The organism is Streptosporangium sp. NPDC003464, assembly GCF_053588315.1.
The window spans coordinates 1-43,279 of record NZ_JBSFPS010000048.1 but is presented as its reverse complement, the minus strand read 5'-3'; the positions used below and the strand labels follow the sequence as shown (position 1 = coordinate 43,279).

Here is a 43,279-nt window from a genome sequence, read left to right as displayed (position 1 = left end):
GCCATCAGCCGACCCTCAGCACGGCGATCGTCACCGACGTCGTCGGGTCAGGCCGAGCATGCCGGGGCCCGCGTGCGCCCCGATGACCGCGCCCATCTCGACCACGGTGACCTTGGCGATCCCGGGGATGCGCTGGGGCAGGCGTCCGGCCAGGGCCTCGGCACGGGATCGGGCGCCGAGGTGCTGGACGGCGACGTTCACCGGCCCGGTCCCGGCGGCCTGGACGGCGAGGTCTTCGAGTCGGGCGATGGCCCGGGCGGCGGTCCGGACCTTCTCCAGGGGGACGATCGCCCCCTCGGCGATGTGCAGCAGCGGTTTGATCATCAGAGCGGATCCGAGCAGGGTCGCCGCGGCGCCGATCCGGCCTCCCCTGCGCAGGTATTCCAGGGTGTCCACGTAGAAGAAGCTACGGGTGGAGGCCATGCACCGATGGACGGCGTCCGCCACCTCGGTCCGGGTCGCGCCCCGGGCCGCGGCTTCGGCGGCGGCGAGGACGGGGAAACCCAGCCCCATGGCGATCGACCTGCTGTCGATGACCTCGACGGGGATCAGCGCGTCTTCGGCCCCGGCACGGGCCGCCTCGACCGTGCCCGACATCTCCCCGGACAGGTGGACGGAGACGACGCCGACCGCGCCCCGCGCCGCGGCCTCGTCGTAGACGTCGGCGAAGCGCTGGGGAGCGGGCCGGGAGGTCGTCACCGGGGCCCACTCCCTGAGCGCGTCGTTCATCCTCGCGCCGTCGATCTCCGCCACGTCGTCGAGCGGCCGGCCGCCCACCACGACCTGGAGTGGCACCACGCTGATCCCCAGCCGGGAGGTCTCCTCCCGCGGAAGATAGGCGGTGGAGTCCGTGACGACGGCTACCGGTGGCGACATATGCAGAGATTACCCAGCTGAGAATGCCTGCTCGGGACCGGCGTCACCGCCGGGCCGCTCTCCGTACCGCGCGCCGGACGGCGGCGCGGCCTTACTGGACGGGGGTGCCGCCGCGCCAGACCCGGCGGGGCTTGAGACCGAAGGCCCAGGCGAAGGCGCCTTCGTGGTCGGCGTCCCACTGGACGATGTCGGCCAGGCGGCCGGGTGCGAGGACACCTCGGTCGGGGACGCCGAGGACGGTGGCCCCGCCGAGCGTGGCGGCACGGAGCGCGTCACCGACGCTCATGCCGAAGGCGGCCACGGCGAGGCTGATGACCAGGGACATCGAGGTGATCCCGCAGTGGCCGGGGTTGTGGTCGCTGCCGAGGGCCACCGTGACGCCCTGGGCGAGCATGCGGCGGACCGGGGGCAGGCTGCCGCGCTGCAGGGCGGTCCCCGGGCAGACCACGGCGGGGACGCCGTAGCGGGCCAGGATCGCGATGTCCTCGTCGGAGGTGTGGTGGAGCAGGTCGGCGGAGGCGCAGCCGAGCTCGGCGGCGAGCTGGACGGCGCCGCGGCGGCTGTAGGCGCCGGCGTGCACGCGCGGCAGCAGGCCGACGTTGCGCCCCGAGGCGAGGACCCAGCGGGCCTCGTCGGTGGTGAAGTGACCTTCGTCGCAGTAGACGTCGACGCTGTCGGCCCCGGCCGCGGCGGCGTCGGCGCACCAGGCGCCCACGGCCTCGACGTAGTCGCGCTGGCGGCCGAAGTATTCCGGCGGGACGACGTGCGCGGCCATGAACGTGACGTGCACACGCGGCATCATCGGTTCTTTTTCGAGCTCGCGCAGGAGCCGCACGTCGGCCAGCTCGCCGTCGCGGGTGAGGTGGTAGCCGGTCTTGGCCTCCACGGTGGTGGTGCCGCTGAGCAGCCAGTCGCGCAGGCGCTCGCGGACGCCGTTGCACAGGGTCCACGGGTCGGTGCCCCGGGTCACCGTGACGGTGGAGCCGATGCCGCCGCCGGCCGCGGTGATCGCGGAGGGGGTGGAGCCGCCGGAACGCATCGCCATCTCGGCGTAGCGGTTGCCCGCGTAGACCGGGTGGGTGTGGGCGTCGATCAGGCCGGGCGTGACCAGCGCGCCGCCCAGGTTCTCGACGTGGTCGACGTCGACGATGTCGTCCACCACGCCGGGGACGCTCTGCGGCAGGTCGGCGGCACGGCCGACCCAGGCGATCCGGTCGTTGTGGACCAGGATCGCGGCGTTGCTGCACACGTCGTTGCCGGTCCAGAGCCGGCCGATGTTGGTCAGAAGGCGGACCGTCATCGCATCACCGCCTTGTCGCAGGGGAAGACGTCGGGAGGGAGACCGCTTCCGGGAACGAGGGACGGACCCAGCCGATGCCGGGCTCCATGCCCACCGGATCCATTGTGAGTCCGGACGACATTGGGGGGTCTCCTGCTCTCATCCGCATATTCGTGGTGCGGCGACAGTATCGCCGGGATCATGATCAGGCGATTTCAGTTCAGTTACGTTATTTCACAAGTGAGCTCGCTGTACAGGCTAATTGGGAAGAACGCCGCTTCGCCGTAGCCGCCTCCGGCGGACCGGTTTCTCGGTCACACTCGGCCTTGAACGTGTTTTCACTGCTCAGACCACTTCTTTCCCGCCTGTCACAGCAGTCGCCGGGATAACTTGCACCCTAACATCTCGGCAGATTTGCCTTATGGTAGCAATCCAAACCGCGGCCGACCACTGTCATCTTTGGGGCTTTTGTACCACTTTCGCGTGCCATCAGTGCACATCACAAGACCCTCCCAGGGCAAGCCCGCTCATTGAAACACGGCATCCGATCCGCCTAGCCTGGAAGATCCGTCCAGTCCGGAATCAGGAGGAGCGGCGGGCGGGCCGCCGGGCCCCGTCCCGCTCCACGGGCGATCACGTTCTCTCCCGGTCCCCGAGCGGTCACGCCACCGGAGAAGTCGGTCACGCCACCGGAGAAGTCACTGGAGAAGTCACGGTCACATCGCCGGAGGGATTCTCGGAACGGGTGGCGGGACCGGCTACGACCCCCCGGTTCGGGGCTCCCGCCACTCTGCGCGGGACCTGCCCGCGCCCCCGGAAATAGGCTCTAAGCAGGACGTTCAGTGTAATCTTTCGTGCGAGCTGTCCATAAGGCCGCACATATGGGAGTTACCTTGTCCGTCCACGCGGACGCCAGCCGGCGTCGCATCGAAGAGCTGCTCCAGGAGAACGAGGCGCCCGTCCTCAAGCGCTGGCTGGAGATAGCCGGCTCCTCCTCCAACGGTCAGGTGGACCGCGGTGACCTCGCCGGCCAGCTCCGTGAGCTCTACCAGGCGCTGCGCCAGTCGTTCGGTGACTCCACCGACTCCAGCACCTCCAGCGACCTGCGCGGGCTGCTGGCCGAGCTGTCCCGGACCCGGGCCCGCCAGGGGTTCACCCCGACCGATACCGCCATCGTGGTGTTCGGGCTCAAGGAGGCGCTGTACGAGCTCGTCGAGAGCGACGGATCTCCCGAGGCCCTGCGAGGTTTCATCTGGTTCTCTCAGGTCATCGACGAGCTTGGGCTCTTCACGATGGAGACCTACGCGGAGGCGAGGGAGAAGATCATCATTGATCAGGCCGAGCAGCTCCTGGAGCTGTCCACCCCGGTGGTCAAGCTCTGGGAGGGCATCGTGGCGGTGCCGCTGGTCGGCACGCTCGACTCGGCCAGGACCCAGGTGGTGATGGAGAAGCTGCTGCAGACGCTGGTGGACACCGGTTCCGAGCACGCGGTCATCGACATCACCGGTGTGCCCGCGGTGGACACCCAGGTCGCCCAGCACCTGCTCAAGACCGTGGTGGCGGCACGGCTGATGGGCGCCGAGTGCGTGATCTCCGGCATCCGCCCGCAGATCGCCCACACCATCGTCACCCTCGGCATCGAGTTCGGCGACATCGTGACCAAGGCCTCGCTGGCCGACGCGCTGGCGCACGCGCTCCGGGAGAGCGGCGTCGAGTTCGTCAAGCACAGGGGGACCCGCATCGCCGTACGGACCGTGGAGGAGTGATGGACCGCGTACCCGTCCTCAAGCTCGGGGACATCCTCATCGTCTCGATCCAGATCGACCTGCAGGACCAGAGCGTGCTCGCGTTGCAGGAGGATCTGGCGGACCGGGTGGTCGCGACCGGTGCGCGAGGGGTGATCATCGACATCACGGCCGTGGAGATCGTCGACTCCTTCATCGGGCGCATGCTCGCCACCATCGCCGCCATCTCCCGCATGCTCGACGCCGAGACGGTCGTCGTCGGCATGCGGCCCGCGGTGGCGATCACCCTTGTGGAGCTGGGCCTCTCGCTCGGCGGCGTGCGCACCGCGCTCAACCTCGAAAAGGGAGTCGCGCTGCTGAACCACATCGACGGCGCGCAGATCGTCGCGGCCGACCGGTGACGACCTCCGACGAGCTGCCCATCAAGAGCAACAGCGACGTCGTCCTGGTGCGCCAGCACGTCAGGACCGCCGCTGTGAACGTCGGGCTCTCCCTGGTCGACCAGACGAAGGTGGTGACCGCGGCCAGTGAGCTGGCCCGCAACGCGCTCGTCTACGCCGGAGGAGGGCAGGTGCGGATCGAGATCGTGCACAACGGCATACGCCGGGGGCTGCGGCTGGCCTTCAGCGACGACGGTCCCGGCATTCCCGACATCGAACAGGCGCTCACCGACGGATGGACCACCGGCGGCGGCCTCGGCCTCGGCCTCAGCGGCTCGCGCCGCCTGGTGGACGAATTCGACCTGCGGTCGGCTCCCGGTGAAGGAACGCTGGTCACGGTGACGAAATGGGCACGGTGATCCGTTCCCAGAACGACACCTGGACACGGGCCGAGGACGCCAGCGCGATCGGCTCCCTCCGCCGTGCCGCCGTCACCCTCGCCGAGGCCCGGGGGTTCGACGAAGAAGACGCCGGGCGGGTGGCCGTCGCGGTGAGCGAGGCCGCCTCGAACCTGGTCAAACACGCCGTCGAGGGGACCATGCTGATCCGGCCGCATCCCGAGCTGGACTCGGCGATCGAGGTCATCGCGATCGACCGGGGGCCCGGCATGCGCGACGTCTCCCGCGCCCTGCGCGACGGCTACTCCACCGCGGGCACGCTCGGCATCGGCATGGGCGGCATCGCGCGGATGGCGAGCGGATACGAGGTTCACTCCATGCCCGGCCGGGGCACGGTGCTCGGCATGTACTTCACCGCGCGCGGCGCCCCGCGCCCCGAGTCGCGGCTGAGCGGCGTGACCCGGCCGATCGGCGAGGAGACCGTCTGCGGCGACGCGTTCGCCAGCGCCGATACCGGCACGACGACGAGCGTGATGCTCTGCGACGGGCTCGGCCACGGCAGCGCGGCGGCCTACGCCTCGCAGGAGGCGGTACGGCTGTTCCTCCGGCACGCGGACCTCGCCCCGGCCACCGTCCTGGAGCGGATCCACCAGGGGCTCGGCTCGACCAGGGGCGGCGCGGTCGCCGTGGCCCGGATCGACCGGGCGACGGGCGTGGTGAGCTTCGCCGGCCTCGGCAACGTCGCGGCGTGGATCACCCACCAGGAGGGCCGGCAGGGAATGATCTCGGTGCCGGGCATCGCCGGGCACAAGGCCCGCACCCTGCGCCAGTACGAATACGCCGTGCCGCCGCACAGCATGATCGTGCTCCACTCCGACGGACTCTCCGACCGCTGGGACATCACCTCCTATCCCGGACTCGTCACCCGCACCCCCTCCGTCGTCGCCGCCACGCTGCTGCGCGACGCGGGCACCCGCAGGGACGACGCCTGCGTGGTCGCCGTGAGGCCGTGGACATGACGGCCGACACGACCGGGCAGGAGCTGATCCGGATCCCCGTCCTGAACGACCAGGACGTCTTCGCCATGCGCAAGCTGGGCCGTGAGGTGGCGGAGGCGGTCGGGCTGGAGAGCCAGGACCAGATCCGGGTGGCCACCGCGCTGAGCGAGATCGGGCGGGAGGTCCTGAGCGAGGGCACCGGCGCGTCCGCCGCCTTCCTGATCGGACTCGACAGCCTGATCATCAGGATCGACCTGTCGGCACCGGCCGACCTGCGGCCGGCCGACGGCGTGACGCTGGCGGGGCGTCTCGTCGACGCGATCGAGCTCGATCCCGCCATGGGACGGATAAACATGCTCAAACGGCTCCCGAGCGGCCGCCCCAGGCCATCCGTGGAGGAGATCCGCGCCAAGCTCGCCCGGCTGACCCCGGCCACCGCCCTCGAGGAGCTGCGCCAGCAGAACCGCGAGCTCGCCGCCACCCTGGAGGAGGTCCTGCAGCTCAACACCGAGCTGCAGGAGACCAACCAGGGCGTGCTCGCCCTGTACAACCAGCTCTCTGAGGAGCTGGAGGAGACCAACCGCGGCGTCGTGGCACTGTACGCGGAGCTGGATGAGAAGTCCGCGCAGCTACGGGAGGCCAGCGACGCCAGGAACAGGTTCTGGGCCACGGTCAGCCACGAGCTGCGCACCCCGCTCAACTCGATCATCGGCCTGGTCCGCCTCCTGGTCGGCCCCGGCGGCGACCCGCTGGCGCAGGAGCAGCTCCACCAGATCCAGCTCATCGGCTCCTCGGCGGAGACCCTCCTGTCCCTGGTGAGCGAGCTGCTCGACATGGCCAAGGCCGAGGCGGGGCGGCTCGACCCGCAGCCGTCCGCGGTGGACCTGGTCGCGCTGGCCGAACGGCTGCGCATGACACTGCGCCCCACCAGCGGCACCGACCTGGTCACACTCTCGGTCGAGGTCGCGGACGGGGCGGAGGAGCTGCTCGCCGACGAGGTGATGCTCACCCGGATCCTGCGCAACCTGCTGTCCAACGGGCTGAAGTTCACCGAGGAGGGCGAGGTCGGGCTCAGCGTGCGCGTCGACGCCGGCACCGAGGAGATGGTCTTCGAGGTGACCGACACCGGGATCGGCGTCCCCGCGGAGCATCTGGAGCACGTCTTCGAGGAATTCTTCCAGGTGCCGGGGCCGATCCAGCTACGGACCAGGGGGACCGGGCTCGGCCTGCCGTACGCCCGCCGCCTCGCCCAGGCGATGGGGGGCACGCTCCGGCTGGCCAGCGCGGTGGGTGAGGGCACCACGGTGACCCTGCGGCTGCCGCACCGGCACGGCGCGGCACCGGTGATCGACCGGGTGCTCGTCGCCGACGACGACGAGGAGTTCCGCGCCACCGTCCGGCGGATGCTCACCGGGTTCGCCGCCCACGTCGACGAGGCCTCCGACGGGCTGGTGGCGCTGGAGGCGATGACGGAGCACCCGCCGGATCTCGCGCTGATCGACCTGCTGATGCCCCGGCTCGACGGCGCGGCCCTGATGCAGCGGATGGCCGACGACGAGCGGCTGCGCGGGGTGCCGGTGCTCGTGGTCACCGTGGCCTCCTCCAGCCAGTACCCGCGGGGAGCCGCTACCGTGATCTCCAAACACGGGCTGAGCAGGGAGAGCCTGCTGGAGGCCGTACGGAACACCCTGGGGCATCGCGATGAATGAGGGATCCGCGACGGTGCTGGTCGTGGACGACACGCCGACCAAGCTCTACATCCTGTCCAGCTGGCTGCGGCGCTCGGGGCACCAGGTCGTGCAGGCCACCGGCGGTCTGGAGGCGCTCGCCAAGGTCAGGGAGCTCCGGCCGGACCTGGTCGTCCTCGACGTGCGGCTGCCCGACATCAGCGGCTACGAGGTCTGCGAGCAGATCAAGGCCGACGCGGCGACCTCCTCGATACCCGTCATCCAGATCTCCGGGGCGGCGATCAGCCCCGCCGACCGGGCCCAGGGCCTCGAACGCGGAGCCGACGCCTACCTGGCGGAGCCGGTCGAACCCGACGAGTTCGCGGCGACGGTCGAGGCCACGCTGCGCTACTACCGCGCGCGGCAGCGGGCGGAGCGGATGGCCGAGCGGCTGGCGTCCCTCACCGAGGTCACCCTCGCGATGAACTCCGCCGACACCTTCGAGCGGCTCCTCGCCACGGCGGTCGAAGGCGCCGCCCGGATCCTCGGCAGGCACGCGGGAGCGCTCGCGCTCCCGCCGGACGGCCGGATCCGCAGGTTCGCCGCCAAACCTCCGCAGAGCGTCGCCGTCTCCAAGGCCGCGGCGCCGGAGACGCTGCTGGCGCTGAGCGCGATGTCCCTGGGCAACGCGGCCGGCACGGAGGTCTTCACGATCTCGACCGGCGACTGGCTGAAGCTGATGCCCGACGCCGACATCAGCGGTGACGTCTCGGCCGTGCTGTGCCGTACCAAGGTCGGCAGACCGCCCGTCTATCTCGGGGTGGAGGCGGCCCAACCGCTCGGCGGGGACGAGCTCAACATCCTTCGCCAGCTCGGCCAGGCCCTGGCCCTGACGGTGGACGCGCTGCGCGCCTACACCGAGGAGCACGCGATCGCCCTCACCCTGCAGCGCAGCCTCCTGCCCGCGCGGATCCCGGAGACGCCCGGATTGGCGATCGGCTGGCGATACCAGCCGGCCGTCGACAACATCGAGGTCGGCGGCGACTTCTACGAGGTGCTGCGGCTGGGCGAGCGGGTGCTCGTCGCCATCGGCGACGTCCAGGGGCACTCCCTGCTCGCCGCGACGGTCATGGCGGAGCTCCGCCACGCGCTGCGCGCCTCGCTCATCGGCACGGTGGACCTGGGCACGTCCATGGCCCTGCTCAACGACGTGCTCCGGCGCTACCACCCGGGCATGACCGCCACCGTGTGCCTGATCCTCATCGACCCGGAGACCGGGGAGATGGAGATCGCCAACGCGGGCCACATCCCGCCCCTGCTCGTCGGCGGCGGCGAGCCCCGCTACCACCTCCTGGGCAACCTGCTGCTCGGCGTGGCCGAGGAGACCTACCGGGTCGACCGGCTGACCCTGCCGCCGGGGGGATGCGCGCTGATGTTCACCGACGGGCTCATCGAGGACCGCGACAAGCTGCTCGACGAGAGCCTGGAGATCGTGCGGCAGCTGGCGGAGACCGTGGAAGAAGATCTGGAGCTCTTCTGCGACCGGCTCATCAAGCAGTTCGGCGCCCGCGAGGACGACGTGGCGCTGGTGGCGTTCCGCCGCGTGGCGGCCGGGAGCGCCTCTCCCTGAGCCCCGTCCGGTGCCACCGCGGCACCGGCCCGCGGCCCCGCCGGCTCCGGACATGCCCGGCCCCGGCCCGCGGCCCCGCCGACCCCGGACATGCCCCCGCCCCGGACATGCGACGCCCCGCCGTACCACCCCCGGAGGGGGGTAGGGCGGGGCGTGACGCCGACGGCCGTCAGACGGTCTCGACCGGCTTGGCGGTCCTCTCCAGCTCGGCGAAGAGGCTGGGCAGGACCCTGGCGTGCAGGATCGTGCCCTCCTCGGTGTGCTCGATCCCGAGCACCTCGCCCTCCTGGTGCGCCCGGGAGATCAGGTCACCGCGCTGGTACGGCACGAGCAGCCTGACCTCCTGGTCGAAGCGGGGCAGCTCGCGCTCGATGACGGCCAGCAGCTCGTCGATCCCGGCGCCGGTGCGGGCCGAGACCACGACGGTGTGCTTCTCGCGCGCGGTCAGCTGGGCCAGCACCACCGGGTCGGCGACGTCGGCCTTGTTGATGACCACGATCTCCGGGATGTCGCGGGCGCCCTCGATGTCGGCGAACACCTCCCGCACGGCGGCGAGCTGCGACTCCGGGTCGGGGTGCGAGCCGTCGACCACGTGCAGGATCAGGTCGGCGTCGCCGACCTCCTCCAGCGTGGAGCGGAAGGCCTCGACGAGCTGGTGCGGCAGGTGCCGGACGAATCCGACGGTGTCGGCCAGCGTGAACAGCCGGCCCTCGGGCGTGTGCGCCTTGCGGACCGTCGGGTCCAGCGTGGCGAACAGGGCGTCCTCGACCAGCACGCCGGCCCCGGTCAGCCGGTTCAGCAGCGAGGACTTGCCCGCGTTGGTGTAGCCGGCGATGGCCACGGCCGGGACCTCGCGCTCCAGCCGCCGCGCCCGCTTGGTCACGCGCGAGGTGGTCATCTCGGCGATCTGGCGGCGCAGCTTGGCCATCCGCTCGCGGATCCGGCGGCGGTCCAGCTCGATCTTGGTCTCACCGGGGCCACGGCCGCCCATGCCGACGCCGCCCGCGGCGCGTCCGCCCACCTGCCGGGACAGGTTGCCACCCCAGCCGCGCAGGCGCGGCAGCAGGTAGTTGAGCTGGGCGAGCTCCACCTGCGCCTTGCCCTCACGGCTCTTGGCGTGCTGGGCGAAGATGTCGAGGATCAGCATGGTCCGGTCGATGACCTTGACCTTGACGACCTCTTCGAGCTGGCGGAGCTGGCCGGGGCTCAGCTCGCCGTCGCACACGACGGTGTCGGCGCCGGTGGCGGAGACGATGTCGGCGAGCTCCTGGGCCTTGCCCGAACCGATGTAGGTGGCCGTGTCGGGCTTCTGGCGGCGCTGGATCACACCTTCCAGCACCTCCGAACCCGCGGTCTCGGCGAGGAGCTTCAGCTCCAGGAGTGAGTTTTCGGCGTCGGTCGCCGTGCCCGAGGTCCAGACGCCCACCAGAACGACCCGCTCAAGTCGCAGCTGGCGGTATTCGACCTCGGTGACGTCCTCGAGCTCCGTGGAGAGCCCCGCGACCCGGCGTAGCGCCTGGCGCTCGGCCAGGTCCATCTCACCGAGATCGGGCAGGTCGTCGAACTGGTCAATGTCCAGCGGCTCACGAGTGTCTATGTCGTTGCTCCATTCAGGTGCGTGGTTCATATGCGTCCTCTCCGAAGAGTTGAACGCCTGAACCCCTCGGGTCTCTTCCCTTCGATGGTGCCACGTGAACGCCCGCGTCTCATCTGGTTATCGACCGTTTTCGGCAGAGAACCCGGGGCGGGGGCCGGCGTCCTCAGGAGGGCAGGACCTTGGCGTCCCCGGAACCCGTCCTCACCACGACGGTCCTGGGAGCGGAGGGGTCGTCGGTGACCTGGACGACCTTCTCACCGGCGCCGGCCTCGGCGGTGACGTCGTAGGAGCCCTGCGGCAGCCGTACCGTGGCGCCGCCCGAGCCGGTGCGGACCTCGACGTGGTCCGGCGCGGAGGTGAACTTCACCTCGACCTCGCCACTGCCGGTCTCGGCGGTGAAGCGCTTGGAGCCCAGGGTGCCGGCCTCGACGGTGCCGGAGCCGGTGTCGGCCTCCACCTCGCCCTCCAGCCCGCGCAGCGTGAGGTTGCCCGAACCGGTGTCCAGCTTGACGCTGAGCCCCTTGGGGATCTCGATCCTGTAGTCGACCGAGCAGTTCCCCTTGGGGCACTTGTGGCGCAGCGAGAGCGTCCCGCCGGCCACGGGGTGCTCGGTCGTGGGCCTGTCGCCGCTGTCCCCGCTCCAGTGGAGCGTCTCGGTCACCCGCGCGCCGGAGCGGTCGGACCCGGTGACCACGATGTCCCCGGATCCGGTGTGGGCGTCCAGGACTTTCAGGTCGCCGGTGACGTCGTAGGAGACGACCTCCTGCTCCTGCCTGCCGAAGTCGAAGTTCATCTGGCAACCGGACAGCAGGAGCACCGAGCCCAGAAGCGCCCCCGCGACGATCGTGTTCTGCTTCATGAGCCCAATCCTCAACTCCGGGGAGGCGTTCCGCCTCCCTCTCGCGATCCGTTCTCGACTCCCTCCGCGGAGGGAGTCCCCCTCCGTGGAGGGAGCCGACTCAACTGTGACCGGGCGCGGGGCCCCGGCGTATCAGGGACTCCCCCGACTCTGCCCTTAGCCGACCCTGTCTTTGACCGGGAAGGGGCCATCCAGTAGCGTCGATTCCACAATTCAGAAGTTTTTTTCCATGATGTGGAAAGGAAGCTCATGGACGGCGTTGAGATCACCGGCCCCTCGCAGGACCGCTACGACGAGATCCTCACGCCGGAGGCACTGGCCTTCCTGGCCGCCCTCCAGCGCGAGTTCGGCGCTCGGCGCCTTGAGCTGCTGGAGGCCCGGCAGGCTCGCCAGGCCGAGCTGTCGGCCGGCGGCACCCTCGACTTCCTGCCCGAGACCAGGCACGTGCGCGAGTCCGAATGGCGGGTCGCCCCGCCCGCGCCCGGCCTGACCGACCGCCGCGTGGAGATCACCGGCCCGGTGGACCGGAAGATGACGATCAACGCGCTCAACTCCGGCGCCAAGGTCTGGCTGGCCGACTTCGAAGACGCCAATGCCCCCACCTGGGAGAACACCGTCAACGGCCAGCTCAACCTGCGCGACGCGCTGGACCGGGCCATCGACTTCTCGGCCGGTGGCAAGAGCTACGCGCTCAAGCCCGACGAGGAGCTCGCCACCATCGTGGTCCGCCCGCGCGGCTGGCACCTGGAGGAGAAGCACCTCACCCTCGACGGCGCCCCGTTCTCCGCCTCGCTGGTCGACTTCGGCCTCTACTTCTTCCACTGCGCGCAGCGGCAGATCGCCAAGGGCAAGGGCCCCTACTTCTACCTGCCCAAGATGGAGTCGCACCTGGAGGCGCGCCTCTGGAACGACGTCTTCGTCAGGGCCCAGGACCTGTTGGGCATCCCGCAGGGCACGGTCCGCGCGACCGTCCTGATCGAGACCTACCCGGCCGCGTTCGAGATGGAGGAGATCCTCTACGAGCTCCGCGACCACTCCGCCGGGCTGAACGCCGGCCGCTGGGACTACCTGTTCAGCGTGATCAAGAAGTTCCGCACCCGGGGCCGGGAGTTCCTGCTGCCCGAGCGGAACGCGGTGACCATGACCGCCCCGTTCATGCGCGCCTACACCGAGCTCCTGGTCCGCACCTGCCACAAGCGCGGCGCCCACGCCATCGGCGGCATGGCCGCGTTCATCCCCTCCCGCCGCGACCCCGAGGTCAACAAGGTCGCCCTGCAGAAGGTCACCGCCGACAAGACCCGCGAGTCCGGCGACGGCTTCGACGGCTCCTGGGTGGCCCACCCCGACCTGGTCCCGATCTGCCGCGACGTCTTCGACGGCGTCCTCGGCGACCGGCCGAACCAGCTCGACCGCCTGCGCGAGGACGTCTCCGTCTCCGCCGCCGACCTGCTGTCGGTCTCCAAGACCCCGGGCGACATCACCGAGGCGGGCCTGCGCAACAACGTGGACGTGGCGCTGCGCTACCTCGCCGCCTGGATGGGCGGTCTGGGCGCGGTGGCGATCCACAACCTGATGGAGGACGCCGCCACCGCGGAGATCTCCCGGTCCCAGATCTGGCAGTGGATCCACAACGACATCGAGCTCGCCGACACCGGGACCGTCGTCACCAAGGAGCTCGTCGAGCGGATCATCGACGAGGAGCTCGCCAGGATCAAGGCCGAGCCCGGCTACGACGAGGCCCGCTACGCCCAGGCCACCGCCCTGTTCAAGGAGGTCGCCCTCGACGACGACTTCGCGGAGTTCCTCACTCTGCCCGCCTACGCGCGCATGCCGTGACAGCGCGCCCGCCCCTGGACCGGTGGTCCGGGGCGGGCACGGTCATCGGGGCGCCGGCACCCCGATCCTGAGCGAGAATGCGACATAGGGGGATGTTGTCCTCGATCAACCGGGTGGCCGCGAGAGCAGGGGCACTGCCCAGCTCCCGCGCACGCGGGAGGAGGAACGATGGGGACGGAGACACTCGACGGACTGGCCGGGCGCCTGCTGGAGGTGCTCGGCCACGGAGCGGTGATCACCGATCCGGTGCGGCTGCGCACCTATGAGTGCGACGGGCTGACCCACCACCGGGCCACGCCCGGCGTCGTCGTGCTGCCGGAGACCGCCGAGCAGATCGCGGCCGTGGTGCGGCTCTGCAACGACCACGGCGTGCCGTTCGTGGCCAGGGGCGCGGGGACGGGGCTGTCGGGCGGGGCGCTGCCGCGGACCGACGGGGTGCTGATCGTCACCTCGAAGATGCGGCGGATCCTCTCGATCGACCTGGCGGACCGGCGGGCCGTGGTGGAGCCGGGCGTCACCAACCTGGCGATCACCGAGGCGGTCCGCGACCAGGGCTACTACTACGCGCCCGACCCCTCCAGCCAGCAGGTCTGCTCCATCGGCGGCAACGTCGCGGAGAACTCCGGCGGCGCGCACTGCCTGAAGTACGGCTTCACGGTCAACCACGTGCTCGCCCTGGAGGTCGTCACCCCCGACGGCGACATCGTCGAGCTGTCGGACGCCGACCCCGGCTACGACCTGCTGGGCGCCTTCGTCGGCTCGGAGGGCACGCTCGGCATCGCCACCAAGGTCACCGTACGGCTGACGCGGGCCCCGGAGACCGTGACGACCCTGCTCGCGGCGTTCGACGGCATCGAGCGGGGCGGCCAGGCGGTGTCGGCCATCATCGGCGGCGGCATCCTGCCCGCCGCGATCGAGATGATGGACGCCCTGGCGATCGAGGCGGCCGAGGCGGCCGTGGCCTGCGCCTACCCCGACGGCGCCGGGGCGGTGCTCATCGTGGAGCTGGACGGCCCCGCCGCGGAGGTCGCGCACCAGTTCGGCGAGGTGACCCGGATCTGCCGGGAGAGCGGCGCGTTCGAGCTGCGGGTCGCCGCCGACCCGGCGGAGCGGGCCGCGATCTGGAAGGGCCGCAAGTCGGCCTTCGCCGCGGTGGGCCGGATCAGCCCCGCCTACATCGTGCAGGACGGGGTCGTGCCCAGGACCGCGCTGCCGGAGGTGCTGGCGAGCATCGACCGGCTGTCGCGCGAGTACGGCATCCGGGTGGCCAACGTCTTCCACGCCGGTGACGGCAACCTGCATCCGCTGGTGCTGTTCGACGACGCGGAGCCCGGCGCGGGCGAGCGGGCCACGCTGGTCTCGGGAAGGATCCTCGACCTCTGCGTCGAGCACGGCGGATCCATCACCGGCGAACACGGTGTCGGTGTGGACAAGTCGCGATATATGACAAAAATGTTCTCCGACGACGATCTCGACACCATGCAGCTGGTGCGCTGCGCCTTCGACCCCCGCGGCCTGTCGAACCCGGGCAAGGTCTTCCCCACCCCACGCCTGTGCGGCGAGGTCCCGGGAGTCCGCAAGGGCGTGCACCCGCTGGTCGAGTCAGGACAGGCGGAACAGTTCTGATGGACGCCTTGCACGGGACGGGCGCGGCCCCCCTGACGGACGCGCTGCGCCAGACAGGCGTGACGGTCCGGCGGGCCGGGCCGGGCGACGCCGTGGCCGGGGTCCTGCCCCGCTGGGTGGCGCTGCCCGAGACCACCGAGGAGGTCGCCGCGCTGACGCGCCTGTCGGCCGAGCACGATCTCGCCGTGGTCCCGGTCGGCGGCGGCACCAAACTGCACTGGGGTCCCCCGCCGGAGCGCTGCGACCTGCTGCTCGACACCTGCGGCCTGAACCAGGTGCTCGAACACGCCTCCGGCGACCTCGTCGTCCGCGTCCAGGCGGGCGTGACCACGGACTCGCTGGCCGAGACCCTCGCCGCCAGGGGGCAGGAGCTCTCCCTCGACGTTCCGCTCGCCGGCGCCACGGTCGGCGGCGTGCTCGCCACCGCCACCGCCGGCCCCCGCAGGTTCCGCTACGGCACGGCCCGCGATCTGCTGATCGGCGTCACGGTCGTGCTGGCGGACGGCACGGTCGCCAGATCCGGCGGCAGGGTCGTCAAGAACGTCGCCGGCTACGACCTGGGCAAGCTGTTCACCGGCTCCTACGGCACGCTCGGCGTCATCACCGAGGCCGCCTTCCGCCTCCACCCGATCCCCGGCGACCGCCGCTGGATCACCGTCCGGATGCCCGCTCCCGACCTCCGGGACGGCGACGGCCGGCCCGGCCCCCTCCCCGGCGTGGACGCGCTCGCCCTCGAACTCGCGGCCTCCCAGGCCGAGCCGAGCGCGATCGAGCTGGACTGGCCCGACCTCCGGGACGCGCCCACCGTGGCCGCCCTGGTCGAGGGGAGCGCGGCCGGGGACCGGGCGCAGGCCGTACGGGCCCTGATGGGTGAGTACGGCGCCGCACGGGTCGCCGACCGCCCGCCCGGCTGGTGGGGGACGCTGCCCGGCGACGAGCCGCTGCTGGAACTGCGGGTCCGGCCCGCCCGCGTGGGCGACGCGCTGCGGACGGTCGCGGCGCACGGGCCGCCCGCGCGGGTGCGCGGATCGGTGGCGTCGGGGATCCTCCAGATCGCCCTGCCTCCGGACGTCGAGGGCTCGGCGTTCGCGGGGTTCGTGTCGTCCGTACGCGACGGCCTCGGCCCCCTCGGCGGCGGGCTGACCGTGCTCGCCGCACCGCACGGGCTCGCGCGCCGGGTGGACCGCTGGGGCCCGGTGAGCGCGCTGCCGCTCATGCGGCGGGTCAAGGAACGGTTCGACCCCGGCCGGAGGATGTCTCCCGGCCGGTCGGTGGGAGGGATCTGACATGGACCCCGAGCTGATCAACGACTGCGTGCACTGCGGGTTCTGCCTGCCCACATGCCCGACATACGTCCTGTGGGGCGAGGAGATGGACTCCCCGCGCGGCCGGATCCACCTGATGAAGCAGCATGTCGAGGGCACGCCGCTGACGCCGGAGATGGCCGGGCACTTCGACGCCTGCCTGGGGTGCATGGCGTGCGTGACGGCCTGCCCCTCGGGGGTCAGATACGACCGGCTGATCGAGCAGACCCGGGCCGAGGTGGAGCGGACGCACGTCCGGCGGCCGGACGACCGGGCGCTGCGCGCCCTGGTCTTCCAGCTCTTCCCCTATCCCCGGCGGCTGCGGGCGATGCGGCTGCCGCTGCGGCTCAGCGCGGGGCTGCGCCGCAGGATCGCCCCGAGGCTGGAGCGGATCAACCCGTCCCTGGCGGCGATGGCCGACCTCGCTCCCCCGGTCCCGGCGAGGGTGCGGCTGCCCCGCAGGGTCGAGGCGAGGGGCAGGCGCAGGGCCACGGTCGGGATGCTCACCGGATGCGTGCAGGGCGAGTTCTTCCCCCAGGTCAACGCGGCCACGGCCCGGGTGCTCGCGCTGGAGGGATGCGAGGTGGTCATCCCTCGCTCACAGGGCTGCTGCGGGGCGCTGTCGCTGCACTCCGGACAGCAGGGGCAGGCGGAGCGGTTCGCCAGGCGGACGATCGCCACCTTCGAGCGGGCGGGCGTGGACACGGTCGTGGTCAACGCGGCGGGCTGCGGGTCGACCATGAAGGAGTACGCCGAGATCCTGGAAGGCGGGTGGGCGGACCGGGCCCGGGCGATCCGGACCGTCGACCTGACGGAATACCTCGCCGAGCTGGGCCCCGCGGCGCGGCGGCACCCCCTGCCGCTCACGGTGGCCTACCACGACGCCTGTCACCTGGCCCACGCGCAGGGGATACGATCCCAACCCCGTCAACTGCTCACCGCCATCCCCGATCTGGAGTTGAGAGAGATCGCCGAGTCAGCCATCTGCTGCGGTTCCGCGGGAACCTACAACCTCCTCCAGCCCGAGGCCGCCCGGGAGCTCGGAGACCGCAAGGCGGAGCGGGTGCTGGCCACCGGCGCCGACCTGCTGGTCTCGGCCAACCCCGGGTGCACCATGCAGATCACCTCGGCGATCCGCCGCCGGGGAGCGGCGGCGATCCCCGTCGCGCACGTCGCCCAGGTCCTGGACGCCTCCCTGCGCGGCCTGCCGGCGGTGCCATGAGCCGGCGGATCAGAGCGCGCAGCGAGCGGATCAGAGGGCACGGGGCGTCCGCGGACGCGGACTCCCCGCCGCCGGGCGAGGAGGTCGCATGAGTGGGGTGCAGTCGGTCGACCGGGCGCTGGACGTGCTGGAGGCCCTCGCGGAGCGGGGCGGGCAGGCCGGGCTGTCGGAGATCGCGGCCGGCACCGGCCTGCCGTACGGGACGATCCACCGGCTGCTGCGCACGCTGCTCGACCGGGGGTACGTGCGCCAGGAGTCGGACCGCCGTTACGCGCTGGGCGGCGCCCTGGTACGGCTCAGCGGGGTCGCCGAGCGGATGGTCGGTGTCCGGGCGCAGCCGTACCTGACGAAGATGGTCGAGCTGTCCGGTGAGACGGCCAACCTGGCGGTGCTGGAGGGCGACTTCGTCGTCTACGTCGCCCAGGTTCCCTCACCGCGGCGGCTGCGGATGTTCGCCGAGGTCGGCAGGCGGGTGCTGCCGCACAGCACCGCGGTGGGGAAGGTCCTGATGGCCGGGCGCCCGGACACCGAGGTGGCCGCGCTCGTCGAGCGGACCGGCATGCCCCGGCGGACCGCCGGCACGATCACCGACCTGCCCGGCATGCTCGCCGAGCTGGGGCGCGTGCGGGAGCAGGGATACGCGATGGACCTGGGCGAGGAGGAGTTCGGCGTGCACTGCCTGGCCGTGGGGGTGCACGACGGCTCGCGGATGGTCGCCGCGATGTCGGTGTCGGGTCCGGCCGAACGGATCGACGCGCTCGACCGGGAGGACCTCGCCAGGGACATGCGGAAGATCGCGCATGACTTCGGCTCCGAGCTGAGCTTCTGAGGTCCTCGGCCCGGCGGACCGGGCCCGCCCGGCGGGAGCGGGCCGCGGGACCCGGGCGGGAGAGGACGGCCGGATCCGATGCCCCGCATCCACCGATCGGTGGATGCGGGGCATCGACCGCGTACGGCTCCGGTCATGGCCGGCCGGGCGATCCGCGCGGGCACCCTCGGGGACCACGATTGGCCCATGGCAATCATCGAGGTGAACGACCTGGTCAAACGCTATGGGAAGCACACGGCCCTGTCGGGGGTGTCCTTCTCGGTGGAAGAGGGCGAGATCTTCGGCATCCTCGGGCCCAACGGGGCGGGCAAGACCACCGCGGTGGAGTGCGTGGAGGGGCTGAGGCGGCCGGACGGGGGGTCGATCCGGGTGCTGGGGCTGGACCCGGTCGGGGACGGCGACCGGCTGCACCGGCAGATCGGCGTGCAGCTCCAGCAGACCCAGCTGCCCGAGAACATCAAGGTGTGGGAGGCGCTGGAGCTGTACGCCTCCTTCTACCGTGATCCGCTCGACTGGCGGACGCTGCTGGAGCGGTGGGGGCTGGCCGACAAGCGCGGCGCGAGGTTCGGGAAACTGTCGGGCGGCCAGCAGCAGCGGCTCTTCATCGCGCTGGCCCTGGTCGGCAACCCCCGCGTGGCCTTCCTCGACGAGCTCACCACCGGCCTGGACCCGCAGGCCCGGCGCACCACCTGGAAGCTGATCCAGGAGATCCGCGCCACCGGGGTGACGGTGGTCCTGGTCAGCCACTTCATGGACGAGGTGGAGGAGCTCTGCGACCGGGTGGCGGTCTTCGACCGCGGGCGGATCGTCGCCGTCGACACCCCGGCCGGCCTGATCGCCCGGGTCGACACCGAGCACGAGATGCGGTTCCGGCCGATGGCCGAGTTCGACACCGGCCTGCTGGCGGACCTGCCGGGGGTCGTGTCGGTGACCCGGTCCGGCGGGCAGGTCGTCGTCTCCGGCACCGGTGACTTCGCCGGCACGGTGACCGCCGCGCTGGCCCGTGACCATGTCCTGGTGGCGGACCTGCGCATGGACCAGCGCACGCTCGACGACGCGTTCATCGCGCTGACCGGCCGCCCCTTCGAAGCCTGAGGAGATCATGATGACCGGCTTTCCCAAGCTCGCCCTGGTGGAGACCAAGCTGCTGCTCCGCGACCCAGGCTCGATCTTCACTCTCATCGTCCCGCTCTTCATCCTGCTGGTCTTCAGTTCCACCAGCTCGCCCGGCGACACCGTGCTCCCCACGATGACGTTGACGATCGCCATCGGGCTGGTGGGCCTGTACATGGTGCCGACGACCCTGGCCACCTACCGTGAGAGAGGGATCCTGCGGCGGCTGTCGACCACCCCGGTCCGGCCGGTGACGATGCTGACCGTGCAGCTGGTCCTCCAGACGGCGTTCGCGGCCGTCGCCGCCGCGCTGCTCATGGGGATGGCGCTGGCCTTCCTCGGCGCCACCGCGCCCGCCCGGCCCGCGCAGTTCCTGCTGACCTTCGTCCTGGGCGTCGCGTCGGTCTTCTCCATCGGCCTGGTGATCGCCGCGCTGGCGCCGAGCGGCCGCGTCGCCAACGGCGTCGGCGTGCTGCTGTACTTCCCGCTGGCCTTTCTGGGCGGGCTGATGCAGCCTAAGGAGATGATGCCCGCCGTGCTGGCCCACATCGGGGAGTTCACCCCGCTCGGAGCCTTCCGCCAGGCCGTCCACGACGCCTGGGCCGGGGCCGCGGCGCAGCCCCTGCTCATCTGCGTGATGGCGGGATACGCCCTGGCCGTCGGCGCGGTCGCGGCCAGGCTCTTCCGCTGGGAGTAGGCGGAACATGCGGCTCGACCTCTGGGAACGGCGCCTGGCACGGCTCACCGACGCCGCTCCCTACGCGCTGCTGGCGATCTCCACGGCGCTGGCGTGGCTCACCGACGGCCGCTCCGGGGCCGACCGGCTGGGCACGCCGGCCATCGCCCTGCTGGCCGGCGCCTGGATCCTGTGGATGGTGACCCTGCGTCCCGGCCGGCAGGCGCGCCCGTTCCTGATGGGGATCTACTGCGCGGGGCTGCTGGTCCTCATCGCGGTGCTGGTCTCCAGGAGCTTCTGGTTCATCCCGTTCTTCGGCTTCACCGGCTACCTGCACTCCTGGCGGTTCCTGCCGGGGAGCTGGAGGCTGGCGGGGGTCACCGGCACCGCCGCGATCACGGTGACCGCCGTCTACGGAGGGCCGCCCGCCACCCTGTCCGCGGCCCTGTTCCACCTGCTGTTCGTCGGGGCCATCGTGGGGATGGTCGCGCTGTTCAGCTTGGTGGGAGAGGTGACGGCCGAGCAGAGCGCGCAGCGCAAGGAGATGATCGCGGAGCTGGCCGAGGCCAACAGCCGGCTGGAGGCGACGATGCGGGAGAACACCGGGCTGCACGCGCAGTTGCTGGTCCAGGCCCGGGAGGCCGGAGTGCTGGACGAGCGCCAGCGGGTGGCACGGGAGATCCACGACACGATCGCCCAGGGGCTGGCCGGGATCATCACCCAGGTCCAGGCGGCCAGGCAGGCCGGGCAGTGCCCCGCCGAACAGGAGCGTCATCTGGACAACGCCGTCCGGCTGGCCCGGGAGAGTCTCACCGAGGCCCGCCGTACCGTGCACGCCGTGGGCCCGCAGGTCCTGGAGACGGCCCGCCTCCCCGACGCGCTTGCGGACGTGGCACGTCGCTGGTCGCACATCAGCGGGGTGGCCGTCGAGGTCGCCACGACCGGTACGGCACGGCCCCTGCACCCCGAGGTCGAGGTGACCCTGCTGCGCGCGGCGCAGGAGGCGCTGGCCAACGTCGCCGGCCACGCGCACGCCTCCCGGGTCGGGCTTACGCTCTCCTACATGGGCGAGGTGATCACGTTGGACGTCCGTGACGACGGCGTCGGGTTCCGGCCCGGCCCCGCAGGCGCGGGCGGCGGCTTCGGGCTGGCCGCCATGCGGCAGCGGGTGAGCAGGCTCGCCGGGACGCTGGAGATCGAGTCGGAGCCCGGTCAGGGCACCGCCGTCTCCGCGAGCCTGCCGGCGATCTCGCTGGAGGCCCGCGATGGGTGACCCTCCCATCCGGCTGCTGGTCGCCGACGACCATCCCGTCGTCCGCGACGGCCTGCGCGGCATGTTCAGCCGCGATCCGCGGTTCGAGGTGGTCGGCGAGGCCGGCGACGGGGCCGAGGCGGTCGCCCTCGCCGAGGAGCTGCGCCCCGACGTGATCCTGATGGATCTGCGGATGCCCCGGATGGACGGTGTGACGGCGATCAGGCGGCTGGCCGAGCGCGGCGTCACGGCGGGCGTCCTCGTGCTCACCACCTACGACACCGACAGCGACGTCCTGCCCGCCGTCGAGGCGGGAGCCACCGGCTACCTGCTCAAAGACGCGCCGCAGGAGGATCTGATCCGGGCGGTCCAGTCGGCGGCCCGCGGCGAGGCCGTGCTCTCCCCGTCGGTGGCGACCCGCCTCCTCGGCCGGATGCGGACCCCCGTGGAGCCGCTGAGCCCGCGCGAGCTGGAGGTCCTCGGCCTGATCGCCCGGGGGGCCACCAACCGGGAGGCCGCCCGCCGCCTGTTCATCAGCGAGGCGACGGTCAAGACCCACCTGCTGCACATCTACGCCAAGCTCGGCGTGAACGACCGCGCGGCCGCCGTGGCGGTGGCGTTCGAACGCGGCGTGCTGACGCTCGGCCCCCGGTAGACGCGCTGACACCCGGCCCGGCCGGAGGGGGCGGCCGGAGCACACGGCCCCCACCCGCGAGGCGGCCGGAGCGCGCGGCCCCGGACCGGCCGCCCGCCGAGCGGCGGCGCGGGCCGTACGTCCCGCCGGCCGCGCGGGGTCGCTAGCGGTTCTGCGGGGTGATGTTGAGGTTGCTGCCCTGCGGGACCGGGACCACCGACACCTGCCCCTTCTGGATGGCCTGCCAGAGCACGGCGCCCTGCGGGCCGAGGACCTTGACAAGGTCCTTGATGGATTCGAGCTCGGTGCGGACCTTGGCGTTGCGCTGGGCCTGGGCGATGTTCTCCGCCTTGGCGGCCTGCTCGGAGGCGAGCGCGCTCACCAGGGCCTCCGGCGGCTCGGGCTTCTGGATCGTCAGGGAGATGTCGCCGCAGTCACCGCCGCCGGAGTAGTTCTGGTTGCAGAAGTAGTCGGCCCCGGCCGTCTCCTTGATGAACTCCCGGGCCAGCACCCCGACCCGCGCCTCCCATGCCTGCTTCACCTTGGGGTCGTTGAACAGCCCCCGCCACTCGAACTCCTGGGACGCGGCGTCCAGCGCCCGGTCCAGCGGCACCCGCAGGTAGATGTTGAGCATCCGCCGCCACCCCTCCGACTCGCCGTCCTCGTAGTAGGCGCGGTACTTCAGCCCGATCTTCTCGTGGAAGCGCTGCAGCGTCTTGCACTCGGTGTTCAGCGTGAACGTCGCCACCCCGGACACGGTCATCTCGACGTTGTCCTTGGAGACCACCGACAGCGGCTTGGACTCGGCGTCCTCGGCCCCGGTGAAGTCGAAGGTCCGCTGGCCGAACGGGTAGGAGTAGCCCGTGTCGCCGGGGCCGAGCAGCGTGGCGCCGCTGGAGGGGTTGATGCATTTCTCGAACTTGATGGCCTCGAAGGTGCCGCCCGCGTAGTGCAGGACCATCTCGTCGGGCTGGGTGCTCACCCGGGAGCACCCGCTGAGGACGAAGCCGGAGACCACCACCACGGCGACCGCCAGCAGGAACCCCTTCAACAGCAGCCGCCGGCCGCCGGTCTTCTGCGCCTTCTGCGCGCTCATCGCCTCTCCCTTTGCTCCCGGTTCACCGAAGGCGGATCCTAGTGCCGCCCGGCGGCGTCCGGCAGGCCCCCGCCGGGCGGGAACCGGGGGACGCCGAGCGGCGGAGTAGGGATGAGGGCGCGGACGCGCCCCGGAAGGAACTCTCCTGATGACTGGACGAAACGGGTGGTGACGCTGGCGCTCCCCCAACAGGCCGGAGTGCCCACGCTGCCTCCGCCCTCCGATGACGCGGCGCTGATCAAGGAGTCTCTGGCGGATCCCGACAGGTTCGCCGGGCTCTTCGACCGGCACGCCGACGAGATCCATCGGTATGCGGCGCGGCGGCTGGAGGACGTCACCACGGCCGACGACGTGACGGCCGAGACGTTCCTGGTCGCGTTCCGCAAACGGGCCCGCTACGACCTGCGCAGGACCGACGCCAGACCCTGGCTGTACGGCATCGCCTCGAACCTGATCTCCGGCCACCGCAGGGCCGAGGTCCGCAGGCTCAAGGCACTGGCCCGGCAGGCCCCGGAACCGGCGGCCGAGTTCGAGGAGCGCAGCGCCGAGCGGGTCACCGCCGACCGGCTCCGGCCCGCACTGGCCGCCGCGCTGGCCGGGCTCAGCTCCGCCGAGCGGGACCTGCTCCTGCTGGTGGCCTGGGCCGAACTGACCTACGAGGAGGCCGCCCAGGCGCTCGGCATCCCGATCGGGACCGTGCGGTCCCGGCTCTCCCGCACCCGGACCAAGATCCGCCGCTCACTGGAGTCGCACGCATGAACAACGACGAGATCGAGATGATGGCCGGCATCCGCCCGGACGCGCCGCCGTACGGCCAGGAGGCGAAGAACGCGGCCCGGCGGAGGCTGGCCGCGGCCACCACGGCCACCGCGGGCCGCGGGCCGCTGTGGCGCAGGCCCTACGCGGTGGCACTGGCCGGAGCGCTCGCGGTGGCGGCCACCGTGGCCGTGACGGTCACGGTGCGGGCGCCGGAGCCGCGGACAGGCGGCGCCGAAGTGGTGGTGGCGATGCCCAAGATCGCCCCCATGTCGGCGACCGAGGTGCTCGGCAGGGCCGCGCGGGCGGCCGCGCGCAGCGACCTCGACCCGCGTGACGACCAGTTCGTCAAGGTCGAGTCGCAGACGATGTACGGCGCGTTCGGAGGCATGGGCACCGACGCCGACGGCAACACGCAGGCCGAGTGGCGGTATCTCTACCGGACCAAGCGGGCCATCTGGCAGTCCGCCAACGGGGAGAAGGACGGCGCGCTGAGGATCGAACATCTGGAGCCGCGCGCCTATCCCGGCTGGCCCGTCCCGCCGGAGGCCCACCGCGACAGCGGCACCGAGTGGCGCCGGCTGCCGATCTGCGGGAAGGCCCCCGACCACCTGCGCACCGACTACGCCAGCCTGAAGAAGCTGCCGGCCGACGCCGAGGGGATGCGCGCCCACCTCTACACGGGCGAGCGCGGCGGCAGCTCCAAGGACGGGGCCGCGTGGACCGCCGCCGGCGACATGCTGCGGGAGAACTACCTGCCCCCGGCGCAGCGGGCGGCGCTGTTCCAGGCCGTGGGGACGATCCCCGGGGTCGACGTCGTACGGGACGCCGAGGACGCGGCGGGCCGCCGGGGCATCGGCGTGGGCCGGGTCTCCGCGGGCGTGCGGGAGGACCTGATCTTCGACCCGGACACCTACGAGCTCCTGGGCGAGCGGGGCGTGGTGGTCGACGAGAAGACGGCCAAGTCCCCGGTGGGCAGCCTGGTCGCCTCGACCGCCCAGCTCTCGGTCACCGTGGCCGACTCCCCGCCCGACGCGCCCGAGCTGGCGGCGGACACGGCCTCCGCCTGCCCGGAGCCGGTGGGCAAGACCGGGTGAGCCGGCCGGGCCGGGGCGGGCGGTCTCGGCGGCCGGCTGACGCTCCCGCGAGCCGTACAGTCAGGGGATGAGCAACCTGGAAACAGTCCCGAGGGAGACCCGGTGCGCCGCGACCGCCGCGGCCGGACCGGTCGTCGAGCGGCTGACCGGCCACGCGGTGGCGCTGGGCGGGCCACGCGCGATGACGGTCACCCGCACGCTGCCCAGCCGGGGGCGGCGGATGGTCGGCGCGTGGTGCTTTCTCGACGACTACGGTCCCGAGGTCGCGGCCATGCGCGTGCCGCCGCACCCGCACACCGGGCTGCAGACGGTCACCTGGCTGCTCTCGGGTGAGGTGCTGCACCGCGACAGCCTCGGCAGCCTGCAGGAGGTGCGGCCGGGCCAGCTCAACCTGATGACGGCGGGGCGCGGCATCTCCCACTCGGAGGAGTCGGCCGAGGCGCTGCTGCACGGCGTGCAGCTCTGGGTGGCCCTGCCCGACGGCGACCGGCACACGGCCCCGCACTTCGAGCACCACGCCGACCTGCCGGTCCTGGAGGAGGGTGACGCGCGGATCACCGTGATCATGGGATCGCTGGGCGGCGCCGTCTCCCCGGCCCGCGCCTACACGCCGCTGGTCGGCGCGGAGATCACACTGTCCGGCGGCGCCGACCTGCCCCTGGAGCCCGGCTTCGAGCACGCGGCTCTCCTGCTGTCCGGCGACGTCGAGGCGGCCGGCTCGCGGCTGGAGCGCGGGGCGCTGCTGTACCTCGGCTCCGGCCGGCCGGAGCTGCGGCTGCGCGGGCAGGGCCGCCTCCTGCTGCTGGGCGGCGAGCCGTTCGACGAGGAGATCGTGATGTGGTGGAACTTCATCGGCCGCAGCCACGACGAGATCGTCGCCTTCCGGCAGGAGTGGGCGGAGGGTGCGGAGGACGGGGTCTTCGGCGCCGTCCGGGGGTTCGACGGCGCCCCGCTGCCGGCCCCCGCCCTGCCGACGACCCAGCTGAAGCCCAGGGGCCGCGTCCGCTGACGACCCGGCCGAAAGCCAGGGGCCGCGTCCGCCGACCGGCCTGCGGCTGGGGCCGGCGCGGGGCGGTGCGCCGCGCCGGCGCAGACGTGACGCTCTTTTTAGCGGAGGCTTAGCACGGCCCTATCTTGATCGCGGCAGATCTAGATCCATGAAACAGATCACCGCGATCGCCATCGCGACCATCGGAACCGCAGCCCTCCTGGCCGGCGGGGGCGGCACCGCCCTCGCCGCGGGCCGGGCCGCCTCCTCCATCGCCGTGTCCGCCGCCACCGTGTCCTCCACCACCGCGTCCGCCGCCGCGCCGGCCGCCGTGACGGACATCTCGTACTACAAGGCCGCCGAGATCGCCCGCAAGCGCGTCCTCGGCGGGCGCGTGACCAAGGTCGAGCGCGAGTGGGAGTACGGCCAGGCCGTCTGGAAGGTCGAGCTGCGCAGGAACGACTGGGAGTACGACGTCCACGTGTCGGCCACGACCGGTGAGATCATCAGGCTCAAGCGCGACCACCGGGAGTGATCAGCAGGAGTTCAGCACGGCCTTCATGGCGTCCTTCTCCGCGGACGTCACCCACAGGTCGTACTTGACCTTCACATCGATCTGGCGCGAGACATAGGTGCACCGGTAGGCGCGGCGCGGCGGCAGCCAGGTCGCCGCGTCACCGGCGCCCTTCTGGCCGTTCAGCGGGCCGTCGGCGGCCAGCAGGTTGAGCGGGTCGTTGGCGAGCTCCTTGCGCTTGCTCGCCGGCCACTGCTGGGCGCCCTTCTGCCACGCGTCGGCGAGGGCGACCACGTGGTCGATCTGCACCGCCATGCTGGTCTTCTGGCCGCGCTCGAACTTGATGGTCTTGCCGCTGTAGGGGTCGTCGAGGACCCCGCTCAGCACGATGCAGTCATGGGTGCCCGGTCTGAACGTCTCATCCTTGAGGTCGCGCTTGAGGATGTCGTTACGGGTGTCACAGCCGTTGTGGTCGACATCCGACCAGGCGGGACCGAACTTCTCCCGGTCGAACCCGGTCATCGGGGCACGGCCCTTGACCTGCAACTTCTCCAGGCTCTTGAGCGCCGAGGCGGCGGAGGTCCCCTGGTCGGCGAGCCGGCCGTCGGCCCCCTGCCCCACGAGGCCGCAGCCCGCCAATGTGAACGCGGTCGCCGCGGCGACCGCACCTCGTCCCAGCGCCGACCGCACTCTGCCACCTCTCACGCGCATTGACTACCCATGAAGTGGCAAATTACCCCATATATCGAGCGGATCGCGTGAGCCGCCGCCCGGGGCTCCTCAGATCCGCCCGTAGGAGTCTTCGAGACGCTCGATGTCGTCCTCGTCGAAGTGGCCGAAGGCGATCTCCAGGATCCTGGTGGCCTGGCCGGCGGAGCTGAGGCGGTGGGTCTGGCCCGCCCGGATGAGCACGCGGTCGCCGACCGAGGGCTCGATCCGCTCACCGTCGATCTCGAACACCGCGCCGGGGTCGAGGGCCACCCACAGCTCGTCCCGGTGCTCGTGCCGCTGCAGGCTGAGCCGCTGCCCGGGCGCCACGTCAATGATCTTCACGGTGGACGTCTCGTTGAGCGTGTAACGCTCGAACCCACCCCAGGGGCGCTCGTCGCGAACGATCGCGCCGAGCCGGTCGATCTTCAGCAAGATGCCTCCATCCGCTTCCGTCATATGACGGGAACTCTTGCACACGTGCGTAACGGATCCGCGTGCTCCACGGAACCGGACACTTAACCGGGAGAATACGATTACCTTCGGTGCCCGGGAGGCTCAGGTGACGAGGATGCCGCCGTCCACCGGGATCACCGCCCCGGTCACGTAGGAGCCGGCGTCGGAGGCGAGGAAGACCGCCGCCGCGACGAGCTCGGCCGGGTCACCGGGACGCTTCATCAGGACGCGGTGTTCGAGCTGCCACGCCATGTATCCCTCGGCGTACTGCTCGGTCATCTCCGAGGCGAAGAAGCCGGGCTCGACGCAGTTGACCCGGATGCCGCGCCGGCCGGTCCACTGCTGGGCCAGATCGCGGGTGAGCCCGACGACCGCGGCCTTGGAGGCGCTGTAGGCGGCCTGCGGCAGTCCGGCCGTGGTCTCCCCCAGGACGCTGCCGATGTTGACGATCGAGGAGCCCGGCTTCATGACCCGGGCACAGGCCTGCGCCATCCAGTAGGTGCCGTGCAGGTTGATCTCCACGACCTGCCGGAACTGCTCGGGCGTCTCCTTGAGCGCGGGCACCGCCGTACCGACACCGGCGTTGTTGATCAGAATGTCCACCGCGCCCAGCTCGGTGACCGCCGCCTCGACCAGCGCCTGGCAGTCTTCGGGGCTGGTCACGTCGGTCGCCACGGCCACACACCGCCTGCCGGTCTCCTCGACCAGGCGCCGGGTCTCCTCAAGGCGGTCCTTGCGGCGGGCGCCGATCACGATGTCCGCGCCCGCCTCGGCCAGGCCCCGCGCGAACGCGACGCCGAGCCCCGAGGAGGCTCCGGTGACGATCGCGACCTTGCCGTCCAGCCGGAATCGGTCCAGCATCCAGATCCTCCTCTTGCGCACCGGACTCGCCGCGTCCACGCACCGGACTCACCTGCGGAGCCCCGGGCGCGGAACGCACAGAATGAGATTCTAGAGGCGGGGAGCGCACCGCCCGTGAGGGGGTCGCCTCACGGGCGGTGCGGTGAGTCCGGAGCCGGCGGCCGGGAGCCGGGGCCCCGCGCGGCGGTCGGGCCGGCGCGCGGCCCCGGCGGCGCGCAGGGCCGCCGGAGAGCCCGCCTACAGGCCGTACTCCTTGGTGATGCGCTCGTGCCGCTCCACCTCGACGTCGACGGCCTTGGCCAGGTCGAGCCAGGCCAGCGGGTGCACCCAGCGCTCGGTGGCGTCGTCGAGCAGCGCGTCCACCTCGACCGGCGTGACGTCCGGCGGGACCGCGACCCAGCCGAACACGCCGGGCAGCCGCTCACCCGAGGTCGGGTGGGTCACGGTGTAGTTCTCGTCGCTGTAAACCCACATCGGCCAGCCACGCTCGGCCATGACGTCGTTGAACTCGGTCCAGTCGGCCTCGCTGGGGGCCGCGCCGTCGAAGAACCAGCTCGTGTAACCGCCCGGACGGAGCATGCTGACCGCGGCGAACGGCGGGATGAAACCCTCCTGGTCCTCGGGCTTCTCCGGGATCGGCTCCAGCAGCTGCGGGTCGAAGACCACCAGGTCGCCGGCGTTGTAGTCCATGCCGGGGGGCTGCGGAATGGCCAGGCGGGCGGTCGCCGGACCGGTGCGCACGCTGATGACCGCGCGCTGGCTGCCGTCGGGGGCGGGCAGGATGACGCGCACCAGGCCCATCTCCTCCTCGATCGGTCCCTCGGTCGACTGCAGCGGCATGCCGACCGCGGCGGCGCCCGCGCGGACGGTCTCCCAGTCCTCGGCGGCCGTCGCCATGGTGATCATCCGCCAGATGTCCTCCTGCTCGACCTCCCCGGCGTCGAGGAGGTCACGCAGGATCTTGGCACCCTTGGCGTTGTCGCCGGTCTGCTGCACCGCCATCGACCACAGCCGGCTCGCCTCGGCGCCCGCGCCGGCGGCGACCGCCGCCTCCCCCTCGGCCGCGGCCTGCTCCCAGCGCTCCCGGGCGCGGTGCAGGCGGCCCAGGGCCAGATGGCGCTGGGCGTCGGGGAGCCGCTCGGCCATCTGCTCCAGGCGCTCGTCCTGGCGGGCCTCGATCAGCAGACCGGTGAGGTAGGAGACGTCCTGCGGGTCGGCGGTCTCGATGCCGCCGGACTCGACCAGCATGGTCCAGTAGACGTCGGCGCCCTTGGCGGGGTAGCCGAGGAAGCCCATCGTGGTGGTGTGCCGGCGGGTGGCCGCCAGGTCCTGCCCGGACAGCGGGGCCAGCCAGCCCACCCAGTCTTCGGGGTCGGCGTTGAAGCCGTCGGCGGCGTCGAAGTAGCCGACCAGCTCGGCCTGCGGACCGGGGGCCTCCTTCGGGGTGGTCCCGTCGGCGGCGGCGCGCAGCGCGGCGATCCGCTCGGCGACGTCGCCGGGGGCCTTGAGCTCACCGGCGGCGGACTCGGCGACCTCGGCCAGCAGGCGGGCCTGCCACACACCCTGCCGGGCGATGGCCAGGTCACCGGCGACGAGCGCGAGGTCGACCCGCGCGCGGTAGCCGCCCATCATGGCGAAGTAGTCGATCCACTGCTTGAGCACCCGGCCGAGCTGCCAGCTGTTGGTGATCCGGCCGGACCCGGCGAGCTCGCGGATGGCGTGCGTCCACTCGACCCAGTCGCGCGGGTGCTCGCCGACCACGTCGAGGTCGGGCAGGGCGTCGACGGACTCCTGCACCTGGCCCAGGGTGGCGAGCACGAGCGCGCGCAGCACGCCCTCACGGTGCGGCTTGGCCACCGGGTCGTCGGGCTTGAACCCCGTCGCGGCGTCGAGCGCGGTGAGCGCGTCCTGCGCGCGGCCGGCGGCCAGGAGCGCGCGGACCGAGGCCGCGCCCAGCTCCCAGCTCGCCTCGCGGCCGGCGTCGCCCAGCCTCGCCACGGCGGACTCGGCGTGGATGACCGCCTCCGCGCCGCGGCCGGCGTCCATCAGGGCCGCGACGTACTGCTCGGCGATGGCGGAGAAGGCCAGCGATTCAGGGCCGACCTCGGCGGCGGCCAGGGCCGCCAGCCGCTCGGCCGCGTAGCCGGGGCCGTCGGTGTTGGCCTGCGCGACGGCCAGTGCGATGACGGCGCCGGGGGCGGCCGGGCACTCACGGACGTCTTCGCGTCCGGCGAACTCGACGAGCGTCTCCGCGTCGGCCATCGCGACCGCGCCCTGGGCCCGGTCGCCGACGCGGCCGATGAGGTGCCAGTAACGGGCGTAGAACTCAAGCCAGGGCAGCTCCAGGTTCTCCGCCTGCTGCGCGATGGCCGGCGCGAGCACGTCGAGCTGCGAGTATCGGCCCTCCAGCGCCTGCGCGGGCACGTCGCCGATCGCCATGGCCAGACCGGTGTGCCCGGCTTCGTGCAGTTGCCGCTGGGTGTCGCCGACCCAGGCCCAGATGTCCACGTCCATGGGACGTCAGTCTGCCAGGTCGGCGAGCATGCCCCAAACGACTCGGCTCACGGGTGTGCCCTCACAGGGTGAGTTCGCCCGAAGCGACCAGAGTGGCGGGACCGGACAGGTAGCTGGTGTGCTCGTCGAGGGTGACCGTCACGGTGCCGCCCAGGACCTCGACCGCCCAGGTGCCGGTGGTCTCTCCGGACAGCTGCGCGGCGGCCACGGCCGAGGCGACCGCGCCGGTGCCGCAGGAGCGCGTCTCGCCCGAGCCCCGCTCGAAGACCCGCACCACGACCCGGCGCGGCCCCACCGGGTTGAGCAGCTCGATGTTCACCCCGGCCGGGAAGACCTCCGGGTCGAACGCGGGCTGGTGGCTCAGGTCGAGCTGGGCCACCGGGTCGCCGATGACGCAGGCCAGGTGGGGGTTGCCCATGTCGACGTGGAGGCCCTCGTACTCCCGGCCCGCCACGGACGTGCGGCTGCCGCCCAGCAGCCGGGGCAGCCCCATGTCGACGGTCACGTCGCCGGTCTCCGCCAACCGTACGCGCTTGACCCCCGCCCGGGTCGCCACCCCGAACTCACCCGGCCCCGCCAGCCCCGCCTCGACCAGGTAGCGGGCGAAGACCCGCACGCCGTTGCCGCACATCTCGGGGATGCCGCCGTCGGCGTTGCGGTAGTCCATGAACCACTCGGCCGCATCCGCCTGGTCGGCCACCTCGGGGCTGAGCTTCGTCGGCATCACGTGCAGCACGCCGTCGGCGCCGATCCCGGCGCGCCGGTCGCACACCGCGGCCACGAGCGCGGCCGACAGCTCCAGCTCACCGTCGGGGTCGGGAAGTATGACGAAGTCGTTCTCGGTTCCGTGTCCCTTTGCGAATCGCATATTCCGACTCTAGGCCCTGCCCGTCACAGCTCCCGCGGCGAGCGGGGCCCGGCCCCGGCGCCCCGGCGGCCCCCCGGCCCCCGCGCCGCCGAGGTCACCGGCGCACCCGCGCGAGCGCCTGGTCGAGGAGGTCCGGAGCCTGCTGGGGGAGCCAGACCACCCGGGGGTCGCGGCGGAACCACGACTCCTGACGGCGGACGAACCTGCGCGTCGCCCGGACCGTCTCCTCCATCGCCTGCCGCTCGGTCCACTCCCCGTCGAGGAAGCGCAGCACCTGGGCGTAGCCGAGCGCGCGGCTGGCCGTACGGCCCCCGGCGAGCCCCCGCGCGGCGAGCTCCCGGACCTCCGCCACCAGCCCGGCCTCCCACATGCGCTCCACCCGCGAGGCGACCCGCGCGTCCAGCACCTCTCTGGGCACCTCCACGCCCAGCTGCACGCTGTCGTAGACGGCGTCGTAGGACGGCATCGTGGCCGAGAACGGCCGTCCGGAGAACTCGACGACCTCCAGCGCGCGGACGATCCTGCGGCCGTTGCCGGGCAGGATCGCCTCGGCGGCCCTGGGGTCGCACTCGCGGAGGCGCTCGTACAGCGGCGCCGGGCCCGTGCGCTCCAGCTCCGCCTCCAGCCGGGCGCGGATCTCCGGATCGGTGCCGGGGAACTCCAGGCCGTCGAGGGCGGCCCGCACGTAGAGTCCGGAACCGCCCACCAGGATCGGCACGACGTCCCTGTCCCGCAGCCCGTCGATGATCGGCCGGACCAGCGCCTGGTATTCGGCCACACTCGCGGTCTTGGTCACGTCCCAGATGTCGAGCAGATGGTGCGGGACCCCACGGCGCTCGGCCAGGGACAGCTTCGCCGTTCCGATGTCCATTCCCCGGTAGAGCTGCATGGAGTCGGCGTTGATGACCTCGCCCCCCAGTTCGAGGGCGAGGTCCACGGCGAGATCGGACTTCCCGGCCGCCGTGGGCCCGATGACGGCGATGACTGGTAGTTGACGCACGGGACAAGTGTGTCAACTCATCGGGGGTGCATGAGAGACGGTGCTCGGCGAGACCGCGGGACGTCTTTTGACACGGGTTTCCGTTTCCCCGGACCCAAAACCGGACATATCCCATCAAGAAGCCATCAAACCGGTCCTTTTGCCCCATCAGTTCGCATCACGGTAATTGGGGGAACAGCCTATGTCGATCTTCGACAAGTTCCGGAGCATGCTCGGCGAGCACGGCGCCAAGGCCGAAGAGCTCGCCAACCAGGGCATCGACAAGGCAGCACAGATGGCCAAGGACAAGACAGGCGGCAAGTACGACCAGTACATCGACGCCGCGGCTGATCAGGCCAGGCAGCGGGCGGACATGATCGACGGCCGGACCGGGACGTCCCCGGTCCCTGGCGAGACGGTCACGCCCCGGGTCCCTGGCGAGCCCGACACCTCACAGTCCCTTGGCGAGACCGGGACGTCCCAGGCCCCTGGCGAGACAGGCGCGCCTCGGAGCTCCGGTGAGGCCGGCCGGCCTCCGCACACCGGTTGAGCGATGCGACTTCTGACGCGGACCGCCCGGCGAAGCCCCCGGGCGGCTCCCGCGCGTCCCGCCCGGCCCCGACCGGTTCAGTCCCAGTCGAGTGTCGGCTGCAGGTAGCCCTCCATGGTCAGCAGCCACCGCTTGGACTCCACGCCCTCTCCCCCGCTGAAACCGCCCAGCCCGTTCCCGGCGACGACCCGGTGGCACGGGACGATGATGGGGATGGGGTTGGCCCCCATGATCGAGCCGATCGCGCGCGCGGGCACCCCGGTCCCGCTCCGCGCGGCGAGCTCGCCGTAGGTCACGGCCTGGCCGTAGGCCACCGTCTCGTACAGCGTGCCGAGCACCCTGCGCTGCACCGGCGAGGTCAGCCGCCAGTCCACCGGGACGCTGAAGGCCCGCAGGTCGCCCGCGTAGTATCCGGCCAGCTCGCCGAGTGCCGCGGCCGTCCGGCCGGGGTCGTCCACCTCGACCAGCTTGAGCCCCTCCAGGAGGCGGGCCCTGAGCCCCTCCCGGCTGCTCCAGCCGACCCCGGCCACGCCGGTCTCCGTGACGGCGACGAGCATGTCCCCCAGCGGTGTCGGGACACTCCCGAACGCCACGGTTCCTACCATGTGGACTGTGTCCCTTCGCGAACTCGTCGTCCTCGGCACCTCAAGCGCGGTGCCCACCCGCCACCGTAACCACAACGGATATCTCCTGCGCTGGGACGGTCAGGGCTTCCTGTTCGACCCCGGCGAGGGCACCCAGCGCCAGATGCTCCACGCGGGCGTCGGCTCCCACGACATCACCTGGATCTGCGTGACCCACTTCCACGGCGACCACTGCCTGGGGGTCCCCGGGATCGTCCAGCGCATCGCCCGGGACGGCGTCGCCCACCAGGTCCAGGCGGCCTATCCCGCCGGCGGTGAGACCTACTGGCGCCGCCTGCGCCACGCCAGCTCCTTCGCCGACACCTCGGTGATCGCCGAGCGTCCGCTCTCCGGGCCGGTCGCGGCCTTCGAGGCGGGCCCGGTGACGCTCACCGCGCGCCCGCTCTCCCATCCCGTCGAATCCTACGGCTACCGCCTCGACGAGCCGGACGGCCGCCGGATGATCCCCGAGCTCCTCGCCGAACGGGGGATCGGCGGCCCGTCGGTCGGCGAGCTGCAGCGCACCGGCACGGCGACCGCCCCGGACGGGTCCGTCGTCCGCCTGGCCGACTGCAGCGAGCCCCGGCCCGGCCAGAGCGCGGCGTTCATCATGGACACCCGGCTGTGCGAGGGCGCGTTCGCCCTCGCCGAGGGCGTGGACCTACTGATCATCGAGTCGACGTTCCTGTCCTCCGAGGCCAGGCTGGCCGAGGAGTACGGCCACCTGACCGCCGCCCAGGCGGGCCGGATCGCCGCCGAGTCCGGCGCCCGCAGCCTGGTCCTGACCCACTTCTCCGAACGCTACGACGCCGGCGACGGGCCCCGCTTCCTGGAGGAGGCCCACGGGTCCTTCGACGGCGACGTCGTCCTCGCCCAGGACCTGATGCGCGTCCCCGTCCCCCGGCGGGACCGCGGGATCTCTCACCGGCGGGCGCGCAGCCAGGCGGCGAAGGCGTCGAGCGCCTCCTGAGCCCCGTGCCGGCCCACCCCCAGGCGGAAGCGGTCGGCGGGAACGTCGGTGAGCTCGGAGCGGTAGAGGCCCGAGGGCAGCAGCAGCACGCCGGCCTCCTCGACCAGGCTCTCGCAGAAGTCGTCCACCGAGCCGGGCCCCAGGTAGCGGGGGAAGCAGACGCAGCCGCCCTCGGGCGGCGCCCACTCGAACAGGTCGGCGAACTCGGCGAAGAAGGCGTCGAAGAGCGGCAGGTTGGCGGCGATGATCCCGCGGTTGCGGGCCAGGATCGCCTCCCGTGACTTCACCGCGATCCGGGCGAGGATCTCGCTCGGCGCCGCGTTGCAGATGGAGGTGTAGTGCTTGGCCCGCTCCAGCCTGCTCAGCAGCTCGGGGTCGCGGCAGGCGATCCAGCCGACCCGCAGCCCGGGCAGGCCGTACGCCTTGGAGACCACGTTGAGCGACAGCGCCCGGGGGGACAGGTCGGCGGCCTGCGGCAGGACGCGCGCGGGGTCGAGCTCCAGCCCGCGGTAGACCTCGTCGCTGAACAGGCGGATCCCCCGCGCGTCGCACAGCTCCACCAGGCGCCGGAAGTCGGCCTCCGGGATCAGCTTCCCCGTCGGGTTGTTGGGGAAGTTCACCGAGACCACCCGGGTGTTGGGCCGCAGCGCCGCCTCGACCGCCCCGATGTCGAGGGCGAAGTCCCGTCCGGCGTCCAGCGCCACCCCGGTGACCTCGCACAGCGACAGCGGGACCGTCTCGGCCGCCTGGTAGTTCGGGGTGATCACGACGGCGTGGTCGCCGGGGCCGAGCAGGACCCGCATCGCCAGGTAGATGCCCTCCTCCGCGCCGGCGAAGCACAGGACGTCCTGGGGCCGCACGCCGGTGTAGGTGGCCGCGATCGCCTCCCGCAGGCCGGGGTCGCCGAACGTCTCGGTGTAGCCGAGCCGCAGCTCCGCCCAGGCCCGGCGGTCCTCGCCGTCGGCGAGCGCGAGCAGCTCCGCCATCGACATGGTCTCCGCGTCCGAGGCGGTCAGGTGGTGGCGGGCGGCGAACTCCCATCGGGAGAAGTGGGTCTCCAGCTTGAAGTCGGGCAGGAAGGTCATGGCGTGCTCCTGAGATCGGACAGCAGGGTGTAGACGGTCGAACGGGACACCCGCAGCGCCCTGGCCACCACCGGAACGGCCCGCCGCACGCCGAACACGCCGAGCCGGTCGAGCTCGGCCAGCACGGCCAGGCGGTCCTCCCTGGTGAGCTGCTCCAGCGGACGCCCGCGGTCACGGACGAAGGCGCCCACGGTCTCGGCCACCCGTTCGGTCCAGTCCTGCTCGAACAGCGCCCCCGGCCGTTCGGTGACGGGCGCGGCGAAGGCGGTGAGCAGGGCGGCGGCCTGGTCCAGCGGGGTGCGGTCGACGTTGACGCACAGCAGCGCCGAGGGGCGCCCCTCGGCGCCGGTGACGACCGCGCTCACCGAGGACAGCCGCCGGCCGTCGGCGAGCAGCTTCTCGTAGGGCCCGTACACCCCCGACGGGGAGGGGGTCAGCCGGTCGAGCTCGCCGAGCAGCGAGGGGTCGCCGGGCTCCCGCCCGGACATCGGGTTCCAGATCGCCAGGATCTCGTCCCGCTCCGGGTCGTGCAGGACGACTTCGGCGTGCGGGGCGAGCAGTGCGGCGATCGCCGCGCACACGGGTGACCACTGCGCCACCCTCGGATCGTTCATGATTAAGACAATAAGTCCAGTTTGGACTTTCTGTCCAAACGACCGGCGTGCGGACGGGACACGGGACGGACCCGGGGCCGTCCCCTCCGCGGAGAACGCGCCGGTCACCGGCCGGGGATCACTCCACCCAGCGGGCGACGAAGTAGCCCACCCCGTAGGGGGCGTCGTCGTAGAGCACCTCGCCGTTCAGGGAACCGCCCGCTCCGGCGAGGACCTGGAGGGCCGCACGGCCGGCGACCCACAGCTCGGCGGCCTCGCCGGGATCCAGCTCCGGGACCTCGCCCCGGGCCAGCGCCCCGACGATCGCGGCGTTGTACGGCTGCGCGCGGGGATCCAGGTATCCGGGGGATTTCTCGGTGAGGCGGGCGGAGCCGTCGGCCATGACCAGCATCGCCACCCGGCCGGGCCCGCCCGCCAGCCGCGCGCCGAGCGCGGCGCACGTCTCCGCGGAGGCGTCGAACGGCACGGCGTGGAACCGCGAGGCCGCCATCCCCTCCCGCTCCAGCAGCCAGCGGCCGACCGACAGGGAGAGCGGCAGGACGGGCTCACCGGCGCCGACCCGGACGTCGGCGCCCCAGGGCGCGAGGCTCCCGGCGGCGTCGGCGCCATGGTCTCCGGCCTGGTCGGCGCCGCCGACCACCACGATCGTGTCGGGCGCGCAGTCCCGCAGGGCGCCCAGTGCGGCGGCGCAGGCCGCCCGGAGCTCGTCGAGCTCCGGGGCCGCGGCACCGGCCAGCTCGGGGATCAGCAGCGGAGGATGCGGGCAGACGGCCACGGCGGCAAGCACCCGGCCAGACTAACGGAGTCCCTCCGCCGCGGCCGCCCGCCGCCGCAGGCCGGACGGGCACCGCGCCGCGCACCGCCGGACGGCCGGAGGGAGCCGGACAGGCACCGCACCGCCGTACGGCCGGATGGGCAGCATGTCGCCGTACGGGCACGCGAGCAGCGCGCCGCCGTACGGCCCGACGGGCGCCGTACGGCGGGGCGCGGATGGGGCCGCCTCATCCGGGCGGCTCACTCAGGGGCAGGTGGAGCAGCCCGCGGACTCCTGCGCCGGGGCGGGGCGGCCGATCGAGGGCATGCCGAGCATGACCCCGGGACCGGTGGCCGCCGGGGCGGCCTGCCGGGCCTGCCAGGCGTCGCCCGCGCGGGTGCGGCGGAGCTTCAGCGCCGGGCCGTCGGCCACCAGGTGGTGGGGGGCCGCGTAGGTCACCTCGACGGCGACCATGTCACCGGGGCGCGGGGTCTCCTCACCGGGGGCGAAGTGGACCAGGCGGTTGTCGGGGGCGCGGCCCGACAGGCGGCGGGTCGCCTCGTCCTTGCGGCCCTCCCCCTCGGCCACCAGCACCTCGAGCGTCCGCCCGACCTGCTTCTTGTTCTCCTCCCAGGAGATCTCGGTCTGCAGGGCGACGAGCCGCTCGTAACGCTCCTGGACGACCTCCTTGGGGATCTGGTCGTCCATGGTGGCGGCGGGGGTGCCGGGCCGGATGGAGTATTGGAAGGTGAAGGCGTTGGCGAAGCGCGACTCGCGCACCACGTCGAGCGTGCCCTGGAAATCCTCCTCGGTCTCGCCGGGGAAGCCCACGATGATGTCGGTGGAGATGGCGGCGTCGGGCATGGCCGCGCGGACCCGCTCGATGATGCCCAGATAGCGCTCGGCCCGGTAGGAGCGGCGCATCGCCTTGAGGATCCGGTCGGAGCCGGACTGCAGCGGCATGTGGAGCTGGTGCATCACGTTGGGCGTCTCGGCCATGGCCGCGATGACGTCGTCGGTGAACGCCGCCGGGTGCGGGCTGGTGAAGCGGACCCGCTCCAGCCCGTCGATGTCGCCGCAGGCCCGCAGGAGCTTGCCGAAGGCGAGCCGGTCGCCGAACTCCACGCCGTAGGTGTTGACGTTCTGGCCCAGGAGGGTGATCTCCAGCACGCCCTGGTCGACCAGGGTCCGCACCTCGTTGAGAATGTCGCCGGGACGGCGGTCCTTCTCCTTGCCGCGCAGCGCCGGCACGATGCAGAAGGTGCAGGTGTTGTTGCATCCGACGGAGACCGACACCCACGCGGCGTAGGCGGACTCCCGCTTGGTCGGCAGCGTGCTCGGGAAGGTCTCCAGGGATTCCTTGATCTCGACCTGGGCCTCCTGCTGGACGCGCGCCCGCTCCAGCAGCACCGGCAGCGAGCCGATGTTGTGGGTGCCGAACACCACGTCCACCCAGGGCGCCCTGCGGACGATCTCCCCCTGGTCCTTCTGCGCCAGGCAGCCGCCCACGGCGATCTGCATGCCGGGGTTGCTCACCTTCGAGGGGCGCAGATGCCCGAGGTTGCCGTAGAGCTTGTTGTCGGCGTTCTCCCGCACGGCGCAGGTGTTGAACACGACCACGTCGGCCGTCGCCCCTTCGGGCGCGGGGACGTAGCCCGCGTCTTCGAGAAGGCCCGACAGGCGCTCGGAGTCGTGCACGTTCATCTGGCACCCGTAGGTACGTACCTCGTACGTGCGGGCGCTCTCCACGGTGACAGTCATCTCAGTAGACAAGGGTAGGCGCTCCGCACGGCCTCCGGGACCGTCCCCCTCCGCCCGCCGGGGCGCGGCGGGGACGGTCCCGGAGAGCGCCGTGCCGTGCAAACTGACACCCGATCCAGCCGCTTTCGCACAGATCTGACAGAAGCTGGTCCATTTTTTACCCGAAACTGGCAGGTCGTGATCTGATCGGTACCGCAGGGTTAGCCTTGGGTGCCCTTTACAGAATTACGTTGTCCACCATGACGGAGAACGGGGACACGACTCCTCTGGTTGTGCTTGCGGATGTCAACAAGCACTTCGGCAACCTGCACGTCCTGCGTGACATCAATCTGACGATCTCTCGTGGCGAGGTCCTCGTCGTCATCGGTCCTTCAGGTGGCGGCAAGTCGACCCTGTGCCGGACGATCAACCGGCTTGAGACGATAGACGGCGGAACAATCACATTTGACGGGCAGCCGCTCGCGGTTGAAGGCAAGACGCTGGCCAAGCTCAGGTCCGAGGTCGGCATGGTGTTCCAGTCCTTCAATCTGTTCGCGCACAAGACGATCCTGGAGAACGTCACGCTCGGGCCGATCAAGGTCCGCGGCATCGCCAAGGCCGAGGCCGAGCGGCGGGGCATGGAGCTGCTGGACCGGGTCGGCATCGGCGCCCAGGCGTCGAAGTATCCGGCGCAGTTGTCGGGAGGTCAGCAGCAGCGCGTGGCCATCGCCCGCGCTCTGGCCATGGACCCCAAGATGATCCTGTTCGACGAGCCGACCTCGGCACTGGACCCGGAGATGGTCCAGGAGGTGCTCGACGTCATGATCGGCCTCGCCCAGGAGGGCATGACGATGATGGTCGTGACCCACGAGATGGGATTCGCCCGCCGCGCGGCGAACCGGGTGGTGTTCATGGCCGAGGGGCAGGTCGTCGAGGAGAACACACCTGAGGAGTTCTTCACCGCACCCCGGACCGACCGGGCGAAGGACTTCCTCTCCAAGATCCTTACGCACTAGCGGCTCACCCCCTTTAAGAAGAAGAGGTAGCAAGATGCGTGTACGTCGTATTGGAGCCGTGGTGATCGCGGTGGCGGCCGCGGCGGCGAGTCTCACCGCGTGCAGCGGCGGCAGTGACAAGTTCGTCGTCGGAATCAAGTTCGACCAGCCTGGCCTGGGACAGAAGCAGCCGGACGGTTCGTTCAAGGGCTTCGACGTCGACGTGGCCAAGTATGTCGCCAAGGAGCTCGGTTACACCGGCGACAAGGTCGAGTTCAAGGAGGCCATCTCGGCCAACCGCGAGTCCTTCATCCAGCAGGGCCAGGTCAACATCGTGATCGCGACCTACTCGATCACCGACGACCGGAAGAAGAAGATCGGTTTCGCCGGGCCGTACCTGGTGACCGGCCAGGACATCCTGACCCGCGCGGACGACACGACGATCAACAGCGTCGACGACCTGAAGACCAAGAAGGTCTGCGGCGCCCAGGGGTCGTCCTCGCCCAAGCGTCTGGTCGAGAAGTTCGGCGAGGCCTGGAAGGGCCAGTACCTCACCGAGCAGCAGGGCTACGGCGCCTGCCTGCCCCTGCTGGAGAACAAGCAGGTCGACGCGATCTCCACCGACGCGACGATCCTGGCCGGGTTCGCCACCCAGTCGCCGGGCAAGTTCCGCCTCGTCGGCAAGCCCTTCTCCGAGGAGAAGTACGGCATCGGCGTGAAGCTGGAGGACAAGGACACCCGCGAGAAGCTCAACGCGGCCGTGGAGAAGATGTTCAAGGACGGCAGCTGGAAGAAGGCCGTCGACGCCAACTTCGGCGAGTTCGGGAAGTTCTTCACGAACCCGCCGACCGTCGAGCGCTACTGATCGGCCACGAATCGGCCGGGGCGTGCGAACGCCCCGGCCGACGGCTATTGGAGGGATGAGTGCAGGCACTCTTCGACGAATTCCCGGTCATCCTGAGCGCGTTCTGGCTGACGATACGGCTCACGCTCGCCAGCGGACTCATGGCGCTGGTCCTCGGGACGATCCTCGCCGGGATGCGCGTCAGCCCGCTGCCCGTCCTTCGGGGGATCGGCACGGCGTACGTGAACATCGTGCGGAACACCCCGTTGACGCTGGTGATCGTGTTCTGCGGGCTGGGTCTCGGCCTGGTGCTGGACATCTCGTTCTCCACGAGCCTGTCCACGAACTATCTCTGGCTGTCCATCATCGGCCTGTCGGCCTACACGGCGGCGTTCGTCTGCGAGGCGATCCGGGCCGGGATCAACACGGTGCCGCTCGGCCAGGCCGAGGCGGCCCGCGCCATCGGCCTGACCTTCTTCCAGAACCTGCGGATGATCGTGCTGCCCCAGGCGCTCCGCGCGGTGGTCGCCCCGCTGGGCAGCGTCCTGATCGCGCTGATCAAGAACACCACGATCGCCGCCGCCATCGGGGTGGGTGAGGCCTCCCTGACGATGAAGACGCTCTTCGAGTCGCACGGCGACGCGGTCGTCCCGATCTTCTTCGGCTTCGCGCTCGGCTTCCTGATCCTGACTCTGCCCACCGGACTGCTGTTCACCTGGCTGTCCAAGCGCATGGCGGTGGTTCGATGAGCACGCTGACCGCGGAACCGAGAAAAACGCGTAGGCGCGCGTCCGCGCCGGATCGGGCCAGCGTCCTCTACGACGTTCCGGGCCCGCGCGCCCAGATGCGCAACACCGTGCTCACGGTGCTGGTCGTCCTCGTCGCGCTGTTCGCCGTCTACGTGATGGTGACCAAGCTGGATGAGAAGAACCAGCTCAACGCCGACCTGTGGACCCCGTTCCTCCGGGGCGACGTGTGGGTCAACCTGATCCTGCCCGGCCTGTTCAACACGCTCAGCGCGGCGGCGGTCGCCGCGGTGATCGCGGTGCCGTTCGGGTTCGTCTTCGGCATCGGCCGGCTGTCCGACCACGCCTGGATCCGCGTCCCGGCGGGAGCGGTGGTCGAGTTCTTCCGGGCCATCCCGCTGCTCATCATGATCTTCGCGGTGATGTACGGCGGGAGCGCGGTCTTCGGGCTGACCGTGACCCCGTTCATGGCGGTGGTGACCGGCCTGGTCCTGTACAACGGGTCGGTGCTGGCGGAGATCGTGCGGGCGGGCATCCTGTCCATCCCGCGCGGCCAGTCGGAGGCGGCACTCGCGATCGGGCTGCGCAAGGGCCAGGTCATGCGGATGATCCTGCTGCCGCAGGGGGTCACGGCCATGATGCCGGCGATCGTCGCGCAGCTCGTCGTGCTCCTCAAGGACACGGCCCTGGGGTTCATCGTCTCGTTCGAGGACCTGTTGAACGCGGGGGCGCGCGTGCTGCCGTCCAACTTCAACAACATCATCCCGGCAGTGATCGTCATCGCGATCGTCTACATCATCATCAACCTGATCGTCGGGGCCGTCGCCACCTGGCTGGAGAGGCGCAGCCGCCGCAGCCGTAAGTCGACGGCCCAGCCGGTCGCCCCGCCCGGAGCGGTCGTGGCGCCCGGAACGGGCGAGGTGTCCGCGGTGGACTGAGGCGGCTCCGCATACGGGCAGCCCCGGTTCCGGGGAGCTTGTCCAGGTTCCGCCGAGGGCGGTCACCGGTCGCGGTGGCCGCCCTCCGGCGTTCCGGGACACAGAATCACCGCATGTCGCGCGGGATGCGCGCCATACCGGCGACAGGCGGCGGGTTATCGGGCAGGATTACGCCATGTCCCCCGAGCAGGTCGTCCTGCCGTACGCCACCTGGCCTTCCCCGATCTCCAGCACCGGGGTGGCCCGGTCCGGGCTGCGCCTGGGATTCCCGACGGTGCTCGGCGGAGAGGTGTGGTGGACCGAGGACCGCCCCGCGGAGGGCGGCCGGACCACGATCGTGCACCGGGCCGCCGACGGCGTGTGCCGCGAGCTGCTGGCCGCCCCGTGGAGCGCCAGGACCCGCGTCCACGAGTACGGCGGGCGCTCCTACGCGGTGGTCCCCGGCGGGGGCGTGGTGTTCGCCAACCTCACCGACCAGCGCCTCTACCTGCTGCTCCCCGGCGCCGAGCCGCGGCCGATCACACCGGTCCCCGGCCCGCTGCCGATCACCGGCTCGCAGCAGCCCGGCGGTCATGGCACGCTCCAGGATCGTGTCCAGCAGGCTTTGTTCAAGCGACCCTGCGATCAGGGCGACGAGCACCCCGATCTCCCGCACCGGGGCG

At 71.7% G+C, this 43,279-nt stretch carries 41 protein-coding genes and 1 pseudogene; 26 read left to right on the top strand and 16 right to left on the bottom strand.

The window, feature by feature from the left end; translation table 11 throughout:
• Window positions 1–30: 30 nt before the first annotated feature.
• The gene (locus ACWDS7_RS13710; RefSeq protein ID WP_451929540.1) at window positions 31–876 is read right to left on the bottom strand and encodes a DegV family protein; all 846 of its coding nucleotides are present in this window, start codon (window positions 874–876) and stop codon (window positions 31–33) included.
• A gap of 91 nt (window positions 877–967) precedes the next feature.
• Window positions 968–2,176, bottom strand: a complete 1,209-nt coding sequence (gene hutI, locus ACWDS7_RS13705) for an imidazolonepropionase (protein WP_306857094.1) — start codon at window positions 2,174–2,176, stop codon at window positions 968–970.
• 860 nt (window positions 2,177–3,036) lie between these two features.
• On the opposite strand from hutI, the gene ACWDS7_RS13700 reads away from it, so the two are divergent.
• Genes ACWDS7_RS13700 through ACWDS7_RS13675 form a run of 6 tightly spaced genes read left to right on the top strand, consistent with a single transcriptional unit; the run spans window position 3,037 to window position 8,973 of the window.
• The gene (locus tag ACWDS7_RS13700; protein WP_451929539.1) at window positions 3,037–3,921 is read left to right on the top strand and encodes an STAS domain-containing protein; all 885 of its coding nucleotides are present in this window, start codon (window positions 3,037–3,039) and stop codon (window positions 3,919–3,921) included.
• Window positions 3,921–4,301, top strand: coding sequence for an STAS domain-containing protein (locus ACWDS7_RS13695; protein ID WP_306857092.1), 381 nt, complete (start codon window positions 3,921–3,923; stop codon window positions 4,299–4,301). The genes ACWDS7_RS13700 and ACWDS7_RS13695 overlap by 1 nt, the downstream gene beginning before the upstream one ends.
• Complete coding sequence (locus ACWDS7_RS13690) at window positions 4,298–4,699, top strand: anti-sigma regulatory factor (protein ID WP_306857090.1); 402 nt, start codon at window positions 4,298–4,300, stop codon at window positions 4,697–4,699. Before ACWDS7_RS13695 ends, ACWDS7_RS13690 begins: the two co-directional genes overlap by 4 nt.
• A complete protein-coding gene (locus ACWDS7_RS13685; RefSeq protein ID WP_451929538.1) occupies window positions 4,687–5,697 on the top strand; it encodes a SpoIIE family protein phosphatase in 1,011 nt (336 codons plus the stop codon). The genes ACWDS7_RS13690 and ACWDS7_RS13685 overlap by 13 nt, the downstream gene beginning before the upstream one ends.
• Window positions 5,694–7,385, top strand: a complete 1,692-nt coding sequence (locus tag ACWDS7_RS13680; protein ID WP_451929537.1) for an ATP-binding response regulator — start codon at window positions 5,694–5,696, stop codon at window positions 7,383–7,385. The genes ACWDS7_RS13685 and ACWDS7_RS13680 overlap by 4 nt, the downstream gene beginning before the upstream one ends.
• The gene (locus tag ACWDS7_RS13675; RefSeq protein WP_451929536.1) at window positions 7,378–8,973 is read left to right on the top strand and encodes a SpoIIE family protein phosphatase; all 1,596 of its coding nucleotides are present in this window, start codon (window positions 7,378–7,380) and stop codon (window positions 8,971–8,973) included. Before ACWDS7_RS13680 ends, ACWDS7_RS13675 begins: the two co-directional genes overlap by 8 nt.
• A gap of 169 nt (window positions 8,974–9,142) precedes the next feature.
• Here the strand turns inward: ACWDS7_RS13675 and hflX are convergent, their stop codons facing one another.
• Both hflX and ACWDS7_RS13665 read right to left on the bottom strand, forming a co-directional pair.
• Window positions 9,143–10,600 (bottom strand): GTPase HflX, encoded by a 1,458-nt coding sequence (hflX, locus tag ACWDS7_RS13670; protein ID WP_370879586.1) that lies wholly within the window; start codon window positions 10,598–10,600, stop codon window positions 9,143–9,145.
• A gap of 133 nt (window positions 10,601–10,733) precedes the next feature.
• Window positions 10,734–11,429 carry a DUF4097 family beta strand repeat-containing protein gene (locus tag ACWDS7_RS13665; protein ID WP_451929535.1) on the bottom strand — a complete coding sequence of 232 codons (696 nt, stop codon included), beginning with the start codon at window positions 11,427–11,429 and terminating at the stop codon, window positions 10,734–10,736.
• A 249-nt stretch (window positions 11,430–11,678) separates the two neighbouring features.
• Between ACWDS7_RS13665 and aceB the strand changes: the two genes are divergently transcribed.
• The 9 genes from aceB to ACWDS7_RS13620 all read left to right on the top strand — a co-directional run bounded on the left by aceB (window position 11,679) and on the right by ACWDS7_RS13620 (window position 21,942).
• Window positions 11,679–13,265, top strand: a complete 1,587-nt coding sequence (aceB, locus tag ACWDS7_RS13660; protein ID WP_451929534.1) for a malate synthase A — start codon at window positions 11,679–11,681, stop codon at window positions 13,263–13,265.
• Window positions 13,266–13,433: 168 nt separating this feature from the next.
• A complete protein-coding gene (locus ACWDS7_RS13655; RefSeq protein WP_451929533.1) occupies window positions 13,434–14,891 on the top strand; it encodes an FAD-linked oxidase C-terminal domain-containing protein in 1,458 nt (485 codons plus the stop codon).
• A complete protein-coding gene (locus ACWDS7_RS13650; protein WP_451929532.1) occupies window positions 14,891–16,177 on the top strand; it encodes an FAD-binding oxidoreductase in 1,287 nt (428 codons plus the stop codon). Before ACWDS7_RS13655 ends, ACWDS7_RS13650 begins: the two co-directional genes overlap by 1 nt.
• A 1-nt stretch (window position 16,178) precedes the next feature.
• Window positions 16,179–17,417, top strand: a complete 1,239-nt coding sequence (locus tag ACWDS7_RS13645; protein ID WP_451929531.1) for a (Fe-S)-binding protein — start codon at window positions 16,179–16,181, stop codon at window positions 17,415–17,417.
• Between the two features lie 88 nt (window positions 17,418–17,505).
• Window positions 17,506–18,246, top strand: coding sequence for an IclR family transcriptional regulator (locus ACWDS7_RS13640; protein WP_306857076.1), 741 nt, complete (start codon window positions 17,506–17,508; stop codon window positions 18,244–18,246).
• Between the two features lie 186 nt (window positions 18,247–18,432).
• Complete coding sequence (locus ACWDS7_RS13635) at window positions 18,433–19,341, top strand: ABC transporter ATP-binding protein (protein ID WP_306857075.1); 909 nt, start codon at window positions 18,433–18,435, stop codon at window positions 19,339–19,341.
• Between the two features lie 7 nt (window positions 19,342–19,348).
• On the top strand, window positions 19,349–20,056 hold the full coding sequence (locus ACWDS7_RS13630; RefSeq protein WP_451929530.1) for an ABC transporter permease: 708 nt from the start codon (window positions 19,349–19,351) through the stop codon (window positions 20,054–20,056).
• A 7-nt stretch (window positions 20,057–20,063) separates the two neighbouring features.
• Window positions 20,064–21,308: a sensor histidine kinase gene (locus tag ACWDS7_RS13625; protein WP_451929529.1), complete on the top strand. Its 1,245-nt coding sequence runs from the start codon at window positions 20,064–20,066 to the stop codon at window positions 21,306–21,308.
• Window positions 21,301–21,942: a response regulator gene (locus ACWDS7_RS13620; protein WP_451929528.1), complete on the top strand. Its 642-nt coding sequence runs from the start codon at window positions 21,301–21,303 to the stop codon at window positions 21,940–21,942. The genes ACWDS7_RS13625 and ACWDS7_RS13620 overlap by 8 nt, the downstream gene beginning before the upstream one ends.
• A gap of 142 nt (window positions 21,943–22,084) precedes the next feature.
• On the opposite strand, the gene ACWDS7_RS13615 is transcribed toward ACWDS7_RS13620, so the two are convergent.
• Entirely contained in the window at window positions 22,085–23,017 is a 933-nt protein-coding gene (locus ACWDS7_RS13615; RefSeq protein ID WP_306857070.1) for an SPFH domain-containing protein, read from the bottom strand.
• Window positions 23,018–23,185: 168 nt separating this feature from the next.
• Here ACWDS7_RS13615 and ACWDS7_RS13610 point away from each other — a divergent pair, with 168 nt between their 5' ends.
• From ACWDS7_RS13610 to ACWDS7_RS13595, 4 genes are all read left to right on the top strand, one after another.
• Window positions 23,186–23,776 (top strand): RNA polymerase sigma factor, encoded by a 591-nt coding sequence (locus ACWDS7_RS13610; RefSeq protein ID WP_451929527.1) that lies wholly within the window; start codon window positions 23,186–23,188, stop codon window positions 23,774–23,776.
• Window positions 23,773–24,870, top strand: a complete 1,098-nt coding sequence (locus ACWDS7_RS13605; protein ID WP_451929526.1) for a CU044_5270 family protein — start codon at window positions 23,773–23,775, stop codon at window positions 24,868–24,870. Before ACWDS7_RS13610 ends, ACWDS7_RS13605 begins: the two co-directional genes overlap by 4 nt.
• 67 nt (window positions 24,871–24,937) lie before the next feature.
• Window positions 24,938–25,879 carry a pirin family protein gene (locus tag ACWDS7_RS13600; protein WP_451929525.1) on the top strand — a complete coding sequence of 314 codons (942 nt, stop codon included), beginning with the start codon at window positions 24,938–24,940 and terminating at the stop codon, window positions 25,877–25,879.
• A 148-nt stretch (window positions 25,880–26,027) separates the two neighbouring features.
• Window positions 26,028–26,393 carry a PepSY domain-containing protein gene (locus ACWDS7_RS13595; RefSeq protein WP_451929524.1) on the top strand — a complete coding sequence of 122 codons (366 nt, stop codon included), beginning with the start codon at window positions 26,028–26,030 and terminating at the stop codon, window positions 26,391–26,393.
• Here the strand turns inward: ACWDS7_RS13595 and ACWDS7_RS13590 are convergent, their stop codons facing one another.
• The 6 genes from ACWDS7_RS13590 to miaA form a co-directional block, all read right to left on the bottom strand.
• Window positions 26,394–27,062 (bottom strand): HNH endonuclease family protein, encoded by a 669-nt coding sequence (locus ACWDS7_RS13590; RefSeq protein WP_306857062.1) that lies wholly within the window; start codon window positions 27,060–27,062, stop codon window positions 26,394–26,396. It abuts the gene before it with no gap.
• A gap of 90 nt (window positions 27,063–27,152) precedes the next feature.
• Window positions 27,153–27,515: a phosphomannose isomerase type II C-terminal cupin domain gene (locus tag ACWDS7_RS13585; RefSeq protein ID WP_451929523.1), complete on the bottom strand. Its 363-nt coding sequence runs from the start codon at window positions 27,513–27,515 to the stop codon at window positions 27,153–27,155.
• A gap of 123 nt (window positions 27,516–27,638) precedes the next feature.
• Window positions 27,639–28,397, bottom strand: a complete 759-nt coding sequence (locus tag ACWDS7_RS13580; protein WP_451929522.1) for an SDR family NAD(P)-dependent oxidoreductase — start codon at window positions 28,395–28,397, stop codon at window positions 27,639–27,641.
• Between the two features lie 237 nt (window positions 28,398–28,634).
• Window positions 28,635–30,911 carry a tetratricopeptide repeat protein gene (locus ACWDS7_RS13575; RefSeq protein ID WP_451929521.1) on the bottom strand — a complete coding sequence of 759 codons (2,277 nt, stop codon included), beginning with the start codon at window positions 30,909–30,911 and terminating at the stop codon, window positions 28,635–28,637.
• A 61-nt stretch (window positions 30,912–30,972) separates the two neighbouring features.
• On the bottom strand, window positions 30,973–31,779 hold the full coding sequence (gene dapF / locus ACWDS7_RS13570; protein ID WP_451929520.1) for a diaminopimelate epimerase: 807 nt from the start codon (window positions 31,777–31,779) through the stop codon (window positions 30,973–30,975).
• Window positions 31,780–31,873: 94 nt separating this feature from the next.
• A complete protein-coding gene (gene miaA / locus ACWDS7_RS13565; RefSeq protein ID WP_451929519.1) occupies window positions 31,874–32,779 on the bottom strand; it encodes a tRNA (adenosine(37)-N6)-dimethylallyltransferase MiaA in 906 nt (301 codons plus the stop codon).
• A gap of 181 nt (window positions 32,780–32,960) precedes the next feature.
• Between miaA and ACWDS7_RS13560 the strand changes: the two genes are divergently transcribed.
• Window positions 32,961–33,308, top strand: a complete 348-nt coding sequence (locus ACWDS7_RS13560) for an antitoxin (RefSeq protein ID WP_451929518.1) — start codon at window positions 32,961–32,963, stop codon at window positions 33,306–33,308.
• Between the two features lie 77 nt (window positions 33,309–33,385).
• Here the strand turns inward: ACWDS7_RS13560 and ACWDS7_RS13555 are convergent, their stop codons facing one another.
• A complete protein-coding gene (locus ACWDS7_RS13555) occupies window positions 33,386–33,901 on the bottom strand; it encodes a methylated-DNA--[protein]-cysteine S-methyltransferase (RefSeq protein ID WP_451929517.1) in 516 nt (171 codons plus the stop codon).
• A gap of 19 nt (window positions 33,902–33,920) precedes the next feature.
• Between ACWDS7_RS13555 and ACWDS7_RS13550 the strand changes: the two genes are divergently transcribed.
• Window positions 33,921–34,901, top strand: a complete 981-nt coding sequence (locus ACWDS7_RS13550; RefSeq protein WP_451929516.1) for a ribonuclease Z — start codon at window positions 33,921–33,923, stop codon at window positions 34,899–34,901.
• On the opposite strand, the gene ACWDS7_RS13545 is transcribed toward ACWDS7_RS13550, so the two are convergent.
• The 4 genes from ACWDS7_RS13545 to miaB form a co-directional block, all read right to left on the bottom strand.
• Window positions 34,853–35,986: an aminotransferase class I/II-fold pyridoxal phosphate-dependent enzyme gene (locus ACWDS7_RS13545; protein ID WP_451929515.1), complete on the bottom strand. Its 1,134-nt coding sequence runs from the start codon at window positions 35,984–35,986 to the stop codon at window positions 34,853–34,855. The genes ACWDS7_RS13550 and ACWDS7_RS13545 overlap by 49 nt on opposite strands.
• Window positions 35,983–36,600, bottom strand: a complete 618-nt coding sequence (locus tag ACWDS7_RS13540; RefSeq protein WP_306857048.1) for a helix-turn-helix transcriptional regulator — start codon at window positions 36,598–36,600, stop codon at window positions 35,983–35,985. The genes ACWDS7_RS13545 and ACWDS7_RS13540 overlap by 4 nt, the downstream gene beginning before the upstream one ends.
• Window positions 36,601–36,718: 118 nt before the next feature.
• On the bottom strand, window positions 36,719–37,387 hold the full coding sequence (locus tag ACWDS7_RS13535) for a class III extradiol dioxygenase subunit B-like domain-containing protein (RefSeq protein ID WP_451929514.1): 669 nt from the start codon (window positions 37,385–37,387) through the stop codon (window positions 36,719–36,721).
• Between the two features lie 231 nt (window positions 37,388–37,618).
• A complete protein-coding gene (miaB, locus tag ACWDS7_RS13530; protein WP_306857046.1) occupies window positions 37,619–39,115 on the bottom strand; it encodes a tRNA (N6-isopentenyl adenosine(37)-C2)-methylthiotransferase MiaB in 1,497 nt (498 codons plus the stop codon).
• A gap of 239 nt (window positions 39,116–39,354) precedes the next feature.
• On the opposite strand from miaB, the gene ACWDS7_RS13525 reads away from it, so the two are divergent.
• From ACWDS7_RS13525 to ACWDS7_RS13505, 5 genes and pseudogenes are all read left to right on the top strand, one after another.
• A complete protein-coding gene (locus ACWDS7_RS13525; RefSeq protein ID WP_306857045.1) occupies window positions 39,355–40,110 on the top strand; it encodes an amino acid ABC transporter ATP-binding protein in 756 nt (251 codons plus the stop codon).
• A 34-nt stretch (window positions 40,111–40,144) separates the two neighbouring features.
• Complete coding sequence (locus ACWDS7_RS13520; protein ID WP_306857044.1) at window positions 40,145–40,954, top strand: glutamate ABC transporter substrate-binding protein; 810 nt, start codon at window positions 40,145–40,147, stop codon at window positions 40,952–40,954.
• A 59-nt stretch (window positions 40,955–41,013) separates the two neighbouring features.
• On the top strand, window positions 41,014–41,682 hold the full coding sequence (locus tag ACWDS7_RS13515; protein ID WP_451929513.1) for an amino acid ABC transporter permease: 669 nt from the start codon (window positions 41,014–41,016) through the stop codon (window positions 41,680–41,682).
• A complete protein-coding gene (locus tag ACWDS7_RS13510; RefSeq protein WP_451929512.1) occupies window positions 41,679–42,617 on the top strand; it encodes an amino acid ABC transporter permease in 939 nt (312 codons plus the stop codon). The genes ACWDS7_RS13515 and ACWDS7_RS13510 overlap by 4 nt, the downstream gene beginning before the upstream one ends.
• A 175-nt stretch (window positions 42,618–42,792) precedes the next feature.
• Window positions 42,793–43,279 (top strand): annotated as a pseudogene (locus ACWDS7_RS13505) (hypothetical protein); the annotation flags it as partial.

Bases quoted from the DNA above. Each gene is read 5' to 3' on its own strand.
- ACWDS7_RS13710 (WP_451929540.1), bottom strand. From the start codon at position 876: ATGTCGCCACCGGTAGCCGTCGTCACGGACTCCACCGCCTATCTTCCG.
- hutI (WP_306857094.1), bottom strand. From the start codon at position 2,176: ATGACGGTCCGCCTTCTGACCAACATCGGCCGGCTCTGGACCGGCAAC.
- ACWDS7_RS13700 (WP_451929539.1), top strand. From the start codon at position 3,037: ATGGGAGTTACCTTGTCCGTCCACGCGGACGCCAGCCGGCGTCGCATC.
- ACWDS7_RS13695 (WP_306857092.1), top strand. From the start codon at position 3,921: ATGGACCGCGTACCCGTCCTCAAGCTCGGGGACATCCTCATCGTCTCG.
- ACWDS7_RS13685 (WP_451929538.1), top strand. From the start codon at position 4,687: ATGGGCACGGTGATCCGTTCCCAGAACGACACCTGGACACGGGCCGAG.
- ACWDS7_RS13680 (WP_451929537.1), top strand. From the start codon at position 5,694: ATGACGGCCGACACGACCGGGCAGGAGCTGATCCGGATCCCCGTCCTG.
- ACWDS7_RS13675 (WP_451929536.1), top strand. From the start codon at position 7,378: ATGAATGAGGGATCCGCGACGGTGCTGGTCGTGGACGACACGCCGACC.
- hflX (WP_370879586.1), bottom strand. From the start codon at position 10,600: ATGAACCACGCACCTGAATGGAGCAACGACATAGACACTCGTGAGCCG.
- ACWDS7_RS13665 (WP_451929535.1), bottom strand. From the start codon at position 11,429: ATGAAGCAGAACACGATCGTCGCGGGGGCGCTTCTGGGCTCGGTGCTC.
- aceB (WP_451929534.1), top strand. From the start codon at position 11,679: ATGGACGGCGTTGAGATCACCGGCCCCTCGCAGGACCGCTACGACGAG.
- ACWDS7_RS13655 (WP_451929533.1), top strand. From the start codon at position 13,434: ATGGGGACGGAGACACTCGACGGACTGGCCGGGCGCCTGCTGGAGGTG.
- ACWDS7_RS13650 (WP_451929532.1), top strand. From the start codon at position 14,891: ATGGACGCCTTGCACGGGACGGGCGCGGCCCCCCTGACGGACGCGCTG.
- ACWDS7_RS13645 (WP_451929531.1), top strand. From the start codon at position 16,179: ATGGACCCCGAGCTGATCAACGACTGCGTGCACTGCGGGTTCTGCCTG.
- ACWDS7_RS13640 (WP_306857076.1), top strand. From the start codon at position 17,506: ATGAGTGGGGTGCAGTCGGTCGACCGGGCGCTGGACGTGCTGGAGGCC.
- ACWDS7_RS13635 (WP_306857075.1), top strand. From the start codon at position 18,433: ATGGCAATCATCGAGGTGAACGACCTGGTCAAACGCTATGGGAAGCAC.
- ACWDS7_RS13630 (WP_451929530.1), top strand. From the start codon at position 19,349: ATGATGACCGGCTTTCCCAAGCTCGCCCTGGTGGAGACCAAGCTGCTG.
- ACWDS7_RS13625 (WP_451929529.1), top strand. From the start codon at position 20,064: ATGCGGCTCGACCTCTGGGAACGGCGCCTGGCACGGCTCACCGACGCC.
- ACWDS7_RS13620 (WP_451929528.1), top strand. From the start codon at position 21,301: ATGGGTGACCCTCCCATCCGGCTGCTGGTCGCCGACGACCATCCCGTC.
- ACWDS7_RS13615 (WP_306857070.1), bottom strand. From the start codon at position 23,017: ATGAGCGCGCAGAAGGCGCAGAAGACCGGCGGCCGGCGGCTGCTGTTG.
- ACWDS7_RS13605 (WP_451929526.1), top strand. From the start codon at position 23,773: ATGAACAACGACGAGATCGAGATGATGGCCGGCATCCGCCCGGACGCG.
- ACWDS7_RS13600 (WP_451929525.1), top strand. From the start codon at position 24,938: ATGAGCAACCTGGAAACAGTCCCGAGGGAGACCCGGTGCGCCGCGACC.
- ACWDS7_RS13595 (WP_451929524.1), top strand. From the start codon at position 26,028: ATGAAACAGATCACCGCGATCGCCATCGCGACCATCGGAACCGCAGCC.
- ACWDS7_RS13580 (WP_451929522.1), bottom strand. From the start codon at position 28,397: ATGCTGGACCGATTCCGGCTGGACGGCAAGGTCGCGATCGTCACCGGA.
- ACWDS7_RS13575 (WP_451929521.1), bottom strand. From the start codon at position 30,911: ATGGACGTGGACATCTGGGCCTGGGTCGGCGACACCCAGCGGCAACTG.
- dapF (WP_451929520.1), bottom strand. From the start codon at position 31,779: ATGCGATTCGCAAAGGGACACGGAACCGAGAACGACTTCGTCATACTT.
- ACWDS7_RS13560 (WP_451929518.1), top strand. From the start codon at position 32,961: ATGTCGATCTTCGACAAGTTCCGGAGCATGCTCGGCGAGCACGGCGCC.
- ACWDS7_RS13545 (WP_451929515.1), bottom strand. From the start codon at position 35,986: ATGACCTTCCTGCCCGACTTCAAGCTGGAGACCCACTTCTCCCGATGG.
- ACWDS7_RS13540 (WP_306857048.1), bottom strand. From the start codon at position 36,600: ATGAACGATCCGAGGGTGGCGCAGTGGTCACCCGTGTGCGCGGCGATC.
- miaB (WP_306857046.1), bottom strand. From the start codon at position 39,115: ATGACTGTCACCGTGGAGAGCGCCCGCACGTACGAGGTACGTACCTAC.
- ACWDS7_RS13525 (WP_306857045.1), top strand. From the start codon at position 39,355: ATGACGGAGAACGGGGACACGACTCCTCTGGTTGTGCTTGCGGATGTC.
- ACWDS7_RS13520 (WP_306857044.1), top strand. From the start codon at position 40,145: ATGCGTGTACGTCGTATTGGAGCCGTGGTGATCGCGGTGGCGGCCGCG.
- ACWDS7_RS13510 (WP_451929512.1), top strand. From the start codon at position 41,679: ATGAGCACGCTGACCGCGGAACCGAGAAAAACGCGTAGGCGCGCGTCC.